Source organism: Pseudomonas fluorescens, assembly GCF_902497875.1.
In the GTDB taxonomy this organism is placed as follows: domain Bacteria; phylum Pseudomonadota; class Gammaproteobacteria; order Pseudomonadales; family Pseudomonadaceae; genus Aquipseudomonas; species Aquipseudomonas fluorescens_BR.
The window spans coordinates 55,495-113,165 of sequence record NZ_CABVHY010000006.1; the positions used below are offsets into that span (position 1 = coordinate 55,495).

The 57,671-nt window shown below is 60.0% G+C and carries 40 protein-coding genes, 1 pseudogene and 1 riboswitch (2 of these 42 only partly in view); of the genes and pseudogenes, 28 read left to right on the forward strand and 13 right to left on the reverse strand.

Features of this window, described 5'->3' with window-relative positions; genetic code table 11:
* Nucleotides 1–3,666, reverse strand: partial view of a trifunctional transcriptional regulator/proline dehydrogenase/L-glutamate gamma-semialdehyde dehydrogenase gene (putA, locus tag F8N85_RS07340; RefSeq protein ID WP_150802991.1) — the 5' portion only. The gene continues 288 nt to the left of window position 1, outside the view; only the first 3,666 of its 3,954 coding nucleotides appear in the window; it begins with the start codon at nucleotides 3,664–3,666; its stop codon lies off the left edge, out of view.
* A gap of 458 nt (nucleotides 3,667–4,124) precedes the next feature.
* Between putA and putP the strand changes: the two genes are divergently transcribed.
* The 3 genes from putP (at nucleotide 4,125) to F8N85_RS07360 (ending at nucleotide 7,523) form a co-directional block, all read left to right on the forward strand.
* The gene (putP, locus tag F8N85_RS07345; protein ID WP_150802992.1) at nucleotides 4,125–5,609 is read left to right on the forward strand and encodes a sodium/proline symporter PutP; all 1,485 of its coding nucleotides are present in this window, start codon (nucleotides 4,125–4,127) and stop codon (nucleotides 5,607–5,609) included.
* Nucleotides 5,610–6,129: 520 nt separating this feature from the next.
* Nucleotides 6,130–6,441, forward strand: coding sequence for a hypothetical protein (locus tag F8N85_RS07350; RefSeq protein ID WP_150802993.1), 312 nt, complete (start codon nucleotides 6,130–6,132; stop codon nucleotides 6,439–6,441).
* A gap of 245 nt (nucleotides 6,442–6,686) precedes the next feature.
* Complete coding sequence (locus F8N85_RS07360; RefSeq protein ID WP_150802994.1) at nucleotides 6,687–7,523, forward strand: 23S rRNA (adenine(2030)-N(6))-methyltransferase RlmJ; 837 nt, start codon at nucleotides 6,687–6,689, stop codon at nucleotides 7,521–7,523.
* A 145-nt stretch (nucleotides 7,524–7,668) separates the two neighbouring features.
* On the opposite strand, the gene msrA is transcribed toward F8N85_RS07360, so the two are convergent.
* The 5 genes from msrA to aceE form a co-directional block, all read right to left on the reverse strand.
* Nucleotides 7,669–8,316, reverse strand: a complete 648-nt coding sequence (gene msrA, locus F8N85_RS07365; protein WP_150802995.1) for a peptide-methionine (S)-S-oxide reductase MsrA — start codon at nucleotides 8,314–8,316, stop codon at nucleotides 7,669–7,671.
* A gap of 74 nt (nucleotides 8,317–8,390) precedes the next feature.
* A complete protein-coding gene (locus F8N85_RS07370; protein ID WP_150802996.1) occupies nucleotides 8,391–11,084 on the reverse strand; it encodes a GGDEF and EAL domain-containing protein in 2,694 nt (897 codons plus the stop codon).
* 228 nt (nucleotides 11,085–11,312) lie between these two features.
* A complete protein-coding gene (locus F8N85_RS07375; RefSeq protein WP_150802997.1) occupies nucleotides 11,313–12,707 on the reverse strand; it encodes an alkaline phosphatase D family protein in 1,395 nt (464 codons plus the stop codon).
* Between the two features lie 343 nt (nucleotides 12,708–13,050).
* The gene (gene aceF / locus F8N85_RS07380) at nucleotides 13,051–16,020 is read right to left on the reverse strand and encodes a pyruvate dehydrogenase complex dihydrolipoyllysine-residue acetyltransferase (protein WP_150802998.1); all 2,970 of its coding nucleotides are present in this window, start codon (nucleotides 16,018–16,020) and stop codon (nucleotides 13,051–13,053) included.
* Between the two features lie 11 nt (nucleotides 16,021–16,031).
* Nucleotides 16,032–18,677, reverse strand: a complete 2,646-nt coding sequence (gene aceE, locus F8N85_RS07385; RefSeq protein ID WP_150802999.1) for a pyruvate dehydrogenase (acetyl-transferring), homodimeric type — start codon at nucleotides 18,675–18,677, stop codon at nucleotides 16,032–16,034.
* A 383-nt stretch (nucleotides 18,678–19,060) separates the two neighbouring features.
* Here aceE and glnE point away from each other — a divergent pair, with 383 nt between their 5' ends.
* From glnE to F8N85_RS07455, 13 genes and pseudogenes are all read left to right on the forward strand, one after another.
* On the forward strand, nucleotides 19,061–22,000 hold the full coding sequence (glnE, locus tag F8N85_RS07395; RefSeq protein WP_150803001.1) for a bifunctional [glutamate--ammonia ligase]-adenylyl-L-tyrosine phosphorylase/[glutamate--ammonia-ligase] adenylyltransferase: 2,940 nt from the start codon (nucleotides 19,061–19,063) through the stop codon (nucleotides 21,998–22,000).
* A 375-nt stretch (nucleotides 22,001–22,375) separates the two neighbouring features.
* The gene (waaF, locus tag F8N85_RS07400) at nucleotides 22,376–23,410 is read left to right on the forward strand and encodes a lipopolysaccharide heptosyltransferase II (RefSeq protein WP_150803002.1); all 1,035 of its coding nucleotides are present in this window, start codon (nucleotides 22,376–22,378) and stop codon (nucleotides 23,408–23,410) included.
* 1 nt (nucleotide 23,411) lies between these two features.
* Nucleotides 23,412–24,476, forward strand: a complete 1,065-nt coding sequence (gene waaC / locus F8N85_RS07405; RefSeq protein ID WP_150803003.1) for a lipopolysaccharide heptosyltransferase I — start codon at nucleotides 23,412–23,414, stop codon at nucleotides 24,474–24,476.
* Nucleotides 24,476–25,597, forward strand: a complete 1,122-nt coding sequence (locus tag F8N85_RS07410) for a glycosyltransferase family 4 protein (protein ID WP_150803004.1) — start codon at nucleotides 24,476–24,478, stop codon at nucleotides 25,595–25,597. Before waaC ends, F8N85_RS07410 begins: the two co-directional genes overlap by 1 nt.
* Nucleotides 25,597–26,403 carry a lipopolysaccharide core heptose(I) kinase RfaP gene (gene rfaP, locus F8N85_RS07415; RefSeq protein WP_150803005.1) on the forward strand — a complete coding sequence of 269 codons (807 nt, stop codon included), beginning with the start codon at nucleotides 25,597–25,599 and terminating at the stop codon, nucleotides 26,401–26,403. The genes F8N85_RS07410 and rfaP overlap by 1 nt, the downstream gene beginning before the upstream one ends.
* Nucleotides 26,403–27,137: a lipopolysaccharide kinase InaA family protein gene (locus F8N85_RS07420; RefSeq protein WP_150803006.1), complete on the forward strand. Its 735-nt coding sequence runs from the start codon at nucleotides 26,403–26,405 to the stop codon at nucleotides 27,135–27,137. The genes rfaP and F8N85_RS07420 overlap by 1 nt, the downstream gene beginning before the upstream one ends.
* A complete protein-coding gene (locus F8N85_RS07425) occupies nucleotides 27,134–27,886 on the forward strand; it encodes a lipopolysaccharide kinase InaA family protein (protein WP_150803007.1) in 753 nt (250 codons plus the stop codon). Before F8N85_RS07420 ends, F8N85_RS07425 begins: the two co-directional genes overlap by 4 nt.
* Nucleotides 27,886–29,337, forward strand: a complete 1,452-nt coding sequence (locus F8N85_RS07430) for a lipopolysaccharide kinase InaA family protein (protein WP_150803008.1) — start codon at nucleotides 27,886–27,888, stop codon at nucleotides 29,335–29,337. Before F8N85_RS07425 ends, F8N85_RS07430 begins: the two co-directional genes overlap by 1 nt.
* Nucleotides 29,338–29,494: 157 nt before the next feature.
* Nucleotides 29,495–29,830, forward strand: coding sequence for a YceK/YidQ family lipoprotein (locus F8N85_RS07435; RefSeq protein WP_150803146.1), 336 nt, complete (start codon nucleotides 29,495–29,497; stop codon nucleotides 29,828–29,830).
* A 173-nt stretch (nucleotides 29,831–30,003) separates the two neighbouring features.
* Nucleotides 30,004–31,761, forward strand: coding sequence for a carbamoyltransferase (locus tag F8N85_RS07440; RefSeq protein ID WP_150803009.1), 1,758 nt, complete (start codon nucleotides 30,004–30,006; stop codon nucleotides 31,759–31,761).
* Nucleotides 31,745–32,851 (forward strand): annotated as a pseudogene (locus F8N85_RS34520) (glycosyltransferase); the annotation flags it as partial. The gene F8N85_RS07440 and the pseudogene F8N85_RS34520, both read left to right, overlap by 17 nt.
* 1,360 nt (nucleotides 32,852–34,211) lie before the next feature.
* On the forward strand, nucleotides 34,212–35,324 hold the full coding sequence (locus F8N85_RS07450) for a capsular biosynthesis protein (protein ID WP_150803010.1): 1,113 nt from the start codon (nucleotides 34,212–34,214) through the stop codon (nucleotides 35,322–35,324).
* The gene (locus tag F8N85_RS07455; RefSeq protein ID WP_150803011.1) at nucleotides 35,318–36,553 is read left to right on the forward strand and encodes an O-antigen ligase family protein; all 1,236 of its coding nucleotides are present in this window, start codon (nucleotides 35,318–35,320) and stop codon (nucleotides 36,551–36,553) included. The genes F8N85_RS07450 and F8N85_RS07455 overlap by 7 nt, the downstream gene beginning before the upstream one ends.
* A gap of 48 nt (nucleotides 36,554–36,601) precedes the next feature.
* Here F8N85_RS07455 and F8N85_RS07460 read toward each other — a convergent pair whose 3' ends face one another.
* Nucleotides 36,602–37,216: a toluene tolerance protein gene (locus F8N85_RS07460; RefSeq protein WP_150803012.1), complete on the reverse strand. Its 615-nt coding sequence runs from the start codon at nucleotides 37,214–37,216 to the stop codon at nucleotides 36,602–36,604.
* Nucleotides 37,217–37,251: 35 nt separating this feature from the next.
* Between F8N85_RS07460 and msbA the strand changes: the two genes are divergently transcribed.
* The 4 genes from msbA to hldE all read left to right on the forward strand — a co-directional run bounded on the left by msbA (nucleotide 37,252) and on the right by hldE (nucleotide 42,873).
* Nucleotides 37,252–39,042: a lipid A export permease/ATP-binding protein MsbA gene (gene msbA, locus F8N85_RS07465; RefSeq protein ID WP_150803013.1), complete on the forward strand. Its 1,791-nt coding sequence runs from the start codon at nucleotides 37,252–37,254 to the stop codon at nucleotides 39,040–39,042.
* Nucleotides 39,042–39,938, forward strand: a complete 897-nt coding sequence (locus F8N85_RS07470) for a GNAT family N-acetyltransferase (protein ID WP_150803148.1) — start codon at nucleotides 39,042–39,044, stop codon at nucleotides 39,936–39,938. The genes msbA and F8N85_RS07470 overlap by 1 nt, the downstream gene beginning before the upstream one ends.
* Nucleotides 39,939–39,954: 16 nt before the next feature.
* Entirely contained in the window at nucleotides 39,955–41,376 is a 1,422-nt protein-coding gene (locus F8N85_RS07475; RefSeq protein WP_150803014.1) for a PIG-L deacetylase family protein, read from the forward strand.
* Nucleotides 41,377–41,451: 75 nt separating this feature from the next.
* Nucleotides 41,452–42,873 carry a bifunctional D-glycero-beta-D-manno-heptose-7-phosphate kinase/D-glycero-beta-D-manno-heptose 1-phosphate adenylyltransferase HldE gene (gene hldE / locus F8N85_RS07480; protein ID WP_150803015.1) on the forward strand — a complete coding sequence of 474 codons (1,422 nt, stop codon included), beginning with the start codon at nucleotides 41,452–41,454 and terminating at the stop codon, nucleotides 42,871–42,873.
* Nucleotides 42,874–43,013: 140 nt separating this feature from the next.
* On the opposite strand, the gene F8N85_RS07485 is transcribed toward hldE, so the two are convergent.
* From F8N85_RS07485 to F8N85_RS07500, 4 genes are all read right to left on the reverse strand, one after another.
* The gene (locus F8N85_RS07485) at nucleotides 43,014–43,979 is read right to left on the reverse strand and encodes a metal ABC transporter ATPase (RefSeq protein WP_150803016.1); all 966 of its coding nucleotides are present in this window, start codon (nucleotides 43,977–43,979) and stop codon (nucleotides 43,014–43,016) included.
* Between the two features lie 41 nt (nucleotides 43,980–44,020).
* Nucleotides 44,021–44,833, reverse strand: coding sequence for an aldo/keto reductase (locus F8N85_RS07490; RefSeq protein WP_150803017.1), 813 nt, complete (start codon nucleotides 44,831–44,833; stop codon nucleotides 44,021–44,023).
* Complete coding sequence (locus tag F8N85_RS07495; protein ID WP_150803018.1) at nucleotides 44,830–46,005, reverse strand: NAD(P)/FAD-dependent oxidoreductase; 1,176 nt, start codon at nucleotides 46,003–46,005, stop codon at nucleotides 44,830–44,832. The genes F8N85_RS07490 and F8N85_RS07495 overlap by 4 nt, the downstream gene beginning before the upstream one ends.
* Before the next feature lie 210 nt (nucleotides 46,006–46,215).
* Entirely contained in the window at nucleotides 46,216–46,548 is a 333-nt protein-coding gene (locus F8N85_RS07500; protein ID WP_150640474.1) for a DMT family transporter, read from the reverse strand.
* 102 nt (nucleotides 46,549–46,650) lie between these two features.
* Between F8N85_RS07500 and F8N85_RS07505 the strand changes: the two genes are divergently transcribed.
* On the forward strand, nucleotides 46,651–47,541 hold the full coding sequence (locus F8N85_RS07505) for a LysR family transcriptional regulator (protein WP_150803019.1): 891 nt from the start codon (nucleotides 46,651–46,653) through the stop codon (nucleotides 47,539–47,541).
* A 22-nt stretch (nucleotides 47,542–47,563) separates the two neighbouring features.
* Entirely contained in the window at nucleotides 47,564–48,841 is a 1,278-nt protein-coding gene (gene waaA / locus F8N85_RS07510; RefSeq protein WP_150803020.1) for a lipid IV(A) 3-deoxy-D-manno-octulosonic acid transferase, read from the forward strand.
* Nucleotides 48,842–48,982: 141 nt separating this feature from the next.
* Here waaA and F8N85_RS07515 read toward each other — a convergent pair whose 3' ends face one another.
* On the reverse strand, nucleotides 48,983–50,422 hold the full coding sequence (locus tag F8N85_RS07515; protein WP_150803021.1) for a TolC family outer membrane protein: 1,440 nt from the start codon (nucleotides 50,420–50,422) through the stop codon (nucleotides 48,983–48,985).
* 195 nt (nucleotides 50,423–50,617) lie between these two features.
* A riboswitch (TPP riboswitch) is annotated at nucleotides 50,618–50,723 on the forward strand.
* A 151-nt stretch (nucleotides 50,724–50,874) separates the two neighbouring features.
* Between F8N85_RS07515 and thiC the strand changes: the two genes are divergently transcribed.
* Both thiC and cytX read left to right on the forward strand, forming a co-directional pair.
* Nucleotides 50,875–52,764: a phosphomethylpyrimidine synthase ThiC gene (gene thiC, locus F8N85_RS07520; RefSeq protein ID WP_150803022.1), complete on the forward strand. Its 1,890-nt coding sequence runs from the start codon at nucleotides 50,875–50,877 to the stop codon at nucleotides 52,762–52,764.
* 35 nt (nucleotides 52,765–52,799) lie between these two features.
* Nucleotides 52,800–54,209: a putative hydroxymethylpyrimidine transporter CytX gene (cytX, locus tag F8N85_RS07530; protein ID WP_412072483.1), complete on the forward strand. Its 1,410-nt coding sequence runs from the start codon at nucleotides 52,800–52,802 to the stop codon at nucleotides 54,207–54,209.
* Here cytX and F8N85_RS07535 read toward each other — a convergent pair.
* The gene (locus tag F8N85_RS07535; protein ID WP_150803025.1) at nucleotides 54,178–54,924 is read right to left on the reverse strand and encodes an RsiV family protein; all 747 of its coding nucleotides are present in this window, start codon (nucleotides 54,922–54,924) and stop codon (nucleotides 54,178–54,180) included. The genes cytX and F8N85_RS07535 overlap by 32 nt on opposite strands.
* A 212-nt stretch (nucleotides 54,925–55,136) precedes the next feature.
* On the opposite strand from F8N85_RS07535, the gene F8N85_RS07540 reads away from it, so the two are divergent.
* From F8N85_RS07540 to F8N85_RS07555, 4 genes are all read left to right on the forward strand, one after another.
* A complete protein-coding gene (locus F8N85_RS07540; protein ID WP_150803026.1) occupies nucleotides 55,137–55,754 on the forward strand; it encodes an NUDIX domain-containing protein in 618 nt (205 codons plus the stop codon).
* The gene (locus F8N85_RS07545; protein WP_150803027.1) at nucleotides 55,745–56,197 is read left to right on the forward strand and encodes a DUF1249 domain-containing protein; all 453 of its coding nucleotides are present in this window, start codon (nucleotides 55,745–55,747) and stop codon (nucleotides 56,195–56,197) included. The genes F8N85_RS07540 and F8N85_RS07545 overlap by 10 nt, the downstream gene beginning before the upstream one ends.
* A 98-nt stretch (nucleotides 56,198–56,295) precedes the next feature.
* Nucleotides 56,296–57,111: a 3',5'-cyclic-AMP phosphodiesterase gene (gene cpdA, locus F8N85_RS07550; protein ID WP_150803028.1), complete on the forward strand. Its 816-nt coding sequence runs from the start codon at nucleotides 56,296–56,298 to the stop codon at nucleotides 57,109–57,111.
* Nucleotides 57,112–57,306: 195 nt separating this feature from the next.
* A protein-coding gene (locus F8N85_RS07555; protein WP_150803029.1) for a YqiA/YcfP family alpha/beta fold hydrolase crosses the window boundary here: on the forward strand, nucleotides 57,307–57,671 show its 5' portion. It continues 244 nt past the right edge of the window; 365 of the gene's 609 nt are visible here — the first part of the coding sequence; the start codon lies at nucleotides 57,307–57,309; the stop codon falls past the right edge of the window.

A 57,671-nucleotide genomic window follows, 5' to 3' on the forward strand; every position in this document is an offset into this window, starting at 1 on the left:
GTTCAGCTCGGCATCCGGCCAGACTGCCGAACCACCGACGGCCAGTACCGCAGCCAGTTGGCTTAGCAGATCCGCTTCGACTTCCGCCAGGCACAGCACGTGCTCGCGTGGCAGGATGGCGTAGCTGTTGCGTTCGCCGGTCGGGCCGCTCAGCAGGCGAGTGATACCGCTTTGCGATTGCGCTGCGAATTGCAGGCAAAGCGCGCTCAGGTCAGCCTGTTTATTGCTGTCAGCCCAGGTTTTCAGAGCGGTCAGCGGTTTGCTCATGGCATCGCGCAGACGAACATCCGGTGCGCTCAACGCGTCGCCGCGAACGAAGGATTGCTCGATCGCATCGGTAGGACGAGTCGACAGCAGGCGGTACAGGTACAGCGGACCACCGGCTTTCGGACCGGTACCCGACAGGCCTTCGCCACCGAACGGTTGCACACCGACCACGGCACCGACGATGTTGCGGTTGACGTAGACGTTACCGGCATTGACGTTGTCGATCACCTTGGCGATGGTTTCGTCGATGCGGGTGTGAACGCCCAGGGTCAGACCGTAGCCGGAAGCGTTGATCTGGCCGATCAGCTGATCAATCTCTTTACGCTTGTAGCGCACCACGTGCAGCACCGGACCGAAGATCTCCCGTTGCAGCTCGTCGAAGCTTTCCAGTTCGATCAGGGTCGGCATGACGAAGGTGCCGCGTTTGACTTCTTCAGTATTGGCGATTGCCACCTGATACACGCTGCGGCCTTTGTCGCGCATGGCCTGGATGTGTTTCTCGATGCCAGCCTTGGCTTCGGCGTCGATCACCGGGCCGATGTCCACGGACAAGCGTTCCGGGTTGCCGAGACGGCATTCGGCCATGGCGCCTTTGAGCATTTCGATGACGCGGTCGGCGGAATCTTCCTGCAGACACAGTACGCGCAGGGCCGAGCAACGTTGGCCGGCGCTGTCGAAGGCCGAGGATACGACGTCGATGACCACTTGTTCGGTCAGTGCCGAGGAGTCGACGATCATCGCGTTCTGGCCGCCGGTTTCAGCGATCAGCGGGATCGGACGGCCCTGGGTATCCAGGCGACCGGCGACACTGCGTTGCAACAAGCGCGCGACTTCGGTGGAACCGGTGAACATCACGCCTTTGACCCGATCGTCGCCGACCAGGCGGGCGCCTACGGTCTCGCCACGGCCCGGCAGCAGTTGCAGCACGCCTTCGGGGATACCGGCTTCGAGCATCAGGCGCACGGCTTGAGCCGCGACCAGTGGCGTTTGTTCAGCAGGTTTCGCCAGCACCGGGTTACCGGCAGCCAAGGCTGCAGCAACCTGGCCACTGAAGATCGCCAGCGGGAAGTTCCACGGACTGATGCAAACCACCGGGCCCAGCGGGCGGTGGGCATCGTTGGTGAAATCGTTACGAGCCTGCACTGCGTAGTAACGCAGGAAGTCCACGGCTTCACGCACTTCGGCGATGGCGTTGGCAAAGGTCTTGCCTGCTTCGCGAGCCAACAGGCCCATCAGCGGCTGAATCTCGCCTTCCATCAAGTCGGCGGCACGTTCAAGAATCGCGGCGCGCTCGGCTGGCGGGGTGGCTTGCCAGATCGGTGCGGCTTTCAGCGCGCACTGAATTGCATTGTCGACATCTTCGACGGTCGCTTCCTGTACATGGCCAACAACGTCACGCAGATCGGACGGGTTCAGCACTGGCGCAGGGGTTTCAGTGCTGGAAACGCAGCCGAGCATCGGCGCGGCTTTCCAGCTGTTATGAGCAGTGGCCAGCAAGGCGCAGGACAACGACGCCAAACGGTGTTCGTTGGCCAGGTCGATGCCGCTCGAGTTGGCGCGTTCGGAACCGTACAGATCACGCGGCAGCGGGATACGCGGGTGTGGCAGGCCGAAGCCGCCTTCCAGCGTCGCCATCTGCTCGATGCTGGCCACTGGATCGGCCACCAGCTCCTGAATCGAGATGGATTGGTCGGCGATGCGGTTGACGAACGAGGTGTTCGCACCGTTTTCCAGCAGGCGACGGACCAGGTAGGCCAGCAGTGTTTCGTGAGTTCCGACCGGCGCGTAGACGCGGCATGGACGGTTCAGCTTGCCTTCGGAAACCTTGCCTACCACCTGCTCGTACAGCGGTTCACCCATGCCATGCAGGCATTGGAACTCGTACTGACCCGGGTAGTAGTTCTGACCGGCGATATGGTAAATGGCCGACAGGGTGTGGGCGTTGTGGGTGGCGAACTGCGGGTAGATGACTTCCGGCACCGACAGCAGTTTGCGCGCACAAGCAATGTAGGACACGTCGGTGTACACCTTGCGGGTGTAGACCGGATAGCCTTCCAGGCCTTCGACCTGGGCGCGCTTGATCTCGCTGTCCCAGTACGCGCCTTTCACCAGGCGAATCATCAGGCGATGACGGCTGCGACGAGCCAGGTCGATCACGTAGTCGATCACGTACGGGCAACGCTTCTGGTAAGCCTGGATCACGAAACCGATGCCGTTCCAGCCGGTCAGTTGCGGCTCGAAGCACAGACGCTCCAGCAGATCCAGCGACAGCTCGAGGCGGTCGGCTTCTTCGGCGTCGATGTTCAGGCCGATGTCGTAGTGCTTGGCCAGCAAGGTCAGCGACAGCAGGCGCGGGTACAACTCGTCCATCACTCGTTCGTACTGCGCGCGGCTGTAACGCGGGTGCAGTGCCGAGAGTTTGATCGAGATGCCCGGGCCTTCATAAATGCCGCGACCGTGGGAAGCCTTGCCGATCGAATGGATGGCTTGCTCGTAGGACGCGAGGTATTTCTGTGCGTCATGTTCGGTCAGTGCGGCTTCACCGAGCATGTCGTAGGAATAGCGGAAGCCCTTGGCTTCGAACTTGCTGGCGTTGGCCAGGGCTTCGGCGATGGTTTCGCCGGTGACGAACTGCTCGCCCATCAGGCGCATGGCCATGTCGACGCCCTTGCGGATCATCGGCTCGCCGCTCTTGCCGATGATGCGGCTCAGGGACGACGTCAGGCCGGCTTCGTTATGGGTGGCGACCAGTTTGCCGGTCAGCAGCAGGCCCCAAGTCGCGGCGTTGACGAACAGCGACGGGCTGTTACCCAGGTGCGGATGCCAATTGCCGGTGCTGATTTTGTCGCGGATCAGCGCGTCACGGGTGCCTTTGTCCGGGATACGCAACAGCGCTTCGGCCAGGCACATTAGCGCTACGCCTTCCTGGGACGACAGGGAAAATTCCTGCAGCAGGCCCTGAACGATCCCGGCACGGCCACCGGCGCTCTTCTGATTGCGCAGCTTCTCGGCAATCGAGGCGGCCAGCTTGTTAGTGGCTTCAGCCATGGTCGCAGGCAGACGAGCCTGCTCGATCAGCATCGGCACCACTTCCGGCTCCGGGCGACGGTAGGCGGCAGTGATCGCAGAGCGCAGGACCGATTGCGGCAGGATGCTCTCGGCGAACTCGAGGAAGCACTGGTGTGCATGGTCAGCCTGCACGTCAACGGCGTCGTCAGTGTCTTTACTGGTCAAACCGTTCAGCTCGGTCAGGGTTGCACCACCCTCGAGTTTTTCCAGGTAATTGAAAATTGCCTGCTTGATCAGCCAATGGGGCGTGCGATCAATCGAGGTTGCAGCGGCTTTGAGGCGCTCGCGGGTGGGGTCATCGAGTTTGACCCCAAGGGTGGTGGTAGCCATATTTTTATCCTCATGTTTGCCACGACTGCGTGACATCAGCTGGCGGCAAGGTTAGCCGCGAGCAGGCCGAGGTGCAACCGGGTGCAACCTTTTTTTGTCGGAAAAATAGACGGCTCGTCAGGAAATAATTTCCGGCAGGGGAAAGCCGCGTCGGCTTGGTGCTTTTTGCTTTGAAGAGTTGAGTTTTTGCTCCGAAAAGGAGCAAAAACGGCAAATTCAATTAAAAATCCGACTAGGTGCAACTTATTCGACCGAAACTGGTTGCACCTTATTTGCTTTGTTGAATAGCATTCGCGCCCAAGGTGCAACCAGTCCAAAAGAACGGTTCATCGGCTGATGGCTTTCCTGGGGAAACGTCAGTCATAAATGCGCGGCAAGCGGAATCGTCTATCCACTCAGGTGCACAGAGACCTCCGACAGACCGCCGCTACATAAAAACAATGCCAGGGCGCAACTCAATGAGCGTAAGTAATCCAACCCTGATCACGTTCGTGATCTACATCGCGGCAATGGTATTGATCGGCTTCATGGCCTATCGCTCCACCAACAACCTTTCTGACTATATTCTCGGTGGCCGTAGCCTGGGCAGCGTGGTGACCGCGCTTTCCGCCGGTGCTTCCGACATGAGCGGCTGGTTGCTGATGGGCCTTCCGGGCGCTATCTATATGTCTGGTCTGTCGGAAAGCTGGATCGCCATCGGCCTGATCGTCGGTGCCTACCTGAACTGGCTGTTCGTGGCTGGTCGTCTGCGGGTGCAAACCGAGCACAACGGTGATGCACTGACCCTGCCGGATTACTTCTCCAGCCGTTTTGAAGACACCAGCGGTTTGCTGCGAATCATCTCGGCTATCGTGATTCTGGTGTTCTTCACCATCTATTGCGCTTCCGGCATCGTTGCCGGTGCCCGGCTGTTCGAAAGCACCTTCGGCATGTCCTACGAGACGGCGCTGTGGGCCGGTGCTGCGGCAACTATTGCCTACACCTTCGTTGGTGGTTTCCTGGCAGTGAGCTGGACTGACACCGTACAAGCCACGCTGATGATCTTCGCCCTGCTGCTGACGCCGATCATCGTGCTGCTGGCCACCGGTGGCATTGATACCACTTTCCTGGCTATCGAAGCGCAAGATCCAAGCAATTTCGACATGCTGAAAAACACCACCTTCATTGGCATCATCTCGCTGATGGGTTGGGGTCTGGGCTACTTTGGCCAACCGCACATCCTCGCGCGTTTCATGGCGGCGGATTCGGTCAAGTCGATCGCCAAAGCCCGTCGCATCTCCATGACTTGGATGATCCTGTGCCTGGGCGGCACCGTGGCTGTCGGCTTCTTCGGTATTGCCTATTTCGCGGCGAACCCTGCCGTAGCGATGCCAGTCAGTGAGAACCACGAGCGTGTGTTCATCGAGCTGGCGAAGATCCTCTTCAATCCCTGGATTGCCGGTATCTTGCTGTCGGCCATTCTGGCTGCCGTGATGAGTACCTTGAGCTGCCAGTTGCTGGTGTGCTCCAGTGCCCTGACCGAAGACTTCTACAAGACCTTCCTGCGTAAAAATGCTTCCCAGGTCGAACTGGTATGGGTCGGTCGCGCCATGGTGCTGTTGGTTGCACTGATCGCCATCGCCATGGCTGCCAATCCGGAAAACCGCGTACTGGGTCTGGTCAGCTACGCCTGGGCCGGTTTCGGTGCCGCCTTCGGTCCGGTGGTGCTGATCTCGGTCATCTGGAAAGACATGACCCGTAACGGCGCACTGGCCGGTATCCTGGTCGGCGCAATCACCGTGATCGTCTGGAAGCATTTCGAACTGCTGGGTCTGTACGAAATCATCCCGGGCTTCATCTTCGCCAGCCTTGCGATTTACATCGTCAGCAAGATGGGCGCTCCGACTGCCGGCATGCTCAAGCGTTTCGCCGCTGCCGAGAAAGACTTCCAGCTAAACAGCTGAGTGAGATGAGCTGATGCCCTAGGCATTCAGTGACATAAAAACGGCCCGCGTCCTTCTGGAGGCGGGCCTTTTTTTGTGTCTGCCAATTGATCGGCTGGGCCCTTGCAGGCCTCTTCGCGGGAAAGCCACGCTCCCACATTCGATCGCATTCCCCTGTGGGAGCCGGGCTTGCCCGCGATTGGTGTACTACCAGGCGACTACATTTCTGGGCGAGGTCATCGGAGATTTCCCGCAGGTTGCGGCGGCTTGTGTGAACTGGCGGGAATTTGGCTGCATCGATAATCTTTGTGAGTCGCTGCAAAATCAGTGACAGGGTGTGGAAGCCCTTATATCGTTAGGCGCACAAAGCGCCACCTGCATGGCGTTTTTTATCGTCTGTGTTTTATGGTGGCTGTGCGCGGGACACTCTTGAGTGTGCCGGGAACCTAACGTCTCGGTCTTCCACACCTGCGTACAGCCGCCACCTATTATGTGGAAGTAATTTCTGGCGGCTCCAACCAATACGTTAGGAGCCAGACTCGTGAGAACCATCACCCCCGATCCACCCCATTCAACCTCTACCAACCGCTACATGCCCCTCACCAGCAACGATTGCGATATCCCGACCCTGTTCGTCGACACCCAGGCGCCACTCGATGTGCTGCAAGACGCTGCCGATTACCGCATCCGCACCGTCACTCATCTGATGGAAAATCTGGCCATGCGCGAGGAGATTCATACCGATGCGGTGATCCTTCACGACTTTGCGCGGCTGTGTGCCATTGCGTTGCGTGATGGGTGTGATTTGCTGGATGTGCTCGGGCGGCGATTGCAGGCGCAGATCTCGAAATAAACACAAACCTTGTGGCGAGGGGGCTTGCCCCCGCTGGGCTGCGAAGCGGCCCCAAAACCAGCCACCGCGGTGTTTCAGGTAAGCCGCATCTACCGGTTTTACGACTGCTGCGCAGCCGAACGGGGCGATGCGGCGTTCCGACAAGCCCCCTCGCCACAAGTTGTGCGGTGTCTATCCGCCTGGTCGTGAACCCCTGACGTTCTGTCTCGTACAAGGTAAACTTCGCCTCCTGCGCAGGAGCAACCATGAACTATCGCCACGCCTTCCACGCCGGCAACCACGCCGACGTGTTCAAACACCTGACCTTGACCCGCCTCATCGCCTTGATGTCGCGCAAGGAGCAGCCGTTTGCCTATCTCGATACTCACGCCGGCATTGGTCTGTATGACCTCAAGGGTGATGAGGCATCGCGCACCGGTGAGTATCTGGAGGGCATCGCCCGGTTGTGGGGTGAGCCGGATCTGCCGGTGCTGACAGCGGATTACATGCAGGTGTTGCATGAGATGAACCCGGATGGCGAGTTGCGCTATTACCCGGGTTCGCCGGAGCTGGCGCGGCGTTTGACCCGTTCCCAGGATCGGGTGTTGCTCAACGAGAAGCACCCGGAAGACGGGCGGCTGCTCAAGGACAATATGAAGGGTGATCGCCGGGTTGCGGTGCACCTGGGTGAAGGCTGGCACGTGCCGCGGGCCTTGCTGCCCGTAGCGGAAAAGCGCGCGTTGATGTTGATCGATCCGCCATTCGAGAAACTCGATGAGATGCAGCGCTGTGCGGCATCGTTGAAAGAGGCGATCGGCCGGATGCGGCAGACGGTGGCGGCGATCTGGTACCCGGTGAAGGATCAGCGGATGTTGCGCCGGTTCTACCAGGACCTGGCCGGCACGGGTGCGCCGAAGCTGCTGCGGGTGGAATTGCTGGTGCATCCGCTGGATACGCCCAATAGCCTGAACGGTTCAGGGCTGGCGATCGCCAATCCGCCGTGGGGGCTTGAGGAGGAGTTGCGTGAGTTGCTGCCGTGGTTGTCCAAGAAGCTTGGGCAGACCCAGGGTGGGTGGCAGATGGATTGGTTGATCTCTGAATAAACAACAAGATCAAAAGATCGCAGCCTCGCTGCGCTCGGCAGCTCCTACGAGGATCGGGTACAACCAGGGACAAACGGTTTACTTCGATCCCGTAGGAGCTGCCGCAGGTTCGGGCCGCGTTCGGACGATTTTTTGCTTCACCCGATCAAATCGGGCACGTCACGCCTGTGCCGCCAATCCCGCAATAACCCTCAGGGTTCTTCGCCAGGTACTGCTGGTGATACGCCTCGGCGTAGTAGAACGTCGGGGCTTCTTCGATTTCGGTGGTGATGGTGCCCAGGCCGGCTTTGGTCAGTTCAGCCTGGAACACTTTCTCGCTGGCCTTTGCCGCTTCCAGTTGGCTGGGGTTGGTGGCGTAGATCACCGAGCGATACTGAGTACCGATGTCGTTGCCCTGGCGCATGCCCTGGGTCGGGTTGTGCAGTTCCCAGAACATTGCCAGCAGTTCCTGGTAGCTGACTTTTTCCGGCTCGTAGACCACGAGCACGACTTCGCTGTGACCGGTCAGGCCCGAGCAGACTTCCTCGTAGGTCGGGTTCGGGGTGAAACCGCCGGCGTAACCCACCGACGTGCTGAACACGCCTTCGCGTTGCCAGAAGCGACGTTCCGCGCCCCAGAAACAACCCAGGCCGAAGATCGCGAAGTCCACGCTCCCCGGGAATGGGCCGAGCAACGGGTTGCCGTTGACGAAGTGTTCGGCCGGCACGGTCATTGGGGTTTCGCGGCCAGGCGGAGCTTGTTCTTTGGTTGGAAGCACGTTTTTGTTCACCAGAATTTCCGAGCGCAAGACCATGATCAGTCCTCTCAGTCAGATTGAGTTAACGGTAAAGAGTCAGACTGCCAGTGTGCCCGAGTGTTACAGCGCTGTCAGGCGTTTGGGCCACGCGGGTAGCGTTTGAGCCTTTCGATCAGCTCCGAGCCCGGGATTGGCCGGTCGAACAGGTAACCCTGGCCGACATCGCAACGGTGGCGCCGCAAGAACGCAAGCTGCTCGGCGGTCTCGATGCCTTCGGCGACCACTTTGAGTTTGAGGTTGTGGGCCATGGCAATCACCGCGGAGGTGATCTCCATGTCGTCCTGGTTGTCCGGGATTTCATGGATGAAGCTGCGATCGATCTTAATGATGTCGATCGGGAATTTTTTCAAGTAACTAAGCGACGAGTAACCGGTGCCAAAGTCGTCCATGGCCAGGGTCAGGCCCAGGCGCTTCAGCTGGTCGAGCTGCAAGTGAGTGTCTTCAGTGGCTTCCAGCAGCAGGCCCTCGGTCAGTTCCAACTCCAGCAAGGAGGAGGGCAGCTGTTCTTCCTTGAGAATGCCGGCGATGGATGCCACCAGGTCCGGGTCGGAAAACTGCTTGGGCGACAGATTGATCGCCACTTGCAGATTGCCCAAACCCGAAGCGGTCAGCTGCTTGCTCATGCGACAAGCCTGACGGGCGACCCATTTGCCGATGGGAATGATCAGTCCGGTCTCTTCGGCGACACCGATGAACTGGTCCGGGCGGATCATGCCTTTTTCCGGATGGTTCCAGCGCAACAAGGCTTCCATCCCCAGCAGGCGACCGCTGCGCAGGCAGAGCTTGGGCTGGTAGAACACGTCCAACTCGTTCTGGGTCAGGGCGCGGCGCAGGTTGTTCTCGACGAACAGCTTATAACTGGCCTCGGCGTTCAGCGCTTCGGTGAACACCTGAACCTGGTGTTTGCCGTTGGCTTTGGCCTTGTGCAAAGCCAGCCCGGCGTTGCGCATCAGGGTTTGCGGTTCGCGGCCATGCAGCGGCGCGCAGGCCAGGCCCACGGAGCCAGTGACACTGATTAACTGGTTGTCGACGAACATCGGCTTGTCGAGGGTCATCAGCAATTGGTGGGCGACTTGCTGGCCGGCCTCAAGATCGGTGTTGTCGAGCAGCACGGCGAATTCGTTACTGGCGAAGCGCGCCAGGCTACCACTCGGGCTGAGACTGTTGCGCAAACGTCGGGCCAGGCTGATCAGCAGTTTGTCGCCGGTCTGGTGGCCGAGGCTGTCGTTGATCCGCTTGAAGTTGTCGATGTCCACCAGCAACAGGCTGATGGGAGTGTCGCTGTCCCGGGCGAAGCGTTCGTCGAGGTTGCGGATGAACGCCGGGCGGTTGCCCAGGTTGGTCAGGTTGTCAGTGTAGGCCAGGCGTTCGATGCGCTGCTGGGCAAGCTTGGCCTGGGTGATGTCTTCGTAGATGCCGATGTAGTGGGTCAGCTCGCGGTTGTCACCGTAGACCTTGGAAATCGACAGCTGACCCCAGTAGGGTTCGAGATTTTTCCGCCGGCTCTTGAACTCGCCCTGCCAGCTGTTGCTCTTGGCCAGGCTCGATGGCGCGTCGAACAGCAATTCGCTGAGGTTTTCCAGCGCCGGCAGTTCCGACAGCTTGTGGCCGTGGACTTCTTCGGTGGTGTACTGGGTGATCGCGGTAAAGCTCGGGTTGACGTACTCCACCACGCCGTCGCAATTGACCAGCAGAAAGGCGTTGGCACTCTGCTCGACGGCGCGCTGGAACAGGTGCAAGGCGCTGGTGGCGGTGCGCCGGTTGTGGTTGTTGATGACCTGGGCGAATTGATCGGCCAGTTCACCGGCGAAAGCGATCTCGTCCGACTGCCAGGCTCGGGTGATGCCAATCTGCTCCAGGCACAACACGCCGACCACCTGGCCATCGATGCGGATACTGGCGTCGAGCATGGCGTTGACGTCGCGCGATCTCAGGCTTTCGGCCATTTCCCGGGTGCGCGGGTCGCGTATTGCATTGTCGGCGTCGATTGCGCGGCTGGTGTGCAGGGCTTCCAGATAGCTGGGGTACCCGCTCGCATCGATGAGGTCCGGCATCCAGTGTTCCCGCGAGACACGGTAGTACGCGGAAATCGGCGTCAGTTGCTGGCCTTCGAGGTTCCAGATGCTGGCACAGTCGATCTCATAGATGTCGCAGGCGCTGCGAGTAATCAGTTCGGCAGCTTCTTGCAGGGAGTTATTGCTGCTGTAGCGCTGGCGGGCCAGGAGCAGGATCAAGTCTTGCTGGGCACGCACCCGTTCGAGGTGCTGGAGCTGATCCTGCTGCGCCCGTTGGTTGAGTTCCAGGGCAATCTGCAGTCGAGTGTTCTGGGTTTCGAGATCCAGCATCGGCAGTTGCGGGGCGTTGCTGAACAGGTCGTCCACCACCAGCAGGTAACCGCGCAGCAGATGCCGATTGTGTTGTTTGTAGGCTTCGCCCAGTTCGAGCAGGTTCAAGGGCCCTTGGGCGGTATGCAGGGTATAGCGGATCAGATAATGCGGGCTTTCGGTCAGTTGCTGCTGGATCGTGTCATGCAGTTGATAGCGGGCTTCAGGTTCCATCAGGCTGGCATAGGGTGAACCTACCAGGGCACAGAGATCGACGGCGGCCATGCCGAACTGCCGTTCGCAATTGGGATCAAGAAACAACAGCGCCCAGCTAACTTCATTCAGCCGTTCGAAACGCAGCATGCCGAGCCGCGAGGGCACAGGCAACTGCGTCACTACCTCGGCCGCCATACGGCTGACGGCATCGGGTTGGCTTTTCATGGAGGAAACTCGCTTCGAAGATGCTGATCGCGCCGGGCTCGCGCCCTCTTTACTGTTGCCTGCGGGCAAGGTTGCATCATGCGACACAGACTGACAAGAGAGGATGAAGGCTAAGTGCTATAAACGTTTGTCGGCAGGGCGGGGGATTTCTACAGGCGCGGTCAGAAACGGATGTCCATGCCGGCGTCGACAGCGAACCGGCCAGCATGAACGACGTGGCTATCGGTATCAGCGAAGCACGATGTTCACCGACTGGAGGAGCTTTCCATTCTGACCGTGGAAGTCGACCGTGATCTGCTGTTGATCGAGGGTGATGCGCGCAAAGTTGTCCTGGCTGACTACTTTACTGGTCAATGCATAGCGGTAGCTGCCGCTGCCCTGCGGGGTGAGTGGTTGGTCGAGGATGAAATCGGCTGCCTTGGCGTAGGGTAAAAGCCTGGAATTGCACAGGGGCGACGATACGATGGTATGGACCAGGAAATCCTTGTCCTCTGAGTGAGTCAGTTGGCTGGTCATCGAGCCGTGTATATCACCTGAAATGAAGACAACGTTCCTGATTTTGTTTGAACGGATAGTTTCGAGGATCCGGTCGCGCTGAGTGGGGAAGGATTTCCAGGCATCGCCGCGGTCATTCTTGAGGTCGGGATAGAGCATGACACCGGTGACGATTAATTTGACGCGTGCCCGGCTATTGATAAGCCATTTATAAAGGGCTTGCTCCTGTTCTCTATCCAGTATTCGTCTGTCTTGAGCAGAGAGGTTCCTGCCCGTTCGGGTGTCCAGTACAAACCACTCTGAATCGCCGTCGGTAAATTGATACCAATAGCGTTTTATTGTGCGATCTATTTGTCCGGAAGTTAGTAGTGTGTGGGCCGGGCTGTGGCTGCATTGATATATTTCATAGGCGTTCATGGCATTTCTGAACAGTGACTCGTCCAAGCGGTTTGCTTTGGCTGGCCAGTTGTCTTCAATTTCATGGTCGTCGAGAATCATGTAGGTAGGAACATGCGACATGAGTTTACGGATATTGGGTTGAGAAAAAGCAGCGCGGTATTTGCTGAGAATGGCTTTGTAGTCACGATCAGGTAAGAAAAAATTCAGGTCGTCGACATAGACCTGATCTCCGGTCATTACCAGGCCGTGGACCGGAGTGGAGGGGTTTTGCGCTAGCGTGTCGATTGCTGCAAAGATGCGATCACCGAGTTCCGGAGCCGAAGGCAGCCCGAGCGTCATGCGTAAATAGCGGCATGAGCCGATGACGTAGCAGCGAGGAGTGGTTTTTTTGCTGGAGGCAGTCCTGAAGGAGTACGTCTCATTGGGCCATTCCAGAGGCAGCTCTTTTACCGTTTCTATCGTATGCAGTGGGCTGGAGGTAGTGAACCAGCCGGCTTGATATTCGTACTCCGTGTCTTCGCTCAGGTTGTTTAAAGTGATGACCTCAGACATATCATTTGAAGATTTTAGTAACGCAAAGTTTCCGTGTGTCCATGGCCCCTGATTTTTTAGCCGGTAACGAATGCCGCCGAAAACCAAAAGATCGTTTTCATGTTTGCCACGCAAAAAAATGCGCACGTGATGTGTTGTGGTATAGCCAATAATTGGGCCGACCGTAGGTGTGAGCATTTTCGAATCCTTTCGAAATATGGGTGAATAGTTACCGCCCTGAAATAATTTATGGGGCTAACTAACGTTAGCTATAGGTGTGCAGAAATGACGCTCAATAGGGCGTTAGAGTAGGTGGCTTGTTAAGTTTTATTAAGTAGTAACTTGCCCGCAGAGCAGCAGGCATAGCGCATGATCTATGTGAGATTTTTTACTTGATGTGCGGGCCTGCGGGTTAGAGCCACCAGGGAGGTTTGTTTCAGGCAAAAAAAGCCCCGCCAAATTGGCGGGGTTGAGGTACGAGCGTGGCGCTCGGAAAACGTGGAACTCGGCCGGCCCTCCGCTGAAGGAGGGCCGGTCGGTCTTACAACAGAATGGTGCGGATGTCCGCCAGCAGATCGCTCAGACGCTTGGTGAAGCGTGCAGCAGCGGCGCCGTTGATCACTCGGTGATCGTAGGACAGCGACAGTGGCAGCATCAGCTTCGGCTGGAAGGCTTTGCCGTCCCAGACTGGCTGGATGGTTGCCTTGGATACACCGAGGATCGCCACTTCCGGAGCGTTGACGATCGGCGTGAAGCCGGTGCCGCCAATGTGCCCGAGGCTGGAAATGGTGAAGCAGGCGCCTTGCATGTCGTCAGCGGTGAGCTTTTTGTCGCGCGCTTTGGCTGCCAGCACGGCGGCTTCGGCTGCCAGTTGCAGCAGGCTCTTCTGGTCGACGTTCTTGATGACCGGTACCAGCAGGCCGTCCGGAGTGTCTACCGCGAAGCCGATGTTCACGTACTTCTTGCGGATGATCGCCTTGCCGCTGGGTGCCAGCGAACTGTTGAAGTCCGGCAGTTCCTTGAGCAGGTGCGCGCAGGATTTAAGCAGCAGCGGCAGGATGGTCAGCTTGACGCCAGCCTTCTCTGCAACGGCTTTCTGAGCGGTACGGAAGGCTTCCAGCTCGGTGATGTCCGCCGAGTCGAATTGCGTTACGTGCGGAATGTTCAGCCAGCTGCGATGCAGGCTCGACGCGCCGATTTGCATCAGGCGAGTCATCGGCACTTCTTCGATTTCGCCGAAACGGCTGAAGTCCACGACCGGAATCGGCGGGATGCCCGCGCCGCCGGTTACGCCGCCAGCAGCGGCCGGTGCTTCCTTGGCCTTCTGCATCATGGCTTTGACGTAAACCTGCACATCTTCTTTCAGCAGGCGGCCGTGCGGGCCGCTTGGGCTGACCGCGCTCAGCTCGACGCCGAATTCACGGGCCAGTTGGCGCACTGCCGGGCCTGCGTGAACCTTGGCGCCTGGTTGGGCCGGTGCTGCAGTTGGAGCGGCAGGTGCCGGAGCTGCGGCCGCAGCAGGGGCTGCTTCAGCCTTGGCAGCAGCAGGCGCTGCGGCTGGGGCAGGAGCAGACGCCTGCGCTACGCCTTTGACTTTCAGCTTGAGGATCAGGTCGCCGGTACCGACTTCGTCATCCAGTTTGATGGAAACGCTTTCCACCACGCCAGCGGCTGGCGATGGGATTTCCATGCTGGCCTTGTCGGATTCCAGGGTGATCAGCGACTGATCGGCTTCAACAGTGTCGCCAGCCTTGACCAGGACTTCGATGATCTTGGCCTTGCCCGACGAGCCGATGTCCGGGACGTGAATGTCCTGAACGCTGTCAGCTACCGGTGCAGCCGGGGCCGCAGCGACTGGCGCTGCAGCTGCGGCGGAGGTCGCAGCGGTTTGGGCTGGCGCGGCAGGAGCCGGTGCCGCGGCACCCGCCACTTTCAGCGCCAGAATCAGGTCGCCAGTGCCGACTTCGTCGTTGAGCTTGACGCTGATGCTTTCGACCACGCCAGCGGCTGGCGATGGGATTTCCATGCTGGCCTTGTCGGATTCCAGGGTGATCAGCGACTGATCGGCTTCAACAGTGTCGCCAGCCTTGACCAGGACTTCGATGATCTTGGCCTTGCCCGACGAGCCGATGTCCGGGACGTGAATGTCCTGAACGCTGTCAGCTACCGGTGCAGCCGGGGCCGCAGCGACTGGCGCTGCAGCTGCGGCGGAGGTCGCAGCGGTTTGGGCTGGCGCGGCAGGAGCCGGTGCCGCGGCACCCGCCACTTTCAGCGCCAGAATCAGGTCGCCAGTGCCGACTTCGTCGTTGAGCTTGACGCTGATGCTTTCGACCACGCCAGCGGCTGGCGATGGGATTTCCATGCTGGCCTTGTCGGATTCCAGGGTGATCAGCGACTGATCGGCTTCAACAGTGTCGCCAGCCTTGACCAGGACTTCGATGATCTTGGCCTTGCCCGACGAGCCGATGTCCGGGACGTGAATGTCCTGAACGCTGTCAGCTACCGGTGCAGCCGGGGCCGCAGCGACTGGCGCTGCAGCTGCGGCGGAGGTCGCAGCGGTTTGGGCTGGCGCGGCAGGAGCCGGTGCCGCGGCACCCGCCACTTTCAGCGCCAGAATCAGGTCGCCAGTGCCGACTTCGTCGTTGAGCTTGACGCTGATGCTTTCGACCACGCCAGCGGCTGGCGATGGGATTTCCATGCTGGCCTTGTCGGATTCCAGGGTGATCAGCGACTGATCGGCTTCAACAGTGTCGCCAGCCTTGACCAGGACTTCGATGATCTTGGCCTTGCCCGACGAGCCGATGTCCGGGACGTGAATGTCCTGAACGCTGTCAGCTACCGGTGCAGCCGGGGCCGCAGCGACTGGCGCTGCAGCTGCGGCGGAGGTCGCAGCGGTTTGGGCTGGCGCGGCAGGAGCCGGTGCCGCGGCACCCGCCACTTTCAGCGCCAGAATCAGGTCGCCAGTGCCGACTTCGTCGTTGAGCTTGACGCTGATGCTTTCGACCACGCCAGCGGCTGGCGATGGGATTTCCATGCTGGCCTTGTCGGATTCCAGGGTGATCAGCGACTGATCAGCCTCGACGGTGTCGCCGACCTTGACCTGGATCTCGATGATCTGGGCCTTGCCCGACGAACCGATGTCCGGCACGTGCACTTGCTGAGTAGTTGCAGCGGCTTGCGCAGCGGCCGGTGCTGCCGCTGCAGGAGCAGGGGCGGCAGCTGGTTTTTCTTCGGCCTTGGCAGCAGGCGCAGCAGCCGCTGGCGCCGCAGCAGCGGCACCCTCGACTTCCAGTTCCAGCAACTCGTCGCCTTCTTTCAGGCGATCGCCCAGCTTCACTTTCAGGCTTTTGACGATCCCGGCCTTTGGTGCAGGGATCTCCATGCTCGCCTTGTCCGACTCAAGCGTCAGGATGCTCTGGTCGGCTTCGATGCGATCGCCGACCTTGACCATCAGTTCAATTACTTCACCTTCACCGCTGCCGATGTCAGGTACGCGAATGAGTTCGCTCACAGAAAATCTCCTCAGCAGTCCAGTGGGTTGCGTTTTTCCGGGTTGATACCGAACTTGGCGATGGCTTCAGCCACCACTTTAGGTTCGATATCGCCACGGTCAGCCAAGGCTTCCAGGGCTGCCAACACCACGAAATGACGGTCGACTTCGAAGAAGTGACGCAGCTTCTTGCGGCTGTCACTGCGACCGAAACCGTCGGTGCCCAGGACTTTGAATTCCTTGGACGGGACCCACTGACGAATTTGTTCAGCAAACAGCTTCATGTAGTCGGTAGAAGCAATGACCGGACCTTGACGGCCGTTCAGGCACTCTTCGACGTAGCTCAGCTTAGGCTTCTGACCCGGGTGCAGACGGTTGGTACGTTCCACGGCCAGACCATCGCGACGCAGTTCGTTGAAGCTGGTAACGCTCCACACGTCAGCGCCGACGTTGAACTGTTCACGCAGAATCTTCGCCGCTTCACGGACTTCACGCAGGATGGTGCCGGAGCCCATCAGCTGTACGTGGTGCGCCGCTTCGCGGGTATCTTCTTCGAGCAGGTACATGCCCTTGATGATGCCTTCCTCGACACCGGCCGGCATGGCTGGCTGCTGGTAAGACTCGTTCATCACGGTGATGTAGTAGAAGACGTCCTGCTGCTCTTCGGTCATCTTCTTCATGCCGTCCTGGATGATCACCGCCAGCTCGTAGCCGTAGGTTGGATCAAAGGTACGGCAGTTCGGGATGGTCGCTGCCAGCAAGTGGCTGTGACCGTCTTCGTGCTGCAGGCCTTCGCCGTTAAGCGTGGTACGGCCGGCGGTGCCGCCGATCAGGAAGCCACGGGTGCGGCTGTCGCCAGCGGCCCAGGCGAGGTCGCCGATACGCTGGAAGCCGAACATCGAGTAGAAGATGTAGAACGGCAGCATCGGCTGGTTGTGGCTGGAGTACGAAGTACCGGCGGCGATGAAGGAGCTCATGGCGCCCGCTTCGTTGATGCCTTCTTCGAGAATCTGGCCTTTCTTGTCTTCGCGGTAGAACATCACCTGGTCTTTATCGACTGGCTCGTAGAGCTGGCCGACGGAGGAGTAGATGCCCAACTGACGGAACATGCCTTCCATACCAAAGGTACGGGCTTCGTCCGGGATGATCGGCACGATGCGCTGGCCGATTTCCTTGTCCTTGACCAGTTGCGAAAGAATCCGCACGAAGGCCATGGTGGTGGAGATTTCACGATCGCCGGAACCGTCGAGGATAGCCTTGAGGGTTTCCAGTGGCGGAGTCGGAAGGCTGAAGCTCTTGGCGCGACGCTGAGGCACGAAACCGCCCAGTGCGGTGCGGCGCTCGCTCAGGTAACGGGCTTCGGCGCTGCCTTCTTCAGGTTTGAAGAACGGCAGGTTTTCGATCTCGCTGTCTTTGACCGGAATGTCGAAACGATCACGGAACAACTTCAGGCTCTCGACATCGACCTTCTTGGTGTTGTGCGCGGTGTTCTTCGCTTCGCCGGCGCCGGTGCCATAACCCTTGATGGTCTTGGCCAGGATGACGGTCGGTTGTTCTTTGTGGTTGACCGCTTCGTGGTACGCCGCATAGACCTTGTACGGGTCGTGGCCGCCACGGTTGAGTTTCCAGATCTCGTCGTCGGACAGGTCTTCAACCATTGCCTTGAGTTCTGGCGAGTTGAAGAAGTGTTCACGCACGAACGCGCCGTCTTTGGCTTTGTAGTTCTGGTATTCGCCGTCGATGACTTCGTCCATGCGGCGTTGCAGGATACCGTCGGTGTCCTTGGCCAGCAGTGGGTCCCAGAAACGGCCCCAGATGACCTTGTTCACGTTCCACTGAGCACCGCGGAACACGCCTTCGAGTTCCTGGATGATCTTGCCGTTGCCGCGAACCGGGCCGTCGAGGCGCTGCAGGTTGCAGTTGATGACGAAGATCAGGTTGTCCAGCTTTTCGCGGCCGGCCAGGGAGATCGCGCCCAGGGATTCCGGCTCGTCACACTCGCCGTCGCCCATGAAGCACCAGACTTTCTGTTTGCCGGCCGGGATGAAACCGCGGGCTTCCAGGTACTTCATGAAACGCGCCTGGTAGATCGCCTGGATCGGACCCAGACCCATGGAAACGGTCGGGAACTGCCAGAAGTCCGGCATCAGCCAAGGGTGAGGGTAGGACGACAGGCCCTTGCCATCGACTTCCTGGCGGAAGTTGTTCATCTGGTCTTCGGTGATGCGGCCTTCCATGAAGGCGCGGGCGTAGACGCCAGGAGAAGCGTGACCCTGGAAGTAGATCAGGTCGCCGCCGTGCTCGTCGGTCGGAGCCTGGAAGAAGTAGTTGAAGCCAATGTCATACAGGGTCGCACTGGAAGCGAAGCTGGAGATGTGACCACCCAGGTCAGAATCTTTCAGGTTCGTACGCATGACCATGGCCAACGCGTTCCAGCGTACCAACGAGCGAATGCGGCGTTCCATGAACAGGTCGCCAGGCATGCGTGCTTCGTGGGTAACGGGGATCGTGTTGCGGTACGGCGTGGTGATGGCGTAAGGGAGCTGCGAGCCGCTGCGGGTCGCTAGTTCGCCCATACGGGTCATCAGATAGTGAGCGCGGTCTTCGCCTTCTTTGTCGAGAACCGATTCCAGGGCGTCCAGCCATTCCTGGGTTTCGACGGGATCGAGGTCTTGCATGGCTTGCTCCAGGGCGGAAAGGCTTCCAGAATCGGTTGCCTGAGTTTGCGACTGGCCTTGTGGGCAGACGATATAAATTCTTGGATTGCCGAGAGGTTGTTCCGGCGGCGTGTAGTTTTACTACAAATCATCGGGCATTTCAGCCTTTCGAATGTATATACGAGTAGTAAAACTACAGATGAGCGGCTCGTGGCCTCCTGCTGTGTTGTGAGAATAATCGTTAATGTTGGTATGGGGTCAACTGAAATAGCGTAATGCTTGATGTTGCCTGCCAAGAAAATAGAATTTTCAGCTATTTATAACTTTTGTTCGACAGTCGTTCAGGTAGTACGTTTCGCGTATTCACTACAGACCGCCCTTTACACGCCGACCAAGGATAGACCATGAGCCTGCCCACGCTTGCCGAACTCCCGGCGAATCTTCTGCCATTGGTCAGCCGCGCCGAGCAATCGTTGCGCGGCGCTGTTGCCGCACTGGAAAACGATCAGGGTCTGTCAGCCTGGTCACCCGAGCGCTGGGCGCAATTCGCCCGCGTTGCCGCGGCCAGCGACTTTGTGATTGAACAGAGCGTGCGCGACCCGGTGATGTTGCTCGAGCTGGTGCTGTCCGGCGAACTGGATCGCAGTTATGCCCCTGGCGAGTTGTGTGGCCAGATCGCCGCCGCCGCGCAACTGGCGCAAAGCGACGATGAACTCGGTCGGGCCCTGCGTCGTCAGCGCACCCGTCATCAGGTGCGGATTATCTGGCGCGACCTGAACCGCCAGGCGGATCTGGTGCAGACCTGCCGCGATCTGTCGGACATGGCCGATGCCAGCATCGATCAGGCTTATCAATGGTTGTATCAACGCCATTGCCAACAGTTCGGTACGCCCACTGGCCGGCGCGGTGGCGAGCCACAGCAGATGGTCATCCTCGGCATGGGCAAGCTCGGCGCCGTGGAGCTCAATCTGTCGTCGGACATCGATCTGATCTTCGCCTACCCGGAAGGTGGCGAGACCGTCGGTGTGAAGCGGCCGCTGGATAACCAGGAGTTTTTCATTCGTCTTGGTCAGCGGCTGATCAAGGCGCTGGACCCGATGACCGTCGACGGCTTCGTGTTCCGTGTCGACATGCGCCTGCGTCCGTACGGCTCGTCCGGTGCTCTGGTGCTGAGCTTCAACGCGCTGGAGCAGTACTACCAGGACCAGGGCCGTGACTGGGAACGCTACGCGATGATCAAGGCGCGGGTGGTGGCCGGTGATCAGGTCGCCGGCGCGCAATTGCTCGATATGCTGCGCCCGTTCGTTTACCGGCGTTATCTGGACTTTTCCGCGATCGAAGCGCTGCGCACCATGAAGCAGCTGATCCAGCAGGAAGTCCGGCGCAAAGGCATGTCCGAGAACATCAAGCTCGGTTCCGGCGGGATCCGCGAAGTCGAGTTTATCGCCCAGGCGTTCCAGTTGATTCACGGCGGCCGCGACCTTAGCTTGCAACAGCGTCCGCTGTTAAAAGTGCTGAGCACCCTGGAAGGGCAGGGTTATCTGCCGCCCACGGTGGTCAGTGAATTGCGCGAAGGTTACGAGTTCCTGCGCTATACCGAACACGCCATCCAGGCGATCGCCGACCGGCAGACGCAAATGCTCCCTGACAATGAGCGGGATCAGGCGCGAATCGCGTTTATGCTCGGCTTTGCCGACTGGAAGGCCTTCCATGAACAACTTATGTACTGGCGCGGTCGGGTGGACTGGCACTTCCGTCAGGTAATCGCCGATCCTGACGAAGACGAGGGTGACGAAAGCGCAGTGGTGGTCGGTGGTGAATGGCTGCCGCTGTGGGAAGAAGCCCAGGACGAAGAGGTCGCCTGCCGACAATTGGAGGAGGGTGGTTTCGTCGATGGGCCCAAAGCCTTGAAAACCCTGGCCGGCCTGCGCGCCAGCCCGCAACTGCGTGCCATGCAGCGTCTCGGTCGTGAACGGCTCGATGCGTTCATTCCGCGTTTGCTGGCCCAGGCCGTGGAGCATGCCAATCCGGATCTGGTGCTCGAGCGGGTGTTGCCATTGGTGGAAGCGGTGGCGCGGCGTTCCGCTTATCTGGTGCTGCTCACGGAAAACCCGGGAGCGCTGCGTCGACTGCTGACCTTGTGCGCGGCCAGTCCGTGGATCTCTGAACAGATCACTCGCTTCCCGCTGTTGCTCGACGAGCTGCTCAACGAAGGTCGCTTGTTCAAACCGCCGTTGGCGCCGGAGCTGGCTGCCGAGTTACGCGAACGGCTGACGCGGATTCCCGAGGATGACCTGGAACAGCAGATGGAAGCCTTGCGTCACTTCAAACTGGCTCATCGACTGCGAGTAGCCGCCTCGGAAATCGCCGGCAGCCTGCCGCTGATGAAGGTCAGCGACTACCTGACCTGGCTGGCCGAAGCGATTCTCGAACAAGTGCTGGCCCTGGCCTGGCGCCAGACAGTGGCCAAATACGGTTCGCCGCAACGCGCGGATGGCACCTTGTGCGATCCTGGCTTCATTATTGTCGGTTACGGGAAAGTCGGCGGCCTGGAGCTCGGGCATGGTTCTGACCTGGACCTGGTATTTATCCACGACGGCGATCCACAGGCGGAAACCGATGGCCCTAAACCCATCGATGGTGCGCAGTTCTTTACCCGGCTGGGTCAGCGGATCATTCATCTGCTGACCACCCAGACCAACTCCGGTCAGTTGTATGAAGTGGATATGCGCCTGCGACCGTCCGGGGCTTCGGGGCTACTGGTCAGCTCCCTCGGCGCTTTCGAGCGTTATCAACAGAAAGAAGCCTGGACCTGGGAACATCAGGCGCTGGTGCGGGCGCGGGTATTGGTCGGTTGCAAGCAGGTCGGAGCGGCATTCGAGAAAGTCCGCGCTGCCATATTGGGGCGCCAGCGTGACTTGCCCACGCTGCGTCAGGAAGTCAGCGAGATGCGCGCCAAGATGCGCGACAATCTGGGTACGAAGGCCACCGCCGCCGGAACCGCGGCAAATGCCTTCGAGGCCGCGGCGCGGTTCGATATCAAGCAAGACGCCGGTGGTATCGTCGACATTGAATTTATGGTGCAATACGCGGCCCTGGCGTGGTCCGAAGAGCACCCGTCGTTGCTGCGCTATACCGACAACATCCGTATTCTTGAAGGGTTGGAGGAGGTCGGGCTGATGCCCGCCGAGGATGCCAGCCTGTTGCGCGAGGTCTATAAGGCTTACCGTTCGGCCGCTCACCGACAGGCCTTGCAGAATGAGGCGGGGGTGATCGCCGGCAATCAGTTCGTGGACGAACGGCGCCAAGTGTTGCGGATCTGGCGTGAGTTGGGGCTAAGCTGAAACTGGATATTTGAAGCACCAAGTAACCAATGTGGGAGCGAGCTTGTGTGGCGAGGGGGCTTGCCCCCGTTGGGGTGCGAAGCACCCCTGAAGCCAGTCACCGCAATTTTTCATTAGAAATGCGGTGACCGGGTTTGCGATTGCTTCGCAATCGAACGGGGGGCAAGCCCCCTCGCCACAACAAGCTCGCTCCCACAGTTAAATCTGCGGTGTTTTGCAGATTGAGGCAGCTAGGCTGTACCGCACTGGATGTGCACAAATTTGATCCGGCGAGCCCCAAACGGCTCGTCCAAATGACCTTGCAGCTTTGGCTGCAGGTGCTGGATTCTCGAGGCGGGGAGGCATATGCCTCCCCGGTTCGTTTTTGGAAACCACATGAAAATTCTGATCGTTGGGCCCAGTTGGGTCGGTGACATGGTGATGGCACAGACACTCTTTCAGTGTCTGAAACAACGCCACCCACAGTGCGAGATCGACGTACTGGCCCCGGAGTGGAGCCGGCCGATCCTTGAGCGCATGCCCGAAGTGCGGCAGGCCCTGAGCTTTCCGCTCGGCCATGGCGTGCTCGAACTGGCAACCCGTCGGCGTATCGGCAAATCCCTGGCCGGTCAGTACGACCAGGCGATTTTGCTGCCCAATTCGCTGAAATCGGCGCTGGTGCCGTTTTTTGCCGGTATCCCGAAACGTACCGGCTGGCGTGGCGAGTTCCGCTACGGCCTGCTCAACGATGTGCGCACTCTCGATAAAGAACGTTACCCGCTGATGATCGAGCGCTTCATGGCCCTGGCCTATGAGCCCGGTGTCGAGCTGCCCCAACCCTATCCGCGCCCATCGCTGCAAATCGACCACGGCACCCGCGACGCCGCGTTGGCCAAGTTCGGCCTGGCGCTGGACCGTCCGGTGCTGGCTTTGTGTCCGGGCGCCGAGTTTGGCGAGTCCAAGCGCTGGCCGTCCGAGCATTACGCCAAAGTTGCCGAGACGAAGATTCGCGAGGGCTGGCAGGTCTGGCTGTTTGGTTCAAAAAACGATCACGGGGTGGGCGAAGACATTCGCGCACGGCTGATTCCCGGCCTGCGTGAAGAGTCGGTGAACCTCAGTGGTGGCACCTCGCTGGCCGAGGCCATCGATCTGATGTCCTGCGCGGATGCGGTGGTGTCCAACGACTCCGGCCTGATGCACGTGGCGGCGGCGTTGAACCGACCGCTGGTGGCGGTCTACGGTTCGACCTCGCCAGGCTTCACCCCACCGCTGGCCGAGAAGGTCGAAATTGTCCGGCTGGGGATCGAGTGCAGTCCATGCTTTGATCGCACCTGCCGTTTCGGCCATTACAACTGCTTGCGCCAGCTCCTGCCGCAACCGGTGGTCGATGCCTTGCAGCGGTTGCAGGGCTCTGTGGTCGAGGTTAAGTAAGTTGCGGGTACTGTTGATCAAGACCTCGTCCCTGGGGGACGTCATTCACGCGTTGCCGGCATTGACCGATGCTGCGCGGGCGATCCCCGGGATCACCTTCGACTGGGTGGTGGAAGAAGGCTTTGCCGAGATTCCGACCTGGCATCCGGCTGTGGGTCGGGTGATTCCAGTGGCAATCCGACGTTGGCGCCAGAACATCTGGCAGACCATCAAAAGTGGCGAATGGCGGCGCTTCAAGCAAAGCATTCAGGCGACTCAGTACGATCTGGTGATCGACGCTCAGGGGTTGCTCAAAAGCGCCTGGCTGACGCGTTACGTCAGGGCGCCGGTGGCCGGCTTCGATCGTGACTCGGCCCGCGAACCTTTGGCCGCGCGCTTTTATTCGCGGCGTCTGGCGGTGGCCCGTGGGCAGCACGCAGTAGAGCGTTTGCGTCAGTTGTTCGCGGTGGCGCTGGGTTATGACCTGCCCAAAGGTCTGGGTGATTACGGCCTGAGCGTCGAGAAACTGGTCGAGCTGCCGCGCAAGAATCCCTTTGTGCTGTTCCTGCACGGCACCACCTGGGACACCAAGCACTGGCCCGAAGCCTATTGGCGCGAACTCACCGAGCGCATGGGCCAGCTGGGTGTCGAGGTAAAGCTACCGTGGGGCAACCCGGCGGAGAAGGCCCGGGCTGAACGTATTGCCAGCGGCCTGAACAATGCCCAGGTGTTGCCCAAGCTGAATCTGGCCGGAGTCGCCAAGGTTCTGGCCGGCGCGCAGGCGTGCGTCGCGGTGGATACCGGTCTCGGCCATCTGGCGGCAGCACTGGACGTACCGACGCTGTCGCTGTTCGGTCCGACCAATCCCGGCCTGACCGGCGCTTATGGCAAGAGCCAGATCCATCTGGCGAGCGACTTTCCAAGTTGCGCGCCTTGCCTGCAAAAGAAATGCACCTATCAACCGACTGCTGAAGATCAGCAGCGGTTTGACCTGAAGCGCGAGTGGCCACTGTGTTTCACTCGCCTGAATCCCGAGCGTGTCGCGAGCCGATTAAGCACGTTGTTACTGGCTGAGGAGCTGCGCTGATGCAATTGGCTTTTGTCTTGTATAAATATTTCCCGTTTGGTGGCCTGCAGCGCGATTTCATGCGCATCGCCCTGGAGTGCCAGCAGCGCGGGCATCAGATTCGTGTCTACACGCTGATCTGGGAAGGTGATATTCCGCCGGGTTTCGAGGTGCTGGTGGCGCCGGTCAAGGCGATCTTCAACCATCGACGCAACGAGAAACTCAGCGCCTGGATGGAGGCCGACCTGGCCAAGCGTCCGGTGGACCGCTTGATCGGTTTCAACAAGATGCCGGGCCTGGACGTGTATTACGCCGCCGACGGCTGCTTCGAGGACAAGGCGCAGAACCTGCGCAATTCGCTGTATCGCCGCTGGGGCCGCTACCGGCACTTCGCCGAGTACGAGCGTGCGGTGTTCGCCCGGGACGCAAAAACCGACATCCTGATGATTTCCGAAGTCCAGCAGCCGCTGTTCATTAAACATTACGACACCCCGTTGCAGCGTTTTCATCTGCTGCCGCCGGGCATCGCTCAGGACCGTCGCGCACCGCCCAATGCGGCTGAAATTCGCGCCGAGTTCCGCCGTGAATTCAAGTTGGCCGACGACGATCTGCTGCTGGTGCAGATCGGTTCCGGGTTCAAGACCAAAGGCGTCGATCGCAGCCTCAAGGCGCTGGCAGCTCTGCCGGCTGAACTGAAGAAACGCACCCGGCTATTTGTAATTGGCCAGGACGACCCCAAAGTATTCCAATTGCAGAGTGCGGCGCTGGGCCTGGGTGATCAGGTGCAATTTCTCAAGGGTCGCAGCGACATTCCGCGGTTCCTGCTGGGCGCCGATCTGTTGATCCACCCGGCGTATAACGAAAATACCGGTACTGTTCTGCTCGAAGCGCTGGTCGCCGGTCTGCCGGTACTGGTCAGCGCGGTCTGCGGTTACGCCCATTACATCGCCGAGGCCGACAGCGGCCGGGTGCTGGACGAACCGTTTGACCAGGCACAGCTCACGAGCTACCTGAGCAGCATGTTGGCCGATGATGCAGCGCGTAAGGCCTGGAGCCGTAATGGCTTGGCCTTCGCCGATACGGCTGACCTCTATAGCATGCCGCAGCACGCTGCGGATGTGATTCTGGCGGAGCAACACTGATGAAGTTGATTCTTGCCGAACCGTTCAAGACCCTTTGGGCCGGGCGCGATGCGTTCGCCGACGTCGAGGGGCTGAGCGGTCAGGTGTACCGTGAACTGGAAGCGCGCCGCACCTTGCGTACCGAAGTTGCAGGTCGCGGTTACTTTGTGAAAATCCACCGTGGGGTCGGTTGGGGCGAAATCTTCAAGAATTTGCTCACCGCCAAGCTCCCGGTGCTCGGTGCCGGTCAGGAATGGAAGGCGCTGGAGCGCCTGCACGAAGTTGGCGTGCCGACCATGACCGCGGTTGCTTACGGCGAGCGCGGCAGCAACCCGGCGGATCAGCATTCGTTTATCGTCACCGAAGAACTGGCGCCGACCGTCAGCCTCGAAGATTTCAGCATCGACTGGCTCAAGCAGCCGCCGGAGCCCAGGCTCAAGCGCGCGCTGATCGCTGAAGTGGCGCGCATGACCGGCATGATGCACCGCGCCGGGGTTAACCACCGCGACTGCTATATCTGTCATTTCCTGCTGCACACCGATAAGCCGGTGACTGCCGACGACTTGAGGCTCTCGGTGATCGACCTGCCCCGTGCCCAGACCCGCCCGGCCATCACCAGGCGCTGGCGCAACAAAGACCTGGCGGCGTTGTATTTCTCGGCGCTGGGCATCGGCCTGACCCGGCGCGACAAGTTGCGTTTCCTTAAGGGCTACTTTCAACAGCCATTGCGCCAGATTCTGCGCGATGAGGCGCCATTGCTTGCACGTCTGGAGGGCAAGGCCAACAAGCTCTACGAGCGCAAACAGCGCTACGGAGATGCCCTCTGATGGCGGGCTGGAAGCTTGAACCCGGCTACAGCGATCTGGCAGAAGACTTTGGTAGCCTGGACGCAGTGTTTGCGCTGCAGGGTGAGCGACTGACCCGCGACCCATTGTCCGAGGTGATCCGCGTCGAGCGCAATGGTGTCAATTATTACGTCAAACGCTATAGCGGTGCCGGCAAGGGTTTGCGCCGCTACCTGGGCAGGCCGCGAGTCAAGGCCGAATGGCAGAACCTCAAGCGCTTCGCCAAGTGGGGTATCCCGACCGCCGAGATCGTTGCCTGGGGCCTGGAGCGCCGGGGCGCAACCTATGATCGCGGGGCGATGATCACCCGCGAACTGCCGCGAACTGAAGATCTGGCAGCCCTGGCTGCTCGCAACGATCCCTTGCTGGCCGACCGGGCTTGGGTCGATAGGGTCAGCCGCCAGTTGGCTGACTACACCCGGATCCTGCACGAACAACGCTTCACTCATAATGACTTGAAGTGGCGCAATCTGCTGGTCGACGACCAGGCGAAGCTGTTCCTGATCGACTGCCCGAATGGCGACTTCTGGCGCGGGTTCTGGCTCAAGTATCGAATCACCAAGGACCTGGCCTGCCTCGACAAGGTGGCCAAGTATCACTTGTCAGCCACCCAGCGCCTGCGCTTTTATCTGCAGTATCGCCAACGGACCAGGCTCAACGCGGCCGACAAGCGTCGGATCCGGCATGTCGTGAGGTTTTTCGAGGGGCGCGAATGAATGATTTCCTGGCCGCAGAAAACCGTTCGCTGCTCGAGCGCCACGACCTTGGTAGCTTCGATGCGCTGTGGGCCAAGCAGCTCGACGCGGTCGATGAACCCAATACCCTGCACGGTGGCTGGAGCAGCGTCTTTCGGCTGGATCTGGAAGGTCAGGGTTTTTACGTTAAACGCCAGAGCAACTACCTGACCCGTTCCTTTCAGCGGCCATTTGGCGAACCCAGTTTTGCTCGAGAGTTTCGCACCATCCAGCGCTATCGACAGCTGGGTATTCCGGCCTTGCAGGCGGTATTTTTCGGCGAGCGAAAAGTGGCCGGCGAGACCCGGGCGATCCTGGTGACTCGCGCGCTGGATGACTGGGACGATCTGGATTCACTGTTGCTGCAATGGGCGCAGCTCAGCGTTGCGCGGCGCACGGCGATTCTGCGGGCCTGTGGTGTGCTGGCGCGACGGCTGCACGCGGTGCGCCTGGTGCATGGTTGCTTCTATCCTAAACATATCTTCGTACAGGCCGCCGGCGATGGTTGTCGGGCGCAGTTGATCGACCTGGAAAAAACCCGGCCGTTGCTGTTCGGTCAGCGTGATCGGGTCAAGGATCTCGAACCCCTGCTGCGCCGGGCGCAAGCCTGGAGCGAAGACGAACTACGGGAGTTGCTCGCAGCCTATCTGGAGCAACCTGCTAGCAGTTCAATGGTTGATACCTGGGTTGAGCGTCTGACCGCGCGACGCAGTCACAAGGAGGCCCGCTAATGCGTTTGTCCGAACTGAAGAATGCCGGTCGCACTCCGCGCCTGCCGCTGAGCCTTGAATTGGCGGATGCTGCCGGCCCGGCCCAATTGCAACTGCTCAGCTTGTTGCGAGTGTTGCCTGGCCAGCGGTATGTCGGTGCCGGCGTTTGGCGCGGGCGACCGGTCCTGGCCAAATTGCTGGTGGGTGGCAAGGCTGCCCGGCATTTCCAGCGTGAGCTGACGGGCGCACGTCTGCTTGCCGAGCAGGGCATCACCACGCCGCTGCTGTTGGCCGATGGCTTGAAGGACGGCGAGGGTGGCTGGTTGTTGTTTGATTTTCTGGAAGGCGCTGAAAGCCTCGGCGATGCCTGGAAAAATGTCGAAGCGCTGCCGGCTTTGGCCGACGAGCAGCAAGCGGTGCTGGCTGAAGCGCTGACGGCCATTGCGCAACTGCACGGCAAAGGTCTGTGGCAGGAAGATCTGCACCTGGACAACCTGCTTCGTCATCAAGGTCGGCTGCATTTGATCGATGGCGCCGGGATCTGTGTCGAGCAGGCGGGGAAACCCCTGTCCCGGCAAAAAGTCCTGGAGAACCTCGGGGTGTTTTTCGCTCAATTACCCAAGGCGCTCGAACCGTACACCGAAGAACTGCTGGTGCATTACCTGTTGAGCAACGGCGAACACGCCTTGCCACTCGAAGCCCTGCAAAAGCAGGTGAGCAAAGTACGCAGCTGGCGCTTGAAAGACTTCCTCAACAAAATTGGCCGCGAGTGCACCTTGTTCAGTGTGCAGCGGGGAGCGTTTGCCTTGCGCGCGATTCGTCGCGAGGAAGAAGCCGCGATGCTGCCGGTACTGGACCAGGCCGATGCCTTGCTCGATCAGGGGCATCTGTACAAGACCGGTGGCGCGGCGAGTGTCGGGCGGGTCGAGGTTGCGGGTCGCAAGTTGTTGGTCAAACGCTACAACATCAAAGGCTTCGCCCATTGGCTCAAACGCTTCTGGCGCCCAAGCCGGGCCTGGCATTCCTGGCGTGAAGGCAATCGCCTGGCGTTCCTCGGGATTGCCACGCCCAAGCCGCTGGCCTTGCTGGAGAAGCGATTTTTCTGGCTGCGCAGTCGTGCTTATTTGATCACCGAGTACCTGCCGGGGCCGGACATCATCGAGCGCTTTGCGCCTTTCGTCGAGAGCGGTGATGCTCCAGAGCCGGAGTTGCGCGCGCTGGACCAGCTGTTCGCCGAGTTGATCAGCGAACGCATCAGCCATGGTGATTTCAAGGGGCATAACCTGTTCTGGGATCACCATCGCTGGGTGCTGATCGATCTGGACTCGATGTGTCAGCACCACTCGACCAGCAGCTTTGCCCCGGCCTACGCCCGGGACCGCGCACGGTTCATGCGCAACTGGCCCGAGAGCAGTGCGTTGTATCAAGTGATTGATCAGCGTTTGCCCAAGACCATCGATAGCGACCAATAGATCGGCTGCTCCTACAGGGACCACGTAGTACCTGTGGGCTTCTGTAGGTCATGGGCGCCAAGTTGTTATGAATTGTCCTACACGATCCAGGGAAGTCGTGAACTGTAATGGAAACAACCGTGGTGCTAGCTTGCCTGACGTTCTCGGAGGGCAGGTTTTGTCTATTAAAATGGCTGTTTCGCTCGGCGTTTTTTCACTGACTTTGGCCGGCTGCGGGACCGTCAATACGGTGCTGCGAGATGATGCCGGGGCGGCCCGTGATCTCAGGAAGCAAAAAACCTACTGCCAGTCCATTCCTCGTATCTACAGCGGTCTGGCTTATGATTTTTGTCTATTGAATGCGCCACCGGATCCCACGGGTATCCTTGTGCCATTCATATTGTTGGATTTAACCCTGTCGGGTGTCCTGGACACGGTTTCCTTGCCGTATACGATTTATCGGCAGAGTACGGATGGCAATATCAAGATCTACTGGAGGACAGGTCGCGGATGAACAAGGGCGTAGCGCTTGCGCCCAAGGTCATCTTCAGGGGGGTGATAACCTCCGGGTCATTCCGGCTATGTTTACGCTATAATCCCGCGCTTTAGTTGTTTCTCGCCCCTTGCGAGGACACACTTTTCCCAGGCACTCACCGCCTGCATGCAGACAAAAGAGGCTAAACCCCTGTGGCATTGACGATTCTTGGCCTGTCTGGCGCCCTTAGCCATGATCCTTCCGCAGCCCTGTACATCGACGGCAAGTTGGTTGCAGCGGCTGAAGAAGAGCGCTTCGTACGCGATAAACATGCAAAGAACCGCATGCCCTACGAGTCGGCGAAGTTCTGCCTTGAGCAGGCCGGTATCAAACCTTGCGACGTAGATGTGGTGGCGATTCCGTTCGCCCCGATCAGCCTGTTCGGCAAGGCGCGCTGGCAGTATGCCAAGCGTTACTGGTACGCCCCGGACCGCGCGCTTGACGCGATCCTGATGGGCAACCGCCGTTACAAGCGTTATCGCAACAAGATCGTCTGGTGCCTCGAGCAACTGGGCTTCGATCCGAAGAAAATCAAGATCGAGCCGGTCGAGCACCACTTGGCCCACGCCTCCAGCGCTTACCACTGCTCCGGTTTCAAAGAGAAAACCGCGATCCTCGGGATCGACGGCAAGGGTGAGTACGCCACGACCTTCTTCGGTTATGGCGAAAACGGCAAGATTCACAAGATCAAGGAGTTCTTCGATCCGGACTCCCTCGGCGGCCTTTACGGCGCGATCACCGAGTTCCTCGGCTTCGAGATGCTCGACGGCGAATTCAAGGTCATGGGCATGGCGCCGTACGGCGATGCCAGCAAGTACGATTTCTCGCGTCTGGCCAGTTTTGAAAACGGCGAGTTGGTGATCAATACCGAGTACGCCAACGTCATCGGCCTGCGTCGCTATAAAGAGAAGGGCAAAGGTTTCTACTTCTCACCGAAGTTGATCGAATGGCTGGGGCCGAAACGCGAAGGCGATATCGCCGACGAGCCCTACATCCACTACGCCGCGAGCATGCAAGCGCTGTTCGAGAAACTGGCGTTGCAGATGATCGACCACTACCTGGGTGACGTCCTCAAGGAAACCGGCAAGCTGGCCTTCGCTGGCGGCTGTGCGCTGAACGTCAAGTTGAACCAGAAGATCATCGCCCGTGACGACATCAAGGAGTTGTTCGTGCAACCGGCGTCCGGCGATGCCGGCACCGCGGTCGGTGCGGCGGCCTACGTTTCCCACGCGCGTGGCGTACCGGTAGAGAAGATGGAACACGTCTATCTCGGCCCGTCCTACAGCAACGAAGACGTGATCGCCGCCTGTGCCCGTCATCCGAGCAAACCAGCCTGGCGGCAGATCGACAACACCCCCGAGCGCATCGCCAGAATCATGGTCGACGGCAACCCGGTGGCGTGGTTCCAGGGTCGTATGGAGTTCGGTCCGCGAGCCTTGGGTGGTCGTTCGATCATCGGTTGCCCGAGCGCCACTGGCGTGGCTGACCGGATCAACCATCAGATCAAGTTCCGCGAGCGCTGGAGGCCTTTCTGCCCGTCGATGCTCGACACCGTGGCCCCGCAGATGATCAAGATCGATCACCCTGCGCCGTTCATGACCTTCACCTTTGAAGTGTCCGAGGAGTGGAAAACCCGCGTGCCGGAAGTTGTCCACGAAGACGGTACGTCCCGGGCCCAGGTGCTCAAGCGCGAATACAACCCGCGCTACTACGACATGATGAAAGCCCTGGAAGTACTGACCGGTAACGGTGTGTCGTTGAACACCTCGCTGAACCGTCGTGGCGAGCCGATGATTTGCTCACCGACCGATGCGCTGAACATGTTCTACGGTTCCGACCTGCAGTACTTGATCATGGAAGACATTCTGGTGGTCAAGGACGGCGTGGACGCGTATGACGCGCTCGTCTGAGCGCCAGGTTCTGCAGTTCTGTCACGGCTATGACGGGCCGTTTCTGGATTGTGCCAGACAATATGCGAGCCTGTTCGCGGGGACCGGCTATCGGGTCACTACGGTCTTTCTGACCGGCGTGGCCGATGCCGAGGTCGCGGCGGGCTGCGCATCGGATGAAGTAGTGTTCCTCGAGTACAGCTCCAAGGCCATCCGTGGGCTGAAGCTCGAAGCCATCCGCGAGTTGCGCGAGATTGCCGCGTCACGCAACTTCAGCCTGTGCATCGCTCACCGGTTCAAGCCGATCTATATCGCCTTGTTGGCCACCGACTTGCCCGTCATTGGCGTGCACCACGCCTTTGGTGATTATCAGCGCCGTAGCCGCAAGCTTTTTGCTCATCTGTTGCGCAAGCGCCTGAGCCTGCTCGGAGTCTCCGATGCGGTGCGTGACGACATGCGTCGTTGCCTGCCGACATGGCCGGCTGAACGCATCCAGACCCTTTATAACCGCATCGATATCGACGCCTTGCAGGCCAGCCAGTTGCCGGCCGAGCAGGCTCGCGAGGCGCTCGGATTGTCGCCGGGGGCATGGATTGTCGGCAACGTCGGGCGGCTGCATCCAGACAAGGACCAGGCCACGCTGTTGCGCGGTTTTGCTGCTGCGTTGCCGCGTCTGCCAGCGCCAAGCCAGCTGGTGATCATCGGAAGCGGTCGCCTGGAACCGGACCTCAAAACATTGGCCGGAAGCCTGGGAATTGCCGAGCGGGTGCTGTTTCTCGGTCAGGTGCCGCAGGCCCGACGCTATTTTCGCGCGTTCGATGTGTTTGCCCTCAGTTCCGACCACGAGCCTTTCGGCATGGTGCTGCTGGAAGCCATGGCGGCCGGCGTAGCGGTGATCTGCACGGATTGTGGGGGTGGCCGCGAAGTCGTGGCGGGGGTTGGCAAACTATTTCCCCTGGGCGACGCCGAGGCGCTCTCCAGTGCCCTGATCGAGCAGGCTGGCGAAACCGCAGAGCTTCCAGCCATTCGTGCACGCATGGAGCAGTCGCTGCGTGAGCGTTTTGCCGATGAGCCGGTCCGGCAACATTTCTGGTCGTTGCCGATGGTCACGGCTGCCTGTGCAGCGGCGACCTCGCCTGGCCAGAGCGGTAGCGCAGTCGCCAGTTGGGCCGACAAGGCCAGGGCCCTGGACCTTTACCGCTGGCGACTGCTGCGTGAACGCCATGGTTCGTTCGCCAGTGCCCTGCGCTTTGCCCGTGACGCCCTCGCTGACCTGCGCTTCGGCTGGTGTGCCCGAGCCAACGTGGCAAAGCGGATCGATGTCGAGCCCTGTGACGTTCTGCTGCTGCAATCGGCGCCTAAGGTCATCGCCCTGCAACGCAAAAAGCTGCTGATCAAGGCGTTGCGTGACCGCGGGCATTCGCTGGTGGAAACCGCACTGCCCGAGACACGGCAAGTGTGTCGGGAACACCTGCTGGCCGTTCCCCCTCAGCCAGTGCCGCTGCGTTATTTCGGCTATGCCGCGCATGCCCAATGGCTGGTGGAGCGCTATGCGCCAAAGGTACTGCTCAACGACCGCAATGGCAGCCTGTATGCGCCATTCCTGCGTCTGGCGCTGGCGGCCACGGGGCGGCCACTGGTCCATCTGGCCCATGCTTCTACCGTGGAGTCGTCGCGACGCCTGGGTATGAACGACTATGACTATTACCTGTTGTTTGGGCGCAGCTCACTGGAAGCGCTGCAGGCGCGGGTCTTGCGTTTCGGCGAGTCGACCACGGTGCTCGCCGGTTCGCACATGATCGACGATTCTTTCGACCTGCCTGCGGCTGACCCGGCATTGCGCACCGTACTGATCCTTGGCGTGGGACCGGATAAAGAAAAAGAACCAGGCTACCAGCGAACCTACGGGCTGTTGCGTGACTGGTCTGCGGCGAATCCTCAGTATCGAGTGCTGGTCAAGCGTCATCCGCGCAGTCAGGTGCCGTTCTGGCAGCAGGCGGCCGCGAGCCTTGAGCAGATTACCGTGCTGCCGGCAGAATGCTCCCTGGCGCAAGCGCTGGAGCAGGCTTCGGTGGTCATCAATATCATGTCCAACGCGGTCATCGAGGCGGGCCTGGCGGCGCGGCCGGTGGTTCATGTCAATGTCAGCGGCGAGCGCGACATCTTCTCTCAGGAGCGATTCATTGGGCCCCAGGTCGATAGCGTGGCGGGGCTGCAGCAGCGGCTGGAAGAAATTGATCTGGACTATGCCGGGCATGTCAGTCGGGCGCAGTCGTTTGCTCATTTTCATCTGGCCCATGGGTCGCACGGCCTGCACAAGACTGTTGAGGTGCTGGAAAGCCTGCTTCAAGGCTCGGTCCTGCCGGACGATGTAGAGCTGCGCAGATTGACCGGTTCCAGATAAGCATTCTGTATTACTTCAATATGCCCGGGCCGAGCGACTTCAGGCCTGAGTGAATTCCGGACGCATGATGACGAACTTTTTATTTTTCTCTCTTGCCAAACATCAGAGCCTTTACTTTCAGCGCCTGCTCGATGAAACCGAACTCGAAGGCAAGGTTGTCGTTCCAGGGCAGATGCCTTGGCCCAAGCCGTGGCAGTGGTCGCGGGTGGTTTCACGCATCGACTGGAAACACCTGATCGAAGAGAAATGCCAGGAGCGCCGGGTCAAGGGCAAGGCCGATGGCAGGTTCTACCGGATGCTGTTGCGTCTGGAGCTTGCCTGGATTGCATTGCGGGTACAGGCGCTACTCGATCGCGAGCGGGCGACTACACTGGTGATGTGGAACGGCTCGCACCGCTACTGTCAATTATTGCTGGCGCTGGCTCCGACCGACTGCAAAACCTTTTTCTTCGAGAATGGCCTGTTGCCCAATACCACGACCCTGGATGCGAAAGGCGTCAACTATCGCAACTCGGTGCCGCGAGAGGCGAGTTTCTACCTGAGCTACCAGGCGCCAGAGGCCACGGAGTCGGCGGACATCAGGCTGGTTCCACGTCAACCGCGCAACACCGGTCTGACGCCGATTGTTCTGCCGGAGCGTTTCGTCTTCATCCCCTTTCAGGATGACCGCGACACTCAGGTTCGGCTGTTTTCGCCCTGGATCAAGGATATGCGCGAGATGTTCGCGCTCGGTGAGCGTCTGGCGAAAGATACCGGCATCACCGTGGTCTTCAAGGAGCATCCATCGAGTCGCGAGTCGTACCCCGAACTTCATCAACGCACCCATGAGCGGCTGTTGTTCGCCAACGGCAATGCCACTCAGGAGTTGATTGAGTCCAGCCAGTTCGTCATCACCCTGAATTCGACAGTCGGCCTGGAAAGCCTGCTATTGGGCAAGCCAGTGCTGACCCTGGGTCAGGCGTTTTTCAATATCCCCGGCCTGGTGATGCACGCCGATTGCGCCGATGAAGCGGTGAGCCTGGTCAACGCGTTCCCCGACTGGCCGCTGGATGTTCGCCTTCGACATAATTTCCTGCGCTACATCGCTCAGGAGTACTGCATACAAGGCAGCTGGCAGAACGCCGACAAAGCTCAGTTACTCAGAGTGGCGAATCGAATGCTGGGCAAAAGCGAATGTTGATCGCATTGGAGAAACTGTCGTTGATTCGTAAAGACGTCCTGTCAATCTGGGCTGCTATCGGTCTGTTAGTGCTGCTTTGTGGGGCATGGGCGCTGCCGAGTAACAAGCTTTACCATCAACTGATCATTTTCCTGCTTTGGCTGCCTGCCTCACTGGCGCTGGTTCAGCGTGACTTTCGGCGGAGCCTGAAACAGCCCGAGTTCCTGCTATTTGCGGTTTTCGCTGTCTGGACCTTGCTGGTGGTGATGGTCGACGGTGCGGCAGGCAACGAAATCGGCAAGATCAAGGTAACGCTCTATGTGGCGCTCACCCTGGTGGGCGTGGTGCTGGCCGCGCAAAACCGCACGTGGCGGATCGAGACGCTGCTGCTTTATTCCTCGGTGGTCGGTGGTCTGTTTGCCGGTGCGTCCTGGATCTACTTCTATGGGGTGTCGGCGCAGCCGTTCAGCGGCCGGCTGATTGCGCTTGGCTTGTGGGACACCGCCATCATGGCAGCGCATGCCGTCGGTGCGTTGCTCATTCTTGGCCTGTTCATGATGCAAACCCAGCGTTTGAAGCCCTGGATGATGTTGCTGTTGCTGGTCCCGGCGACAGGCTACGCGCTGTACCTGGGATTCAGTCAGACCCGTGGCGTGTGGATCGGCCTGCTGGCCTGTCTGTTGGTGATGGTGCTGGCACGTCCATCGCGACTGGGTATTGGCCTGCTGTTGCTGACAGTGGTGGGGGCAGTGGCCATTGCCATTTTCAAAATGGAAATCCTGCTGCAGCGCGGCGTGTCGTACCGTCCGGAGTTATGGAACGGCGGTGTTCGGCTGATGCTGGATAATTGGGCGATGGGCCTGGGCTTTCACGAGTACCGTATCCTGGTTCCGCAAATCGGTCAGGAGTTCAAGCATCCGCACAATCTGTTTCTCGACATTGGTGTGCGTCTGGGCGTGCCGGGCCTGCTGCTGTTCTTGCTGCTGTGGCTGTCGGTCGGCTGGCGCGGCTGGATATCGCGAGCGATGCCGTTGGGCCAGGCGCTGCTTGCACTCTGGGTTTTTTCCGGGGTGTCGTTGCTGACGGATGGCATCGGTCTGTGGTTCAAGCCCAATGCCGACTGGCTGATCATCTGGCTGCCGATTGCCTTGAGCGCGGTGCTGGCTTGTCGGAGCGCAGCCAGTCAGGATCTGCCGCACAGTGGATCGAAGGGCGTTGCGGAGGGGGGCGGCGGAATAGCTCCCAAGTGATCTGGATAGTTTGCAGTAGCAGTCCGTCACACTTCAGATGCTGTTCTGTCAGCTGGGGCTCTTGCTCGCCTCGTCATAGGCATGCAAAAGTTCGTCCCAAGGGAAGTTATGGATATTGCGTCGTTGCAGGTAATTGCGCAGGTGTTGAAAGTTGCGCTTTACCAGCATGCTGCGTAATGGACGCTTTTTGAAACGAATATCGAGAAAGTCGATCAGGCCAAAATCCTGGTCAGGGGTGCGCAGGACATTGCCCAGGTGCAGCGAGCGGAAGTAGATACCGCGCTGATGCAGCCTGAGGATGTAACCGGCCAGCTCAGGGAGCAGGCCATCGAACTGGGCCCGTGAGCCCTTGAACAACGAGTCCAGCGCCACGCCGTCCAACGGCTGGTAAAGGCAGGCGCTGACGGCCTTTTTACGGTCGATCCAGCAGCATTCGAGGATCTGCGGCGTGTGAATGCCGCGTTCCTGCAGTTGCCGGCCTTGTTCGGCGAAGCGCTGGGCATCAGGGCGAAGGCGGGCGATCAGCGGGTGGCGTCGACTACGGAATATCTTCAACAGTTCGCCGCTGGCGAGCCGCACAACCTTGGGGCCGTGGCTGTCTTTTTCCAGCAGCTCGCCCTGGCTTAGCCAATTTTGTAATTCGTTCGCTGTTACAATCCGCATCTTGTCTCTCTTTTCAAACGTACGAGGCTCGCCGCATGGCCAATTCCGCCCAGCAATCCAGCATGAAGATCTACCTGCGATTGCTGAAATACGTACTTCCGTACTGGGGGGCTTTCGCCATCAGTATTGTGGGCTTCGTGCTGTTCGCCTCCAGTCAACCAATGCTGGCGGACATGCTCAAGCATTTTCTCGATGCCCTGCAAAAACCATCGGATACCCAATTTATGGGGGTTTCCCTGGTACTTGGCGTGCCGTTACTGATTGTACTCATTGCAGTCTATCAAGGCATAGGCTCATTTCTCGGCAACTATTACCTGGCCAAGGTCGCCCGCGGCGTGGTTCACGACCTGCGTTGTGCCTTGTTCGACAACTTGCTGACCCTGCCTAACCGCTATTTCGACAACCATAATTCGGGTCACCTGATTTCCCGGATCACCTATAACGTGACCATGGTCACGGGCGCCGCGACCGACGCGATCAAAGTGGTCATCCGCGAAGGGCTGACGGTGATCTTCCTGTTCGGCTACCTGTTGTACAGCAACTGGAAAATGACCTTGGTGCTGCTGGCGATACTGCCGGTGATTGCGATCCTGGTGAGCAGTGCCAGCAAGAAATTTCGCAAGCAGAGCAAGAAAATCCAGGTGGCAATGGGCGACGTGACCCATGTGGCCTCGGAGACCATTCAGGGCTACCGCGTGGTCCGCAGCTTCGGCGGCGAGCCTTACGAGACTCAACGTTTTCATTCGGCCAGCGCCGACAACATGAACCGCAGCCTCGGCATGACCCGTACCCAGGCGATCTACACGCCGGTTCTGCAGTTGGTGATCTACATCGGCATGGCCGTGCTGATGTATCTGGTCCTGTACCTTCGCGGCGATGCCTCTGCCGGTGAACTGATCGCCTACATCACTGCGGCCGGCCTGCTGCCGAAACCGATCCGCCAGTTGTCCGAGGTCAGCGCCACGATTCAGAAGGGCCTGGCAGGTGCCGAGAGCATTTTCGAACAGCTGGATGAGGAGCCGGAAGTCGATAAGGGCACCAAGGAGCTCGAGCAGGTCAGCGGGCGTCTGGAAGTCCGTAACCTTAGCTTCCAGTACCCAGGCACGGAAAAAGTCGTGCTCAATGATATTTCGTTCACCGCCGAGGCCGGGCAGATGGTCGCCCTGGTTGGCCGCTCGGGCAGCGGCAAGTCGACCCTGGCCAACCTGATTCCACGTTTCTATCACCATGATCAGGGGCAGATCCTGCTCGATGGGCTCGATGTCGAGGAATACAAACTGATCAACCTGCGTCGGCATATTGCCCTGGTGACCCAGCAAGTGACGCTGTTCAACGACAGCGTCACCAATAATATCGCCTATGGCGATCTGGCCGGCGCGCCGATGGAAGATGTCCGTAAGGCTGCTGAAGATGCCTACGCCGCGGAGTTCATCGAGCAAATGCCGCAGGGCTACGATACCTTGGTGGGTGAGAACGGTGTGTTGCTGTCCGGCGGCCAGCGCCAGCGTCTGGCAATTGCCCGGGCACTGCTCAAGAACGCCCCGTTGCTGATCCTCGATGAAGCCACTTCGGCACTGGACACCGAGTCCGAGCGGCACATTCAGGCCGCCCTGGACCAAGTGATGCAAGGCCGTACGACGCTGGTCATCGCCCACCGTCTGTCGACCATCGAGAAGGCCGATCTGATCCTGTTGATGGATCAGGGACGCATTGTCGAACGTGGTACTCATGCCGAACTGTTGGCGCTCAATGGCTACTACGCACGCCTGCACGAAAAGGATTTCATCGAAAGCACCGATGAGGCTATGACGGAGTCTCACGTTTGATTCTGAGTTATCTGCGTACCTGGCGAGAAAACGGTTGGACGCCTATCGATGCCACTGCCTATGCCGAGGCCTGGCATCAGTTCGGTGGCAGTGTCGCGAGCCACCCCGACGTGGTCGAGCGCCTCGCCGGGCTGGCGGGTATTCCGGTGCGCTATCTGGGCTGGTTCGTCGCCGGTGAACTGCGCGCCGCCATTCCGACCTGGGGCCGTTACCTGGCATTGTCCAAGGACGTACTCAAGCGCAATGGCAAGCGCGGCCTGTTCGACCTCGGTAATGCTGAAATCATTCTGCCCGTTGCCGACGATGCGCGGATTCGCGTGCGCCACCGTATGCGCTATGTGTCCGAGCTCAACGCCCAGACAGTTACAAACCTCGTCGAACAGCCGGAAGGCCTGGCGTTGGCACGTCTGCCTGAGGACTACAGCAAGAAGTTTCGCTACAACCAGCGTCGCGAGCAGCGTTTGCTGGAAGAGGCGGGCGGTGTCATCAGGCCCATGCTGGAGCTGACCGCCAGTGAACAGGCGACGATCTATGCTGACCTGTTCCAGCGGCGCTGGAATTTCGAGGCGCCGGGCAAGAAGCTTCTGACCGAGGTGTTCACGCAGTTGCGTGAGTTCATGACCGGCTCGCTGATCTACCTCAACGATGAGCCGGTAGCCATCCAGATTCTGTACCGGGTGGAGTCACCCAAATGGATCAGTCTGGAGTACATCAACGGCGGCGTGGATCCACAGAACCGTGAGTTCAGCCCCGGCAGCGTGCTCAGTTTCGTCAATACCCAGGCAGCGTGGGAACAGGCCCGTGCAACCGGCAAGCCGTTGCGTTACTCATTCGGCCGTGCCGATCGCGAATACAAGGATCGCTGGTGTAACCGGGTCCCGGTCTACCAGGTTTGAACGAGGTCATACAGGCATGAGCGCACGCAAGCAGCAGTTGCTCAAGCGCCACCGACAGCACAAGCGCCTGGTGTTGCTCGGGGCGTCGGTGATTCTGGTGTTGTTTGGCATTTTCGTCGCATGGTGGCCACTGCCGCTGTTCCTGCTGCTCGGCTGGGTCGCCCATGAAGCGTGGTTTGCCGACCACTTGTTCTATGCGCCAGGCGACGATTACCGTTATGACTTTGCGTCGGGCACCCCGCAGTTTCCAGTGGCGCTGCATCAAGGTTGCCTGCAAGTGACGGGCGACTTTGCCGAGGCCGAGACGCTCGTCCTGCAAGTGCGCATCAAGGCTAGCTGGCTGGGTCGATTGTTCGATCCGCAGGTATGGATCGGCGACGATCGCCAGGATCTCGAACGCGGTGTGGATGGTGAACGCTTTCTCAATCTGTCTGGACAGGGCACCGCCCTGAAAGCCGGGCAGCTGTCGCTGCGCGGGCGCTTCTGCAGTGTCGCGCAGCAGGCCACTTTGCATGCCCTGAGTAACCCTGATTATGGCCAACAACGGCTGCTGATTATCGCTCCCCATGCCGATGACGCCGAGCTGGCCGCGTTTGGTCTGTATAGCCGGGCCGCCGAAGTCTCGATCATCACCCTGACCCAGGGCGAGATCGAAGCCGAGAACTATCGAAACCTGGGCCTGGATGCGGCGCAGGCTGCGCGTCTCAAGGGCCGTCTGCGCAGTTGGGACAGCCTGGCGGTGCCGCTCTGGGGCGGTGTGCCACAACACCATTGCGTGCAACTGGGCTATTACTGCCTGCAACTGAGCGCAATGGCCCAACAGCCAGAACAAGGTTTTGCTTCGCGAGAGTCGGGAGAAAGCGACATCCGTGGGGTGCGTCGCAACAATCCGCTGAAGCTGCCCGGCGATCTCGATGGCCAGCCGCACTGGCGCAATCTGGTGGCCGATCTGGCTCGCTCGCTAGAGCATTTCCGTCCCGAGGTGGTGGTGACTCCACACCCGGAGCTGGACCCACACAGTGATCATGTCGCCAGCACGCGTGCCTTGCTCGAAGCAATCGAAATCAGCGCCTGGCGGCCGCGTACGCTGCTGCTCTACGCCAATCACCTGCACGATAACGACCGCTGGCCGATGGGGCCGGCGGATTATGGGATTGCCTTGCCTCCGACCATTGAACCGTTGCCGGCCGATGCGTTGTGGAGTCCGTCACTTGGCGCCGAGACCCGGTTGGACAAGGCCATGGCGCTGGGCATGCAGCATGACCTGCAAGGTCGCCCACCCTTGAAGAAACGCTTGCGCCGGTTGATTCAGCGCATATTGGCTGGCCGTCGTTGGCCGGCCACCGGGGAAGACGAGTTTTTCCGCAAGGCGGTGCGCCGACACGAGCTGTTCTGGGTGCGCCCCCTGGATCGTCCTGTAAATGATGGCCGCCGCTGAGCCGTTTGCTCGCGTTCGGTCGCCTTCTTTCGCTATGTTATTATCCGCGACGCTTTTTTCGCCTCTGGAGTTTCCATGAAGTTGTCCATGCCACGATTCGATCAGGCCCCTGTCCTGGTGGTCGGCGATGTCATGCTCGACCGTTACTGGCATGGTGGTACCTCACGGATTTCCCCTGAGGCACCGGTGCCGGTGGTCAAGGTCGAACAGATCGAGGACCGCCCGGGCGGTGCCGCCAACGTTGCCTTGAACATCGCTGCGCTTGGCGCGCCCGCGTCGCTGGTCGGGGTGACCGGGGATGACGAGGCCGCCGACAGCCTGGCTAACAGCCTGCGTGGCGCAGGCGTGCGAGCGCTGTTCCAGCGCATTGCGCACCAGCCGACCATCGTCAAGCTGCGGGTCATGAGTCGTCACCAGCAACTGCTGCGGATTGACTTCGAAGAACCCTTTGCCACCGATGCGCTGGCATTGGCCGGTGAGGTCGACAGCCTGCTCGAAGGCATCAAAGTGCTGGTGCTGTCCGACTATGGCAAAGGTGCGTTGAAAAACCATCAGGTGCTGATCCAGGCTGCTCGCGCGCGTGGCATTCCGGTGCTGGCGGATCCGAAAGGCAAGGACTTTTCGATCTACCGCGGTGCGAGTGTGATCACGCCCAACCTCAGTGAGTTCGAGACCATTGTCGGCGGTTGCGCCGATGAGCATGAGCTGGTGACCAAGGGTGCCCAGCTGATGCACGACCTCGAACTGGGGGCCTTGCTGGTAACCCGTGGCGAACACGGCATGACCCTGTTGCGCCCCGATCACCCGGCGCTGCATTTGCCCGCTCGGGCTCGCGAAGTATTTGATGTGACCGGTGCCGGCGACACGGTGATTTCCACTCTGGCAGCAGCGATTGCCGCCGGTGAGGAATTGCCCCATGCCGTGGCCCTGGCCAACCTGGCCGCGGGCATTGTGGTCGGCAAGCTCGGTACGGCGGCGATCAGCGCGCCTGAACTGCGTCGCGCGATCCAGCGCGAGGAAGGTTCGGAACGTGGAGTGCTGAGTCTCGATCAGTTGTTACTGGCGATCGACGATGCCCGTGCACACAAAGAGAAAATCGTCTTCACCAACGGTTGCTTCGACATTCTGCATGCCGGGCACGTGACCTACCTGGAGCAAGCTCGGGCGCAAGGCGATCGCTTGATCGTTGCGGTCAATGACGATGCCTCGGTCAGCCGCCTGAAGGGGCCGGGTCGACCGATCAACAGCGTCGACCGCCGCATGGCGGTATTGGCCGGTCTGGGCGCGGTGGATTGGGTGATCAGTTTCCCTGAAGGCACGCCGGAAAACCTGCTGACCCAGGTCAAGCCGGATGTGCTGGTCAAGGGTGGTGATTACGGTATCGATCAGGTGGTCGGTGCCGATATCGTCAGCGCCTATGGCGGCAAGGTGAAAGTGCTGGGGCTGGTCGAGAACAGCTCGACCACGGCGATTGTGGAAAAGATCCGTAATCATTAAATGAGGGGGGCACCACGGCTGACGTGGTGCACCGAAAAGATCGCAGCCTGCGGCAGCTCCTACAGGATTTGTGTACACCCGTTAATTCCGGTTGTACGCGATTTAATGTAGGAGCTGCCGCAGGCTGCGATCTTTTGCGTTTAGCGCGCCACGCTTCTGGGCACGATCTTCTTCAACAACTGTCGCGCCTTGCCGGTCAGGCGTTTGAAGCTTGAGTCCTTGTCCGGTTGGCTCAAGCCCTGCTGCTTGAGCCAGTCCTTCCAGCGAATCCGCTCATCGCGTACCAGCCAGCCTTCCTGCCTGGCAAAGCTTTCCGCCAGATACAGGCCGCGGGTACTGGCCGGGTGGAGCTGATCCTTTTTCAAGATATAGAGCTCGGCCTGGGGCTGACCATCCTCAAGTGGCATCAGGTACAGGTCTGGCCGTTTGCGGTCCAGCCGAGCCACCAGTTGGTCTCCTTCCAGACGCTCATCGACGTGGAACAGGCTGAGGGACTTGGCCTCTTTCGGCACATCCAGGCGCAGATCGTAGATCAGCTGCAGCGAAGCTGTGGGCAGGTGCACGTAGGCTCTGGGGCGTTCGATCAGTTGCATCCTCGCGCAACGCACCGGCCGTGCCGAACCGGACAGCGGGGTCAGGCGAAAAGGCAGGGCTTCGCGATAATGCAGCGCCGTCGAATAAGGCGCGGGCAACCAGGTGTCGTTGAAGCGCCCACCGAGCCAGCCCTCCGGGGTTTCCAGCAGGCATTCTTCGGCAATCTCCTGAATCGCGGTATGCAGCGGCAGGTTCAGTTCGTGGGCCGGCACATAACCGGAGATCAACTTGAGCACCACGTCGCCACGGTCCTGACGCCGCTGGCGAACCAGCACCCAGTAATCGCGGTTCTGCCAATGCAGGGTCAGGCGAACCGACACCCCCAGGTTGGCCAGTTCGAGTGAGAAACGCTCGGTGTCGGCGATCGTCACCGGACGACGACGCTGCAGGGTTTGCGAAAAATTCAGCGGCATCCCGACGCTCTGATAGTTCAGGCCTTCGGGAGTCGCTTCGACGAATAACGGCAGTGTCTTGAAGTTGCTTGGATTCTTTCTTATAAGCGTTCGCGGCATGTCGGCTCCTTCTTGCGTCGGGGTCGGCCGCGTCGGCGGCTTCAGTTTCTACGGAGGACCTGCGCAACAGTCGCCACATTGTGGGCGAGGTGCAGCGGATTAATGGTCCCGACAATAGCACTGGCGACACCGGGATGTTCAAACAACAACTCGAAACTGGCGCGGACCGGGTCGACTCCCGGGCTCAAGCAGACATGGCCGCTGGCCAGGGCTTTTTTCACTAAAATAGCTTTGCCGTGGGCGGCAGCATAGTCGATGACCGGCCGCTCGGCCTGTTCGGTGAGATTGTAGGTGACCATGGCGCAATCGCCCTGCTCCAGAGCCTTTAAACCGCCTTCGACAGTCTTGCCGGAAAAGCCAAAGCCACGAATTTTTCCTTCGCGTTTCAGGTCGGCAAGGGTCTGGTAGACCTCGCTGTCGTCAAGAATAGCCAAGTCGTTGCCGTCCGAATGCACCAGCACCAGATCGATAAAATCGGTTTCCAGGCGTTGCAGGCTGCGCTCCACCGAGTAACGCGTGTGTTCGGCACTGAAGTCATGGTGTGACAAGCCATCGGCGAACTCTTCGCCGACCTTGCTGACAATCACCCAGTCCTGGCGCTGGCCACGCAACAGTGGCCCGAGGCGTTCTTCGCTGCGGCCATAGGCCGGGGCAGTGTCGATCAGATTGATGCCCAGATCGCGAGTCAACTTGAGCAGCATGCGCGCCTGGTCATCGTCGGGGATCTGGAAGCCGCTTGGGTACTTCACGCCCTGATCGCGACCGAGTTTGACGGTGCCCAGGCCCAGCGGCGAGACCAACAGGCCAGTACTGCCGAGGGGGCGATGCAGATCGTGCAAGGTCGGTTGGCTCATGGCAACAATTGCTCCCAGGCCGGTTGGGCCATCGGCGGCTTCGGCAGTTCGGGCAAGGCCGGCGGGTGGCTGGGTTGAATGCCGTCGCGATCGAAGGCTGCCAGCACCCGATCGGCGAAGTCCGGCGCCAGGGCCAGCTTGGTTGGCCAGCCCACCAGCAGTCGATCCTGCTCGGCGAGGAAGGCGTTGTCCGGGCGGGTCAGCCCCGATTGCGCCGGCTCCGCTCGGTCCACCCGCAAGGTCGCCCATTGCGCCTGGCTCAGGTCGACCCACGGTAGCAGGTTGCCGAGTTCTTTTTGCGCGGCAGCGATTTGTGCCGCCGGCTCACGGGCGACGCCTTCGGCTTCGGCGATGTCGCCGCCCAGGTACCAGACCCATTGACCATCGGCCGCCGGGTGGGTGGTGACGGTGATCCGTGGCTTCGGTCCGCCGCCCAGGCAGTGGGCGTACAGTGGTTTGAGGGTCGGGCCTTTGACGATGACCATGTGCAATGGCCGTCGTTGCATCGCCGGCTGGCTCAGGCCCAGGGCTGTCAGCAAGTCCGCGTTGCCGGCGCCGGCGCTGAGGACGATGCGTTGTGCACGGATTTCCCGCCCATCGACCCGCAGGCCGACCAACTCAGCGTTTTCCAGCAGGGGTTCGATGGTCTGGCCTGCCAGCAGGCCGTCACCGGCCAGTTCGGCCAGGCGCTGGATCAGACTGGGCACGTCGACCACCAGTTCGGCCAGGCGATAGACCTTGCCCTTGAAGCGTTTGTCTTGCAGGGCCGGTGGCAGTTGCTCACCCTTGACTTGGTCGACCCGGCCGCGCACGGCTTTGCTGGCGAAGAAGCTGGTGAGGTTGCCGGCAATCGTTCCAGGGGACCAGAGGTAATGGGCTTCGGAGAGCAGGCGCACACCGGACAGGTCCAGTTCACCTTTACCGTCCAGGGCTTCACGCCAGCGACGTGGCATGTCGGCGATGGCTTCCGAGGCTCCGGTCAGCGCGCCGTGCAGTGCGTATTTGGCGCCGCCGTGGATGATCCCCTGGGACTTGACGCTTTGCCCGCCACCGAGGCTGGCGCTTTCCACCAGCACAGTCGAAAAGCCCTGGCGCCGCAGGCGTGCGTTCAGCCAGAGGCCGGCAACCCCGGCGCCGACAATCAGAACGTCGGTGGAAATAACGGATGGCATGCAGCGACCTCAGTGTTCAAGACTAGGGGCGCAGTATACATATTCATGTCGAGGGCAATTCTCTGTAGCAGCTGCCGAAGGCTGCGTTCGAGCGCGTAGCGGTCGCAAACAGGAACAAACCGATCTTACTGACAGGCCGCATTCAGCCAATCCACGACTGCTGCGCAGCCGGACGCCGCCTTCGGCAGCTGCTACGAAAAGCCGGTTTCCTCAATGCCCCGCCGTATTCGAGAACAGCTGAATCACCACCACCCCCAGCACGATCATGCCCATGCCGATGATGGCCGGGATGTCGAGTTTCTGCCCGTAGATAAACAGTGCGGCAATGCTCACCATCACGATGCCCATGCCAGCCCAGACCGCATAGGTCACGCCGACGGGAATGGTACGCACCACCAGGGTCAGCATCCAGAACGCGATGCCATAACCGACGATGACCAGCAACAAAGGGATTGGCGTGCTGAAGCCCTTGACCGCTTTCATCGAAACAGTGGCGATTACTTCGGCGCAGATGGCGATGGCCAGATAGTAGTAAGCGTTCATGGGCGAATCCTCGTATTTAGTGCTGCTTTCCAAGGTCGACATTCTAGAGGTCGCACAGATGGGGTAAAGTCATTACCTATCTATTTGGAAGATGGGTGCGCCATGAATGTGCAATGGAATCTGGAGCAACTGAGCTTGTTCGTCAGCGTAGCCGAGCAGCGTTCGTTTTCTGCCGTGGCCCGGGCCCAGCGCAAGGCGCAGTCAGCGGTCAGCAGTGCTATCGCGATGCTGGAGGAAGACCTTGGGGTCAGCCTGTTCGACCGCAGCAGCGGTCGCCAGCCGAAATTGACCGAAGCGGGCCAGGCCCTGCTCGAAGAGGCTCGGGAAGTCTTGCGCCAGTGCGAGCGCCTCAATGGTCGGGCCCTGGCATTGATGCGCGGGCAGGAAGCACGCCTGCGGCTGGCTCAGGATGAGGCGATGCCCTATCAACCGGTGATCGACAGTCTCGAAGCATTGGCCGAACAATTTCCCAGCCTTGAAGTGCAATTGACCAGCGCTGCCCAGGGCGATGTGGCGCGCAAGCTGGTGGAACGTCGGGCTGATCTGGGTTTGCTGTTTTATCACGACCAGATCCCCGAAGCCCTCGAGCGGCGGGTGCTGGGCAGTGTCGAAATGGTCACGGTGTGCGGCGTGGGGCATCCCTTGGCGGTCGAAGGCAAGGTGGACTGCCAGCAACTGGCGCAGCATCGACAGCTGCTGATGGCCACTCAGTCCAGCGTCTATCCCGGCAGCGAGCAGGCCAGCCCGCAGGTTTGGCGTGCCGACAGCTTCTATGTCATGGCCGAGTGGTTGATGCGTGGTCTTGGTTGGGCCTGGCTACCGCGGCACGTGGTGCAGTATCCGGCGTATCAGGGGCAGATGGTCGAGCTGCTCAGCGAATGGACCCCGCCGGCGCTGGTGGTCGAACTGGTCTGGCGCCGCGACGAGCCCCTTGGCCCGGCCGCGCGCTGGCTGGCAGAACGTTTTGCCGTGCACTTGCAGGCGATCGGTTGAAAACCCGATAAACTCCGCCGCCATGAATAGAACTCTCTACACCCTACTGTTTTATCTCGGGCTGCCGTTGGTGGCATTGCGTCTATGGTTGCGGGCGCGCAAGGCGCCGGCCTACGCCAAGCGAATCGGCGAACGCTTTTCCATTGGCTTACCAGCGATGCGTCCAGGCGGAATCTGGGTGCACGCGGTCTCGGTCGGCGAAAGCATCGCCGCGGCGCCGATGATTCGCGGTTTGCTCGAACGTTATCCACAGCTGCCCATCACCGTGACCTGCATGACCCCGACCGGTTCGGAGCGGATCAAGGCGCTGTTCGCCAATGAACCGCGAATTCAACACTGCTATCTGCCGTATGACTTGCCTTGCGCGGCGGCAAGGTTTCTCGAGCGGGTTCAGCCGAAGCTGGCGGTGATCATGGAAACCGAACTCTGGCCCAACCATATTCACCAGTGCGCCAAACGCGGAATTCCAGTGGCGCTGGCTAATGCGCGGCTTTCGCAACGTTCGGCCAAGGGCTACGGACGGTTTGCCAGACTGACCCAGCCGATGCTCAGTGAAATGAGCTGGTTTGCGGTGCAGACCGAGGCAGAGGCCCAGCGCTTTCTTGCTCTGGGGGCGCGGCCAGAAACGGTCGAGGTGACCGGTTCGATCAAGTTCGATCTGAGCATCGATCCGCAATTGTTGGAGCGTGCCGCCCAATTGCGTGGTCAATGGCAGGCTGCGCAGCGCCCGGTATGGATCGCCGCCAGTACCCATGAAGGTGAAGACGAAATAGTGCTGGCAGCCCATCGGCAGTTGCTTGCCAATCATCCGGACGCCTTGCTGATCCTGGTGCCACGCCATCCCGAGCGCTTCAACGCGGTCTTCGAGCTGTGCCGACAGCAGGGCTTCGCCACCGTGCGCCGCTCAACGGCGGAACCGGTCAGCGTCAACACCTCGGTGCTGCTCGGCGACACCATGGGCGAATTACTGTTTCTCTATGCCCTGGCGGACAGCGCCTTTGTCGGCGGCAGCCTGGTGCCCAATGGTGGGCATAACCTGCTGGAACCGGCAGCCCTGGCCAAGCCGGTGCTGAGCGGCCCGCACCTGTTCAACTTCCTCGAAATCGCCGCGCTGTTGCGTGAAGCCGGGGCGTTGCAGGAAGTGGAGGATGCTCAGGGGCTGGCAGTGGCGGTGCAGCGGCTGTTCGAACTGCCGAGTGATGCACAGAAGATCGCAGAGGCGGGGCTGAAGGTGATGCGCGCCAATCAGGGGGCGCTGAAGCGATTGCTGGATGGCTTGGGAAGGTTGATCGACCGCTAAATCGAGTTGCTCTGGAGAAAAAGATCGCAGCCTGCGGCAGCTCCTACATAGGATAGATGTCCACCCGTAGGAGCTGCCGAAGGCTGCGATCTTTTGATCTTTTGATCTGTTGAGCTTTTGATTTTTGCGGGGGGATAAAACTCAATACCCCGGATTAGCCTTGAGCTGTTCCTGCGCGGCCTTGGCCAGGTCCGGCGGCAGGAAGTCCTTGTCCGGGTTGTAGTCGGCTTTCAGATAGCGCGACAGCTCCTGCAGATCCCCCGGGTTCAAGGTGCCGGCTGCTTGCTTGAGGCGCAGGTTGTCGAGGATGTAGTCGTAGCGGGTGTTGTTGTAGTTGCGCACCGAAGTGTAGAGCTGGCGCTGAGCGTCGAGCACGTCGACGATATTGCGCGTCCCCACCTGATAACCGATTTCCGTGGCTTCCACCGCGCTCTGGTTGGAGATGATCGACTGGCGGCGCGCCTGCACCTGCTCGACGTCGGTATTTACCGCGCGGTGCAGGTTGCGGGTGTTTTCCACCACCTGCCGGCGCAAGGCTTCGCGTTGCTGTTCAGTCTGGTTCAGCCGGGAGTAGGACTCGCGAACCTGAGAACTGGTCAGGCCGCCGCTGAAGATCGGAATATTCAATTGCAGGCCGACGGTGCGTTGTTCGACGTCACTGCCATAACGTTGGCCCAGCGGGTTCGGGTTGCTGAAACCGAGGGCGTCATTGTCGCCTTTCTTGTATTGCGCGATGGCATCGAGGGTCGGCGCGTGGCCGGCCTTGCGTTGTTTGAGGGTTTCTTCGGCGGCGTTGACCGCATAGTTGCTGGCCAAAAGATTGAGGTTCTGCTTGGCGGCGGTGTCGACCCAGGCCTTGGCGTCGTTCGGGGTTGGCGCCAGCACCGGTAACGTGTGGACGATGCCCTGAATCGAGTTGTACTGGCGGTTGGTCAGGGTGATCAGCGCTTCGAACGCATCATCTACCAGGCGTTGCGCAAGGATCCGGTTGGCCCGTGCGGTGTCGTAGCTGGCCTGGGATTGCAGTACGTCGGTCTTGTCTGATAGGCCGACATCGAAACGTTCGTTGGATTGATCGAGCTGGCGCTTGAACGCGGCTTCTTCGGCCTTGGTCGAGGCCAGGTTGTCCTGGGCACGCAGCACCGTGAAGTAGCTGTCGGCACTTTGCAGGATCAGGTTCTGCTCGGTTGCCGAGAGCTCCAGGGCGGCTTGTTCATTCACCGCTTCGGCGGCTTGCAACTGGAACCAGCGATCGGCGCGGAAGATCGGTTGCGCCAGGGTCGCCTGATAGGACGTGCCACTGCGGCTGGCGGTCATCGACGGCTGGTCGAAGTCGGTCCGGGTGTTGTTCAGGTCGGCACCGGCCGAGAGGTTCGGCAACAGGCCGGCGCGGGCCTGGGGCACGACTTCCTTGCGCGCATCGTAATTGGCCCGGGCAGCGGCGAGGTCGGCATTGTTGTCCACCGCTTCCTGGTAGACGCTGACCAGGTCGGTTTTGGTCGATAAGGGCGCTTCTACTGCCCAGGCCATTCCATTGGACGCACAAGACACGGCAATGGCCAGTGAAAGTTTGCGCAGCATGAGGCGATCCCTAGAGTGAATATTACAGCGATAATTTAAGCGCCAAGGCTACGGCGCGCGGTGCAGAGCGTCAAGGTCGGCACAACCTAGCGAGTGTAGTGGCGCAGGCTTGCGGCAACAATCCTGTAAATGCGCCATTCATCACGCTGTTTGCACCGGTGTTGGCGTTCCTTGTGAGTTCTGTCTAGACTGGCCACGTTCTTGTCGGGGTGCCTTGCTATGAGGCTGAGATCGGATAATTCCGGATCCCGTTGAACCTGATCAGGTTAGCGCCTGCGTAGGGAACAAGATTTCTCGTCACCCGGCGAGTCCTCTTGTGCTTCGTCCGGGATGTTGTTCGACAATCGAACAGCCCTCGTGCGCCAAGCACAGCACCAGTCCTGGTGCGTCCATTCGTTACAGGTTCGCTCCGACAAAAATCCAATGCCTGGATGCCGTCTGGAGAGCCCGTGATGAGTACAAAATCAAAAAATACAGCTAACTTGAGTGACTCGGCCAAGGTCGATCTGCAATCGGTTCAGCCCTTTACCCGCTCGCAAAAAATCTATGTCCAGGGTTCACGCCCGGACATCCTCGTGCCAATGCGCGAAGTCAGCCTCGACGTCACCCCGACCGAGTTCGGCGGCGAGATCAACGCGCCAGTCGTGGTCTACGACACCTCCGGTCCTTACACCGACCCGAACGTGATCATCGATGTGCGCAAAGGTCTGGGCGACGTACGTTCGCCGTGGATCGACGCCCGTGGCGACACCGAGCGCCTGGCCGGCCTGAGCTCGAACTTCGGCCAGGAACGCCTTGCCGATGCGGAATTGACCGCGCTGCGTTTCGCCCATGTGAACAACCCGCGTCGGGCCAAGGCCGGTGCCAACGTCAGCCAGATGCACTATGCGCGTCAGGGCATCATCACCGCCGAGATGGAATACGTTGCCATCCGCGAGAACATGAAGCTTGAAGAAGCCCGTTCTGCTGGCCTGCTGAAGCAGCAGCATGCGGGCCACAGTTTCGGTGCCAGCGTACCGAAAATCATCACCCCGGAATTCGTCCGGGAAGAAATCGCCCGCGGTCGCGCGATCATCCCGGCGAACATCAACCACGTCGAACTGGAACCGATGATCATCGGCCGTAACTTCCTGGTGAAGATCAACGGCAACATCGGCAACAGTGCGCTGGGCTCTTCCATCGAAGAGGAAGTGGCGAAACTGACCTGGGGCATTCGCTGGGGGTCGGACACGGTCATGGACCTGTCCACCGGCAAGCACATTCACGAAACCCGCGAGTGGATCATCCGCAACTCGCCGGTGCCGATCGGTACCGTGCCGATTTATCAGGCCCTGGAAAAAGTCGGCGGCGCCGCTGAAGACCTGACCTGGGAGCTGTTCCGCGACACGCTGATCGAACAGGCCGAGCAAGGCGTCGACTACTTCACTATCCACGCCGGCGTCTTGCTGCGTTACGTGCCGATGACCGCCAAGCGCGTCACCGGGATCGTCAGCCGTGGCGGTTCGATCATGGCCAAGTGGTGCCTGGCGCATCACAAAGAGAACTTCCTCTACACTCATTTCGAAGACATCTGCGAAATCATGAAGGCCTACGACGTCAGCTTCTCGCTGGGCGATGGCCTGCGTCCGGGGTCGATTGCCGACGCCAACGACGAAGCGCAATTCGGCGAGCTGGAAACCCTTGGCGAGCTGACCAAGATCGCCTGGAAGCACGACGTGCAAACCATGATCGAAGGCCCGGGCCACGTGCCTATGCAGTTGATCAAAGAGAACATGGACAAGCAGCTCGAGTGCTGCGACGAGGCGCCGTTCTACACCCTCGGCCCGCTGACCACCGACATCGCCCCCGGTTACGACCACATCACCTCCGGGATCGGTGCGGCAATGATCGGCTGGTTCGGTTGCGCCATGCTTTGCTACGTCACGCCGAAGGAACACTTGGGCCTGCCGAACAAGGATGACGTGAAGACCGGGATCATTACCTACAAAATCGCCGCCCACGCGGCTGATTTGGCCAAGGGCCATCCGGGCGCGCAGATTCGCGACAATGCCTTGAGCAAGGCACGCTTCGAATTCCGTTGGGAAGATCAGTTCAACCTCGGCCTTGATCCGGACACCGCTCGTTCGTATCACGATGAGACGCTGCCGAAGGATTCGGCCAAGGTCGCGCACTTCTGCTCCATGTGCGGGCCGAAGTTCTGCTCGATGAAAATCACCCAGGAAGTCCGTGAATACGCGGCCAACCAGCTGATTGAAGCGGTCGATGTCGACGTGGCGCAAGGCATGGCGGAACAGTCCGAGCGATTCAAGAAAGAAGGCAGTCAGCTGTACCAAAAGGTTTGATTTAGGCCGAGATTGGCGGTGACTGTACTGCCGTCATCGCGAGCAAGCTCGCTCCCACATTTGATTTGTGTAGCACACACATCCCCTGTGGGAGCGAGCTTGCTCGCGATGGCGATCACCACAACAACAAATGTCCCTCTGAGATAACACTTTTGAGCATTCAACCCAGCACTTACTCCCCCGACCACGCCGTGCCTCTGGCCAAGCGCGTATTCGGTGCGCGCGATCTGTTTTCCCTGTGGTTTTCCCTTGGCATTGGCCTGATGGTCTTGCAGACCGGCGCTTTGCTCGCGCCGGGCCTGGGCCTTTCGGGTTCGTTGCTGGCGATTTTTCTTGGCACTGCAGTGGGCGTTATGCTGCTGGCCGCCGTTGGTGTGATCGGCAGTGACACCGGTCTGTCGTCGATGGCGGCACTAAAACTCAGCCTCGGCAACCGTGGCGCGAGCCTGCCGGCGGTGTTGAACCTGCTGCAACTGATCGGTTGGGGCTCGTTCGAAATCATCGTCATGCGCGATGCTGCCAGCCTGTTGGGCACCCGTGCCTTCAGCGAAGGCAGTCTGCTGTCAAATCCGCTGCTCTGGACCTTGTTCTTCGGTGGTTTGGCGACCTTGCTGGCCGTCAGCGGCCCGCTGACCTTCGTGCGGCAGGTCCTGCGTAAATGGGGCATCTGGCTGCTGCTGGCAGCGTGTATCTGGCTGACCTGGAACCTGTTTGCCAAGGCTGACCTGGGCGCATTGTGGGCTCAGGCTGGTGACGGTTCGCTGCCGTTTGCCGTGGGTTTTGATATCGCGATCGCCATGCCGCTGTCCTGGCTGCCGCTGATTGCCGACTACTCGCGTTTCGGCAAGCGCGCGAAAAACGTATTCGGCGGTACCGCAGTGGGGTTCTTTATCGGTAACTTCTGGCTGATGAGCCTGGGCGTCGCCTATACGCTGGCATTCGCGCCGAGCGGTGAAGTGAATGCCTTGCTGCTGGCACTGGCCGGCGCAGGCCTGGGGATTCCGTTGCTGTTGATTCTGCTGGATGAGTCGGAAAACGCTTTCGCCGACATTCATTCGGCAGCAGTGTCCAGCGGGATTCTGTTGCGCTTGAAAGTCGAGCATCTGGCGTTGGCCATCGGCGTGATCTGCACGCTGATCGCTTGTTTCGCGCCATTGGCGCAGTACCAGAACTTCCTGTTGTTGATCGGCTCGGTGTTCGCGCCGTTGTTTGGTGTGGTGCTGGTGGATCACTTCATCCTGCGCAAGCGCAGTGCGCAAGTGGCGTCGTCGATGTTGCGCTGGCCGGCGTTGCTGGCCTGGTTGGGCGGGGTGAGCACCTATCACCTGCTGGCCAATCTCTATCCGGAGATCGGCGCCACCCTGCCGTCACTGGTACTGGCAGGGTTGTTACAGTGGGTGCTGGGTCGGGCTTTCAGCTACGGCCGGGAAACAGCTCGGGCTTGAGTATGCCGTTGAGGCGCGGGTAGGGGATTTTCAGTTCGATGTGGCCCAGCGCGTAAGGCGCGATGGTGCTCACTTCGTACTTGAGGATCACCCCACCGTAGGTCAACGCCACATTCGCGGTTTTCTGGAACGGCCAGCTTTTCACGAAGTCGGCTTCCTGATCCAGCTTGGTGCTGATCAGCCAGCTGTTGTGCGCCACTTGAGCGGCCTTCCAGAAGGCCTCTTCCTGCCCCGGCAGCAACATATCGGAAAGATTCAGCACCTTGTGCTGCTGGCGCGAATAGTTGATGAAACCGCGGCCTGGCCGGCCATGGGCGCCGCCGGTATCCAGATAGCTGGACAGTTCGACGATCACCAAGCCGTCATGCTGCTCACGTACTTTCGCTTGCAGGTAGCTGCTGTAGCGCGGGCCGGCGGTGCGCAAAAACTCGTCACGATAAGCCGCCAGCGTCGGCGCCACCGGGGCGTCGGGCGACGTGCGGGTCATTTGCAGCAGACGTTTTTCGATGATGCCGTCGAGCGCAGGTTCGGCAGGGAAACGCAGCGTATCGATATTCACCAGCGGACAATCAGCGGCGCTGCAGCCCGGCTTGATCTGCTCCGAGGCATCGCGAGTGGTTTCCAGTGGTGCCCGGTAATTGGGCTGGAACAGGCTTTGACAGGCGCCCAGGGTCAGGGCGATACAGGTCATGGAGACGATTTTGACAAGCGACATGGGCGTCCTTCATGAATCAGGGAAAGGCAAAAAGTTATCCGCTTCGACTATCAGCGGCGCGGTCAGTTCGCCACTAAGCTAATTAGAGTTGGTTTCCCCCGCGCCGTCTATCCTGCTGACTGTAAAGGGGCTGCATCAACAGGCGAGAGCGCGTTAGGATGGCGCGAAGTCGAGGGGGAGCCTCGGATCGGACCGCAAGCACGAGGATTGATATGACTGACGTTGCCAATACCGTTCCAACAGCCGTCGATATCGTTCGGCGCGAGAAATGCTTTCAAGGCTTCTACCAGCTTGATCGCGTACATCTGCGCCATGAGCTGTTTGCCGGCGGAATGGGTCGTGAGATCAGTCGTGAACTCTTTGTTCGCCATGATGCGGTCTGTGTCCTGCCCTACGATCCGCAACGCGATGAAGTGGTGTTGATCGAGCAGTTTCGGGTGGGCGCCATGGGCAAGGTCGCCAATCCGTGGCTGGTGGAACTGGTAGCCGGTCTGATCGACAAGGATGAGCAACCGGAAGAAGTTGCTCACCGCGAAGCGCAGGAGGAAGCTGGGCTTGTGTTCTCCGCACTCTGGCCGATGACTCAATATTTTCCATCACCGGGTGGCAGCACCGAATACGTACACCTGTTTCTGGGGCGTTGTGACAGTACTGGGGCCGGCGGCTTACATGGGCTGGAAGAAGAGGCAGAAGATATCCGGGTGACGGTCTGGGCGTTCGAAGATGCCCTGCAGGCCGTACGCGACGGACGAATTTCCAACGCGGCAAGCATCATTGCCCTGCAATGGCTGGCTTTGAATCGCGTTGAAGTGAGGGGGTTATGGTCGTAAACAAGCAGCGCGATCGCTACCGGGTCGATCTGGTGGGGCTGCAAGCCTCCTGCGAGGCGAACTACGCTCGTTTGATGCGCCTGTTGCCAGACATGCGCGAGCAACCGCTCGCGCGGCGCATTGCCGTCACCCAGGGTGACCAGATGCTTGGCGTGCTGGCGCTTGAGGTGCTGCTGGCCTGTCCTTACACCACCACGCTACGAGTGCGCCAGGAACACAGCCTGCCCTGGCTGCCGGTGCCGCAACTGGAAGTCCAGGTTTATCACGACGCACGGATGGCGGAAGTCGTCAGTGCCGAACATGCCCGGCGTTTTCGCGGGATCTACCCGTATCCGAATGCGTTCATGCACCAGCCGGACGAAAAGGCCCAGCTCAATGTGTTCCTCGGCGAATGGTTGAGCCACTGCCTGGCCTGCGGGCATGAAGTCGAGGTGGTGCGCTAGATGTGAACTGCGTCCATTTCGCAGGTTTCCCCTTTTAAGTTTCCCCCAGCATAATTGGGTCATTCGTCATTTCCGTGATCATGCCTTGGGAGACCGCCTTGCCGAGCGTATCCACTCTGACCTCCGCCGATTCAGCGTTGCTGGTGCAACTCTCTGACAGCCATCTGTTCGCCGAGGCAGAAGAAACGCTGCTGGGCATGAATACCCGCGACAGCCTGCAAAAGGTTATCGAGCTGGTCCGGGCGCAGCAGCCGCAGATAGATCTGATGATCGCCAGCGGCGACCTGTCCCAGGACGGCTCGCTTGAGTCCTATCAGCGGTTTCGTGACATGACCCGGCAGATCGACGCGCCAGCGCGCTGGATTCCGGGTAATCACGATGAGCCCCAGGTCATGGCCGAGGCCGCCACCCAGAGCCAGTTGCTTGAGTCGGTGGTGGATCTCGGCAACTGGCGGGTTACCCTGCTGGATTCCGCAGTGCCGGGCTCGGTTCCGGGATACTTGCAGGACGAGCAGCTGCAGTTGCTCGCCCGCTCCTTGAGCGAAGCCCCGGAGCGTCATCATCTGGTGTGTTTTCACCATCATCCGGTTTCCATTGGTTGCGCCTGGCTGGCGCCGATCGGTCTGCGTAATCCTGAGGCGCTGTTTACCGTGCTCGACCGCTTTCCCCAGGTTCGCGCAGTGCTGTGGGGGCATGTCCATCAGGAAATCGACCAATTGCGCAAAGGCGTGCGTCTTCTGGCTTCGCCGTCGACCTGTATCCAGTTCGAACCCGGCAGCGAAGATTTCAAGGTCGATACCCTGGCGCCCGGTTATCGTTGGTTGCGGCTGTTGCCGGATGGACAGCTGGAAACCGGGGTTGAACGGGTGACCGGCTTTAGTTTTCAGGTCGATTATGGCGGCCCGGGCTACTGAAATACCTGTAGGAGCTGCCGAAGGCTGCGATCTTTTGATCTTTACGTTCGTCCGGCTACCCCATTGATCGCTGAAAGATCGCAGCCTGCGGCAGCTCCTACGGATGTTGTAATTTTTCGATGTATTGAGCCGCCAATCTCGACGACAGTCACTGTAAACTGCCCCATCTTTGGCTAATGCACAGAGGGAACTCGCATGTCCGGTTCAATCCTGTATATCCACGGTTTCAACAGTGCGCCCGCGTCGAAAAAGGCCTGTCAGTTGATCAGCGTGATGGGTCGCCTGGGTTTGAGTGAGCAACTGCAGGTGCCGGCCTTGCATCACCACCCGCGAGAGGCGATCAGCCAACTGGAAGAGGCGATTGCCAAGCTTGGTCGGCCACTGCTGGTCGGCAGCTCCCTCGGCGGCTACTATGCCACTCACCTTGCCGAGCGCCATGGCCTCAAAGCCTTGTTGATCAACCCCGCCGTCAGCCCCCATCGGATGTTTGACGGGTTCCTGGGCAGCCAGAAGAATCTGTATACCGACGAAATCTGGGAGTTGACCCACGACCATGTGAC

Excerpts from the sequence above, each read along its gene's own strand:
- putP (WP_150802992.1), top strand. The coding sequence starts at position 4,125 with ATGAGCGTAAGTAATCCAACCCTGATCACGTTCGTGATCTACATCGCG.
- F8N85_RS07360 (WP_150802994.1), top strand. The coding sequence starts at position 6,687 with ATGAACTATCGCCACGCCTTCCACGCCGGCAACCACGCCGACGTGTTC.
- msrA (WP_150802995.1), bottom strand. The coding sequence starts at position 8,316 with ATGGTCTTGCGCTCGGAAATTCTGGTGAACAAAAACGTGCTTCCAACC.
- F8N85_RS07370 (WP_150802996.1), bottom strand. The coding sequence starts at position 11,084 with ATGAAAAGCCAACCCGATGCCGTCAGCCGTATGGCGGCCGAGGTAGTG.
- F8N85_RS07375 (WP_150802997.1), bottom strand. The coding sequence starts at position 12,707 with ATGCTCACACCTACGGTCGGCCCAATTATTGGCTATACCACAACACAT.
- aceE (WP_150802999.1), bottom strand. The coding sequence starts at position 18,677 with ATGCAAGACCTCGATCCCGTCGAAACCCAGGAATGGCTGGACGCCCTG.
- glnE (WP_150803001.1), top strand. The coding sequence starts at position 19,061 with ATGAGCCTGCCCACGCTTGCCGAACTCCCGGCGAATCTTCTGCCATTG.
- waaF (WP_150803002.1), top strand. The coding sequence starts at position 22,376 with ATGAAAATTCTGATCGTTGGGCCCAGTTGGGTCGGTGACATGGTGATG.
- F8N85_RS07410 (WP_150803004.1), top strand. The coding sequence starts at position 24,476 with ATGCAATTGGCTTTTGTCTTGTATAAATATTTCCCGTTTGGTGGCCTG.
- rfaP (WP_150803005.1), top strand. The coding sequence starts at position 25,597 with ATGAAGTTGATTCTTGCCGAACCGTTCAAGACCCTTTGGGCCGGGCGC.
- F8N85_RS07420 (WP_150803006.1), top strand. The coding sequence starts at position 26,403 with ATGGCGGGCTGGAAGCTTGAACCCGGCTACAGCGATCTGGCAGAAGAC.
- F8N85_RS07425 (WP_150803007.1), top strand. The coding sequence starts at position 27,134 with ATGAATGATTTCCTGGCCGCAGAAAACCGTTCGCTGCTCGAGCGCCAC.
- F8N85_RS07430 (WP_150803008.1), top strand. The coding sequence starts at position 27,886 with ATGCGTTTGTCCGAACTGAAGAATGCCGGTCGCACTCCGCGCCTGCCG.
- F8N85_RS07450 (WP_150803010.1), top strand. The coding sequence starts at position 34,212 with ATGACGAACTTTTTATTTTTCTCTCTTGCCAAACATCAGAGCCTTTAC.
- F8N85_RS07455 (WP_150803011.1), top strand. The coding sequence starts at position 35,318 with ATGTTGATCGCATTGGAGAAACTGTCGTTGATTCGTAAAGACGTCCTG.
- F8N85_RS07460 (WP_150803012.1), bottom strand. The coding sequence starts at position 37,216 with ATGCGGATTGTAACAGCGAACGAATTACAAAATTGGCTAAGCCAGGGC.
- msbA (WP_150803013.1), top strand. The coding sequence starts at position 37,252 with ATGGCCAATTCCGCCCAGCAATCCAGCATGAAGATCTACCTGCGATTG.
- F8N85_RS07475 (WP_150803014.1), top strand. The coding sequence starts at position 39,955 with ATGAGCGCACGCAAGCAGCAGTTGCTCAAGCGCCACCGACAGCACAAG.
- hldE (WP_150803015.1), top strand. The coding sequence starts at position 41,452 with ATGAAGTTGTCCATGCCACGATTCGATCAGGCCCCTGTCCTGGTGGTC.
- F8N85_RS07485 (WP_150803016.1), bottom strand. The coding sequence starts at position 43,979 with ATGCCGCGAACGCTTATAAGAAAGAATCCAAGCAACTTCAAGACACTG.
- F8N85_RS07490 (WP_150803017.1), bottom strand. The coding sequence starts at position 44,833 with ATGAGCCAACCGACCTTGCACGATCTGCATCGCCCCCTCGGCAGTACT.
- F8N85_RS07495 (WP_150803018.1), bottom strand. The coding sequence starts at position 46,005 with ATGCCATCCGTTATTTCCACCGACGTTCTGATTGTCGGCGCCGGGGTT.
- F8N85_RS07500 (WP_150640474.1), bottom strand. The coding sequence starts at position 46,548 with ATGAACGCTTACTACTATCTGGCCATCGCCATCTGCGCCGAAGTAATC.
- F8N85_RS07505 (WP_150803019.1), top strand. The coding sequence starts at position 46,651 with ATGAATGTGCAATGGAATCTGGAGCAACTGAGCTTGTTCGTCAGCGTA.
- waaA (WP_150803020.1), top strand. The coding sequence starts at position 47,564 with ATGAATAGAACTCTCTACACCCTACTGTTTTATCTCGGGCTGCCGTTG.
- F8N85_RS07515 (WP_150803021.1), bottom strand. The coding sequence starts at position 50,422 with ATGCTGCGCAAACTTTCACTGGCCATTGCCGTGTCTTGTGCGTCCAAT.
- thiC (WP_150803022.1), top strand. The coding sequence starts at position 50,875 with ATGAGTACAAAATCAAAAAATACAGCTAACTTGAGTGACTCGGCCAAG.
- F8N85_RS07535 (WP_150803025.1), bottom strand. The coding sequence starts at position 54,924 with ATGTCGCTTGTCAAAATCGTCTCCATGACCTGTATCGCCCTGACCCTG.
- F8N85_RS07540 (WP_150803026.1), top strand. The coding sequence starts at position 55,137 with ATGACTGACGTTGCCAATACCGTTCCAACAGCCGTCGATATCGTTCGG.
- F8N85_RS07545 (WP_150803027.1), top strand. The coding sequence starts at position 55,745 with ATGGTCGTAAACAAGCAGCGCGATCGCTACCGGGTCGATCTGGTGGGG.